Below are 57,671 nucleotides of genomic sequence, written 5' to 3' on the forward strand. Positions count from 1 at the left end.
TGCTTTTTCTGGACATGAAAATACCCCCATATAGGACTTTTATATTTCATTGTCCTATATGAGGGTAGCATATCAATTCCCCACGCATAGCCTTTTCGTTAATATCTTGTACCATTTGAACCTATTCCCTTCTGCATTCCATAAAAAGCTGAAAGGCACACTTGAATCCTTGCGTAAAACCAATTTCTTCTCCTATCTCAGCAATCGCAAACGCCAAATCAGCACCCTCACGTCCAGTTTTATCTTCAACCTGGATAAAAGCCTTGTTCTCTTCCAGAAGTTTTCTGACTTCTGACAGTAATTTTTCATCCTGCCAGCCGCTCCGTCCCAGTTCTTCCAGTTCCATGTCATACAATTTTCTTATCATACTGTCCATAATGTTCCGAACCTGCTCTGGTTCCATTTCTCCCTTCTATGAGCATATTACAATTTTTATATCTGTTGCAAATTTGAAGATATAAAAAAAGAGACCAGAATTCAAATTTCCAGTCTCTTCCATTTCTCTATAAGCAATAGAAAACTTCGTTAATACCATTTCTAACTATTAATCTTTAGTCCTTTAATCGTCCCAACAACATCTGATAATGTCTTTGTCCGATATGCCTTCCTGCACGCTGCAAACCACCAACACATTCTCTTACTTCATCAGACGTTAATTCATGTTCCTCATATGCTGCTATAAGAATCCCTATAGTTCCCATAATTCTAAGTCCCATCTGTGCTGATACATTTCTTCCTTTGGCTTCATCCATCAGCAGTAAATCCGCTTTTAATTCATCTGTCAGAACAATCGCTTCACTCTCTCCCTAGTCAAGACCAGTTGCTCTTTTCAATATGCTGACTGATTCAAGGTTATTGACAGGCTTTACTGCAATAAACTCCTTTTGCCTAATCAACTGAGCTTCCAGTTGAAAGCGCTCATCTACAGTCAATTCATTAAAGACTGCCTCCGGAATAAGAACTTCTCCGAACAGTTTTTCCAGCAAATCCAGCTGATTAATTTTTAGAAGCGATATAAGTGGTGTGGTATCTGACACAACGATCATACCGCAGTCTCCCTCTTTTTAAGTTCTCTGAAAGTATTCAGTTCAGCATCCAGATCATCCATAGTCATATCAAAATAGGAGTATCCCAGCTTATCATACAGATCTATCAGCTCCGATTTTCTGATACCCAGTATCTCTGCAGCCCGACCATGGGATATTGTCTGATTTAATATATAAGGATAGAGTAATAGTGCATTTCTGGTAAGCTCAGTTTCTGGTGTCATAGTTACCAGATATTTAGACATTCCTACCGGAACTTTAATAGTTACAGATTCTGTTGTTACCATAATATCACATCCCTTCTCTGTGCGTCATGTAATTATCCTTCAACAGTTTGCTCCTTTTTTATATTATAGCTAATATTCTCCTTTTCTACAACTGATACATTGAAAAATAAGTTTTTCCTCGCTCTCTTATTCCACTTTCATGTCCAAAATATGTCCAAGATGCCCTCCCCAAATATGAATCCCAGTAAACTTCGACGCCCGATTTTCCGCGTATTTACGCCATTTCGCGCCCTATCAAACCATGCCGTTTATAACCCCTTATTTAATTATTTATACTCCCCTCGAAACACCCGGTAGCTCCCCTACCGGGTGTTTCTCTTTGGATTTATACTCTCCCCGAAACATCCGGCAGCTCCCCTTTTCAAATCCCCTGTATCTCTACTTCTGCATTTTCTGTATCTGTATCCTGGGAAGAATGCTCCAGCCAGATCATATCCCCTTCTAAAAGATAAAATTTTCTCTCATTATCCTGTGCCAGCCCATACATCGCACTGTGTCCATTATGTTCTACACGAATATTCGCATACCCTTTTGTCACAGTGAAGATATAAGATCCTGCTTCCAGGTCTGTTCCCACCAGTAGTAGATCATCACCTGTCAAAGTAAGAACTGTATCCGCTTCCTCCCAGGAATCTTCTGTCAGGTTGTCATACGTTTCCTGATAAGCAGAGTCTGTCCTGTCCTTCAATTCTTCGATTACTGCTGGTACAACACTGATCAAAATAATCAATGCCATAAACCATATGACACTTCCTCTTCTCCGTTTCCTTTCCCTATTGACAGTTCTGGCGGCTGGCTGTGCATTTCCTCTCACAGTCTGATGCGCACCTTGACTTCTCCCTGCCGCCCTGGTGCCTGTCCCTGTGGCTGGCTTTGACCTTTTCTGTCCATCCTGCGGATACTCCTGTATCTTCTTATCACCCAAAGGACGTTCCTCATCCTCCATCATAATCCTGGCTCTCCAAGAGGCATGCTTATAATGATCTCTTCGATTCTCATTCAGGTGATATAAAATCTCATCATTTCGATATGGCATGCCGCAAAGCTTGCACCTTCCATTGACAATCGGACCGCCGCATACCTGACATTCTTTTCTCATTGTAAAACTCCTTCCTGCCATCCTCATACTACAGCCATATTACATCTATTTTTCCTTCTAATATTAATATATTATCTATTTTATATAATTCTTTCAAGGTGTAAATTGCCATTTACATATTTTCCTGTTATAATTATACTGTTCTTTGCACAGATATCTTTTTATGACTGTAAAGATGATTTTAAATATATAACAAGGAGGTTCCTATGGAACAACTGATCATTCCCATGGGGTATCATGCAGACCTGAATCTCCACGATACCCAGGTAGCAATTAAAACTGTCAAAGATTTTTTCCAGCAGACACTGGCACAGAAGCTGAACCTTCTCCGTGTATCAGCCCCTGTCTTTGTTGATCCTTCATCCGGCCTTAATGACAATCTGAATGGCGTAGAACGCCCTGTAAGCTTTGATATCAAAGGCCAGGAGCAACCAGCTGAGATCGTCCATTCCCTTGCCAAATGGAAAAGATATGCCCTCAAAAAATACGGCTTTTCCCATGGGGAAGGTCTGTACACTGATATGGTAGCCATCCGCAGGGATGAGGATCTGGATAATATTCATTCTGTCTATGTAGATCAGTGGGACTGGGAGAAGATCATTTCCAAAGAAGAGCGCAACATGGAGACCTTGATTTCCACGGTTCGTACTATCTACAGCGTTCTTCGGAAAACAGAGAAATATATGGCTGTACAATATGACTACATAGAAGAGATCCTGCCCCGGGAGATTGCTTTTGTTTCCACACAGGAGCTGGTAGATATGTATCCGGAGCTCACCCCAAAGGAAAGAGAATACAAGATCGTCAAAGAAAAAGGTGCTGTTTTCCTGATGCAGGTAGGAAAGACCCTTAGCAATGGAGAACGTCATGACGGCCGTGCCCCGGACTATGATGACTGGGAATTAAACGGCGATATCCTGGTATACTATCCTGTACTTGACATTGCCCTTGAGCTTTCTTCCATGGGTATCCGCGTGGATGAAGATACTCTGGATAAACAGCTGACAGAAGCAGGATGTGACGACCGGAGAGAGCTTCCCTTCCAGAAAGCGGTTCTGAATAAGGAGCTGCCTTATACCATCGGCGGTGGTATCGGACAGTCACGTATCTGTATGTTCTTCCTTCGCAAGGCACATATCGGGGAAGTCCATGTTTCTCTTTGGCCAGAGGAGATCCAGGAAAAAGCAGCACAGGGCGGCATACCGCTCTTATAAAAGAACAGGAACGAGGGATCCATTGTGAATATATTATTTTTTTTAACCCCCAAAAGCGAGGTAGCATATATTTTTGAAAATGAAACCCTGCGGCAGACTCTTGAAAAAATGGAACACAGAAAATTCTCCTGTATTCCCTTATTAAGTCCGGACGGCAAATACACCGGCACGATTTCAGAAGGAGATCTTCTCTGGGGCATGCAGCGTTTGGAGATCTCAGACCTGAAAGATGCAGAGAGTGTACCGATCATGGCCATTCCACGCCGTGCCAATTACAAGCCGGTACATATCAATTCTGATATGGAAGATCTGGTAGACCGTGCCATTAACCAGAATTATGTTCCGGTTGTAGATGATCAGGGCTTTTTTATCGGGATCATCACCCGTAAAGCCATCATTAAATATTGTTACTCTGAAATGCAAAAACGAGACTGTTGATCAGCCTCGTTTTTCTTTATACAAATTATGATTTCACAGATTGCTCCCTGCTTTGCGCTCCTGCAGTCCTTCCCAATATTCTTTTTTTCACAATACCTTGGAAAGGAATTCCTTAAGTCTTGGATTCTTGGGATTTTTAAAAAATTCTTCAGGGATATTTTCTTCCTGGATTTTCCCATCATCAATAAATACCACTCTTGTTGCCACTTCCCTTGCAAATCCCATCTCATGGGTGACAACTACCATAGTCATGCCACTTTCTGCCAGCTCTTTCATCAATTCCAGAACTTCTCCAACCATCTCCGGGTCAAGTGCTGACGTAGGCTCATCAAAAAGCATCACATCCGGATTCATTGCAAGGGAACGTGCAATGGCAATACGCTGCTTCTGTCCGCCGGAAAGCATGTCCGGATAAGCATTGGCCTTGTCTGGAAGACCAACCCTTGCCAGCAGGTCATCAGCCTTTTTAGAAGCCTCTTCCTTTGTCATCAGCTTTAATGCAACCGGAGCAAGCATGATGTTTTCCTTTACTGTTTTGTGAGGAAACAGATTGAACTGCTGGAACACCATCCCGATTTTCTGTCTGTGACGGTTAATATCTACCTTAGGATCTGTAATATCTGTACCTTCAAACAGGATTTTACCTCCGGTAGGCTCTTCCAGAAGATTCAGAGAACGGAGAAATGTAGATTTACCGGAACCGGAAGGCCCGATGATCGCTACTACCTCTCCCTGACAAATATCTGTGCTGATCCCATTCAGGACCACATTGGCACCAAAAGCTTTTTGAAGCTCCTGTACCTGGATCAGGACTTTTGATTTATCCACGCTCATTCGTACGCAGCCTCCTCTCCAGTTTATTCATAAAGTAAGTAAGAGTCATTACAAGTGCCAGATAAATGGCAGCTGCTGCAAACAGCGGCCAGGTAGGATCATAAGTACGGCTCTGGATCAGCATTGCGCCCTTTGTCAAATCCATCATACCGATGTAACCCACCACTGAAGTCTCCTTGATCAAAACGATAAATTCATTAACCAGTGCAGGCAGTATATTTTTAAAAGCCTGAGGGATGATGATCATGCGCATTGTCTGGGAGAAATTCAGTCCCAGGCTGCGTCCAGCCTCTGTCTGCCCCTGATCAATGGACATGATTCCTGAACGGACGATCTCTGCCACATAAGCGCCGGAATTAATACCAAAAGCAAGACCGCCCACAATGATCTTATTCACAGTTACTGAGCCAAAAATAACAAAGTTCATAATCAGCAGCTGGATCATGGTAGGCGTACCACGGATCACGGTAAGGTATACACGACAGATCCCATTCAAAAACCTGAATTTTCCATTCTTGTCATGTGCAGAACGGATGATTGCCACAATAAAGCCGATGATCACGCCAATGATCACTGCGAAAACTGTGATCTCCAGCGTTGTTTTTAATCCGTCCAGCAGCCACTGATATCTGTTTTCTTTAATAAAATTCAGATAAAATCCATGTTTAATATTTTCCCACATAATTCTTCCTGTTTTCCTTGAAAAGAGCTGTTGGCAATCCATATGTCAACAGCTCTGTAGTTTACGGTATAATTCTTATATTCTGTTACGTATTATTTATGCCTTTGGTGTCAAAACACCAAAATCCTATTACACATTATTTCTTTACAATGATTACCTGGCTTGCATTTGCATAGGTATCTGTAAAGTCAACATTCTCTTTACGATCATCAGTAACAGTCATGCCTGCTGCGCCGAAATCTGCTTTTCCGGAATTCACAGCTGCAAGAATGGAATCAAACTCCATGTCCTCGATCTGAAGCTCGTAGCCAAGCTTATCGCAGATTGCCTGTGCAATATCAGCATCAATACCAACGATGTCGTCGCCATCATGATACTCATACGGCTCAAACTCTGCATTGGTAGCCATTACAAGTGTGCCATTGGAACGATCCACATCCTCTGGGGACTCGTAAGGATGCTCACCGATCTCATCGCCAATGTAGTTCGCCATGATATCATCGATCACACCTTCATCTTTTAACTCTTTCAGGGCACCGTTCATCTTGTCCAGAAGGTCAGTATTTCCTTTCTTTACGCAGATCGCATACTCTTCTTCCACAAAAGGGTCGTCCAGGATCTTCAGATCATCATTGTTCTCAACAAACTTCTGTGCCGGCTGGGAATCAATGATCACGCAGTCAATCTGTCCTGCCTTTAATGCCTGAACAGCTTCACTTCCTTTGCTGTAACGCTCTACAGTAGAACCCTCACTCTCATATTCAGAAGCATCCAGATCTCCTGTTGTACCAAGCTGAACACCGATGGTAGCTCCCGGAAGATCATCCTTTGATTCTACAGCAGCAGATACGCTGGCTGCCATGGATACGGTCATTGCTGTACTCAGTGCCAGAGCAGCAAACTTTTTTGAATTTTTCATAACCTTTTCCTCCTCTTCAGGCATTGTATGCATAAAGCCTGTATATTCTTTCATTTTTATTTTATAATTCTACCATGAATTTCTTAAAATGCAAGAGTAGACTTGAATAAACATGCAGTTTTTTATAACAATTTTTATAGCAGTATTTCTTTTCGTTCACACTTTTATAACATTTTTCCTTTATTATGGATAGCATAACTTTCCAGACCAAATAACACCTATAAGGAGGCTTGATAATATGAAGTTTACAAAAATGCAGGGAATTGGCAATGATTATGTATATATTAATTGTTTTGAAGAAACGGTAAAGGATCCATCTGCAGTTGCCAGATTTGTCAGCGACCGACATTTCGGCATAGGTTCGGACGGTCTGATCCTGATCCGCCCATCCCAGGTGGCAGACTGTGAAATGGACATGTACAATCTGGACGGCTCACAAGGTGCTATGTGCGGCAACGGGATCCGTTGTGTTGCCAAATATGTATTCGATCATGGAATCGTAAATAAAACCAGCATCTCCATTGCTACGAAAAGCGGCATAAAATATGTGGATCTTACAGTCAAAGATGGCAAAGCCAGCCTGATCCGTGTCAATATGGGATCGCCCATCCTCCAGGCCACACAGATCCCTGTAGTTGCAGATACGGAGCAGGTGATCGATGCGCCTATCCAGGTAGATGGACAGGAATATCATTACACAGCTGTTTCCATGGGGAACCCTCATGCCATTGTATATGTAGAAGATACAGACAGCCTGGATCTTGCCAAGATCGGTCCATCCTTTGAAAACCATGTGAATTTCCCTGATCGGATAAACACAGAATTTGTACAGGTACTAGATAAGCATACTGTAAAGATGCGCGTATGGGAGCGGGGTTCCGGCGAGACACTGGCCTGTGGTACAGGCGCCTGTGCAGTAGCCGTTGCTTCCATCTTAAACGGCCACGTTTCACCAGATACCCCGGTCACTGTGAAGCTGCTTGGCGGCGATCTTCAGATCTTCTGGAACAGAAGCGAAAACCTGGTTTATATGACAGGTCCTGCAGTAACTGTTTTTGATGGCCAGATCGATCTTTCCTTCCTTGGAGAATAAAATACCCCGGGATCATTGATCCCAGGGTGGTACATTAATAAAGCATATGAACATTTTACAGAAAAGCCATAATCCGTTCCACAATAAAGACAGCCCCACAGGCGATCAGTGCAACGGTGAGAAGGCTTTTCTCTTTATATGCAGCAATCAGTGCTGCACCAAACCCTGCCACTGCTGAGATCCTGCTGGCAGTAGCAGACAGGATGGCCGGAAATGTCATTGCAGCCAGGCATGCGTAAGGCACGTAATAAAGAAATGATTTGATATATGGATTTACAATTTCTTTTTTTGCCAGTGTAATGGGCAGAACTCTGATCAGATAGGTCACACCTGCCATTACCAGAATATATATGTATACATTATGACTCATGTACTTCATCCTCCTTCACCGGACACAAATAAGCAGCTCCGCCTGCTGTCACTAACGTGGTGATGATGATCACAAAACCGGATGAAATTTTATTTAATCCTGGTACAACTGCAAATAATGTGCTGACTGCCATAGCAGCCACAACCACCAAAAGCACTGCCTTGTTCTTCTTTGCCGGCGGAATGATCACTGCCAAAAACATTCCATAGATAGCCACCCCAAGTGCGCTCATGATAAAATCCGGGAGCAGGCTTCCTGATATGGCTCCCAGAAGCGTTCCAAGAGTCCAGCCCGGAATTGCCATGCACATGGCACCATAATTATAAAAAGCACTCACCTTTCCCTCCTGGCTGGCACTTACACCAAAGATCTCGTCTGTAATGCCAAATGCCACCAGATATCTGTGTGCCCATGGCTCATCTCTTCGCATTTTCTGTGACAGAGAAAAGGACATAAGACAATATCGCAGATTGATCACCAGCTGAGTCAATGCCATTTCCCAGTATGATCCGCCTGCCACAATAATATCCAGGCCTGCAAACTGGCCTGCTGATGTAAGATTGGTCAAGGAAATCAGTACAGCCTGCCATATGCTAAGGCCGGAAGACACTGACATCATTCCAAATGTAAATGAAACTGCCAAATACCCAAGACCAATGGGTATTCCGTCTTTGATTCCTTTTTTGAAGCTTTCATTCTTCATCGGATTGTTCCCCCTGGTACCATATCATATCTTAGATACATAAGCCCGGTTAGGCAGATAATTTGGTCTGCCCTGACGTCCGCTTAAAGAATAAGGCATTGCAAAATATGTATCTACAGAGCTTGCCAGTGCCCAGTCCGGATCATACACCTTGCCATTCACCTCAGCCCATCCATGGCCTCCTGATGAAATAGCGTATACCTCTTTATATCCTACAGCACTTGCCATAAATGCAAAGGCAGCTCCATAAGAAAAGCAGTTGCCTTTTCCTCTAAAAAACATGTCTTCAGCAAAATCCATCTCCCAGCCATTTCTTGGAGAAAAGCCTCTCCAGCTGAAATATCCGAAATTCTTCTTTGCATATTCAAAACAGATCTTCAGCTTTTCTTTCTTTGGCATCAGCGGCTTTGTGATACGCTCCACTGTCTGATTGGCCGCAAGCAGGATACGAAGTCTTCTAAGGCTTGCACTGTCCTTTTTTGCTTTTCCTGTACGGTCGATGGTGATCCCGTTCACCTTTGCAGATTTAACCATACTCCCATTAGAACCTCTGGCAATGTTGAAGTAATAATAATCATTGCCGATCTTCTGCCAGCCTACGTGCTGTGCTCCTTTTTGGTCAAAATAAAAAGTTTTTTTACCGATCTTGGAAAGCCCGGTAAGCTTTTTACCCTTTTCGTTGTAATAATATATATTCTGGTTCTGCTTTTTCCACTGCTTTTTGTATCTGGCTGCAGCCTGGGTAGGTACTGCCAAAAGCATTACAGCCAGAAGCATTACAGCACATAATAAAAATCTTTTTCCTGTTTTCTGTTTCATTTCCCTCTCCTTATCATCCAAATATTCTTTTTTCTTTCAGGCCAGCTGCCTCCGACAGATATTTTACAACATCTGCTGCCACACATACAACATCTTCTTCATGCATAAATTGAGTTATTTCAGAATCAAACAGCATATTTGCCTGTGGATCAAACTCTTCATCCCCATCCCAAAACAGGACAGCTATATTAAGAAAAGGAAAAACAGGCAGCACATACCCTGCATCTCCCTGGGGAAGCCTGGTACCGCCCAGATCTTCACATGCCTTTTTCAGTTCTTCCACATGTCCTGAAAAAACAGTCTGAAGTGTCTGGATCACCGTCTCCCGATATGCCTTTTCAAAAGGATACACCCTCTTTACCTGCCTGAAAGGAACCAGTTTCCCTGAGGCACAGGGATTTTCCACAGCATAATAAAAAGTATTATAAATCACCATTTGGGTATTAAAACCAACCTCTCTGTCCGGTTCCTCCTTTCTTTGGATCTTTCCGGTTTTCCTGTCCACCCTGTATTTATGATTAAAATAGATAATATAAATATAATTGTCATCTGCGCAAAGCCTGAACTTATTTATTATTTTCTCCTGATCCATTTCCTTTAGAAACTTTTGTCTCCAGTTCTCTGTCACATCATCATAATTTGACATTTTCTTCCTCCCATTAGCTGATCTGCCAGCGAATATGGCTGCCATTTTCATCTTTTGTTACGATCAGCTGGTCTTCCATTTCCTGCTTCAGCTCTGTTACATGAGAAATAATCCCGATCAACCTGGAACCAGATGCCATATCCTTCAGCACACGCACTGCCTGATCTCTGGAATGTTCATCAAGGGAACCAAAGCCTTCATCAATAAACATCATATCCAGATCCACAGATGCAGAAGAAGCCTGGATCTGATCCGCCATTCCAAGGGCCAGGGACAAAGCTGCCATAAAGGATTCTCCTCCGGAAAGGGTACGCACTTCCCGTACCTTCCCGGTAACTGCAGAATACACCATCAGGTCCAGCCCTCTGTTTTTCCCCTCACCTGCACGTTCCAGTTCGCACAAACGCAGCTGAAACTGTCCGGCAGACATTTCTTCAAATCTTTGATTGGCTGCATACAGGATCTGCTGCAGATAATATCTTTGTACGTAGGTTTCAATATCCATTCTGGCTCCGGATACTTTCCCTGCCAGCATATTGTACAGCTCTTCCAGCCTTCTGTGCTCCTCCATGATCCTTGCCCGCTCCTCCATCTTTGGAGATAAGGCATCCAGGCAGTCCCTATCTGCCTTATGGATTTCTTTGATCCTGGTCAGATGATCCTGCAGCTCTTCCAGCTCCTCCAGGGTTGTTTTCACTTCCTCTGAAAGTCTTTCCATGTCTGGTCTTTCTCTGCCATTTATGAATTCCACAGCCTGTTTTTGCCTGTTGGCTGCATCCAGCTTTCTTTCCTTATAAGCCTCCACCTGGTTCTGGAATTGCTCCAGCTGCTGATTGTCGTACAAAAGCAGTTCTTTCATCTGCTGCAGGGTCAGACCTTTTTCCTGAAGCTTTTTCTCAAATATCTGTTTTCCCAAAGCAGTGTCTTTTTCCAAAACAGGCAGTTCTTCTTCACATTTCGTAAGAAGAGCCTCCATCTTTTCTACATTTGCTTTGATCTGATCCAGTTCTTCCCTTGTCTTTTTCCAGGTCTTCTCTGCATTTGTCTTTTTCTCTTTCATCTGAGCCAAAGCCTGTAATGCCTCTTCCTTTGAAGAATATCCTTTGCTTTGCTCCAGCTGCTGTAAGGCAGCCTGTTTTCCCGCAAGAAAATTACTGCATTTTGTTACCAGCAAAAGAGCATCTTCACTGATCTTCTGCAGCTCCTCTTTCTGTTTTTCCCCATCCTTCAGGCTCTTCTGTATTCCTGCCAGTTCCTTTTCGGCCTGCTCCAGACGGAAATTTTCTTTCTCCACATCTGCATTCCATCGGATGGAAAAATCCTTCAGATAATTCAGCAGTTCCTTCCATCCGCCAGGAACTGGTATATTCTCCTCTTGTCCAAACTCCGCCTGTTTCATCTGCTGCCAAAGCCTGTCCGCTTCCTTTTTGAAATATCCCTGTTTTTCTTCAAGCAGCTTCTTTCCTGTGCCGGCCTGTCCAGCCTTTTTCTCCTGATCCTCCTGTAAAACCGTAAGCTCCTCTCCCAGCTTCTGAAGCCCTTCTCTTGTGAGGGTCTGATGTTCCAGCGGGATCTGGCAGGGGGATGGATGCTCCAAAGATCCACACACAGGACAGGGCTGTCCCGGACGAAGCTGTTCTTTTGCAAGAAAGCCTGCCTGTGCATCTAAAAATGCAGTCCTTTTCACTGTGTACTCCTGGTTTTTCACATCATATAGATTCCGTGCTTTCTGATAATCCATCTGAGCTTTTTCTGCCTGCTTTTTCTGTTCCACAGTATCTTTGGCCAGCTGCCACAGCTGGGAGAGTTCCTTCTGGAACCGGAGCATATTCTCCTGTTTTGCCTGCCATAAGGCTCTTTGTCTGTCCGTAGCCGACAGTCTTTCTCCCTGCTCTTTCCATAAACCAAGTCTGGTCTCCAACTCTTTAAGACTGGTCTGGGCATTTTCAAGAGTCTGGCCTGCCAGTCTGGATTCCTGCTCTTTTTCTTTGATTTCCTTTTGAAGCGCAGCCATCTTCCTGAATATTTCCAGGGAAGCCTCCACCTGTTGGGAAACCTTTGCAAAAATCTCCTGTACTTCCTTTTGCTGCTCCCTTGCCTTCTCCTCGCTTCCGGCAGCCTGCTCACAGGCCTTTTTCATCTCAGGCAATTCTTCCTGATAATGTTTGATAAGGGTTCTTGTATTTTCTACCTGTTTCTTCTGATCTTCATACCTTTGGTATGTCCCATGCAGCTCCTGTGCATCCCTGATCTGCCGGATCTGTATCGTAAGAAGCTGCATCCGCTCCTGATCCTCTTCACACTCTGCCAGTACTCTCCTTGCCTCATCAAGCTGTACAAACTGGTGGCACAGGGAATCTGCCAGATTTAGCTCATCCCTTTTTTTCAGATAGATACGGTTCTTTTCTTCCACCTGCTTTTCCAGACTCTCTTTTTCTTTTCTCAGTCTGCTGCACAATCCTTCCAACTTTGCCAGCAGATTTTCCATGTCAACTACAGACAGCCGTTCAGACTCCAAGATCCGCTTCTTTAATAAACTGATCTCTTCTATATCCGGATCTGCTTCCGGAATCACCAGATGGGAAGTTTCGGTCTGGCAGACCGTACGGATCCGTCCGATCTCAGACAGTTTTTCCTTTTTTCTTTTTCCCAGTTCTTCCACAATATCCTGAAAGATCTGCGTATGAAACAGCTTCCGGAAAATCTCTTTTTTGGTATCAGACTTCGCCCGCAGAAGCTCCATAAACTCTCCCTGTGCGATCATTGCCACCTGCATAAACTGGCTTTTAGTCAGTCCCAGAATTTCTACCAGTCTGGCATTCGCTTCCTTCTGAGGATATTCCCGCCCGTCTGGCATAAATAAAGATACTTTTTCCTTTTCCTCAATCTGCCCCTGTCCTCTTTTATTGGGTCTGAAATGACGAGGATTACGACGCACCACATATATTTCTCTTTCTCCGCCGTATCTGGCAGAAAATTCAAATTCCACATAAGGCTCAACGGAAGGATCTGCATACTGGCTTTGCAATTCTGTGCCGTTTTTCTTATTTACACCGGAACTTGCTTCTCCATAAAGTGCAAAAACAATGGCATCAAAAATCGTGGTTTTCCCGGCACCTGTGTCGCCGGTGATCAGAAACAGATTCTGATCAGCCTTTGTAAAATCCAATATCGTCCTGTCCCTGTAAGAACCAAAGGCCTGCATGGTCAGTTTTATAGGCCGCATATCAGTGTGCCTCCTTTACGCAGTTGATCACATCTTTCAGAAGCTCTCTTTCCTGCTCATCCATGTCCTTCAGAAAAGAACAGCACAGTTCAAAAGGATCTTTCTGAATCTCTCCATTTACTTCTCTGCTGTAATCTGCTGTACGCAGATTCTCACGTCGTATCTCAAGAAGTCCGGGAAAAGCACAGCGAAGCCTGTCCTGCATATCCATAATATCCAGATCTGCCTTATCGTTAAGGATCACTGTTACATAATCCTCACAGCTTTGATTTACCACTTCTTCCAATGTTCCCCGTATCACCCGTATCTGATGCAAGGGCTCAAGCGGAAGCACGCTCACACATACATCTCCTTTTGCGCCCATTTCTACCTGCAGGATTCCTTTTCGCTGGCCTGCCTCGCTGACAGATGTTGGGAAAGGAGTCCCACAGTATCGTATCACCTCACTGCCCACCTTCATTGGCTTATGGATATGGCCAAGGGCTGCATAATCAAACGGCTCAAGCACACTGCTTTGGACTTCGTCAATATTACCCACTGTACGGATTTCCGAATCCATTCTCGGAATATCTTCTGCCCTGGTACCGGATGGCAGGTAAAACTGATGGCTGACGATCACGTTACGTTCTTCTTCCCTGATACTCTCCCTCTGGATCAACCTACGCACAGTCTCATCATAGGAAAGATTATTGCCATTTTCATCACTGCCGGTGATAGCCTTCACAGTGGATGGCTTTACAAAAGGAAGCAGGTAAAAATTCACTTTTCCCCAGGAATCATGAAGGCTTACTTTCTCTATATACTCCCCTTCTCTTTGCGGTGGCTGCCCGATCATGTACAGCTTCTGTCTTGCAAGTACAGACCGGAAGCAGTTCACTCTGGATGCACTGTCATGATTACCGCTGATCATCATAACTACAGTCTCCGGTGCTGCCTGTGCAAGCCCCTGGATAAAACGGTCAAACACTTCCACTGCCTCCGCAGATGGCACTGCCTTATCGTAGATATCCCCGGCGATCACAATCGCATCAGGTTTTTCCTTCTGTGCGTATTCTGCAATTTTCCCGAAAATATACTCCTGATCCTGACGCAGATCCCGATTCTGCAGCTTCAAACCTATATGCAGATCTGATAAATGAAAAAACTTCATACACCCTGCCTCTTTCTGCTTTATATGTGCTTTTTATGTATTTTTTATCATACCATAATCCGCACGCAAAAAAAAGACAGGGCAGGTACATCTTTTATGCACTCTGCCCTGCTTATTACTGTTCACTTTGTTCGCAGTAACCCTTTCTTCTTATTCACAGCACTTAATCTTCTTATAGCTATCATCATCTCATAGCTATCCTTGTTTCTTATTCACATGATCTTCTTATATCCACCCTTGTTTACACATTTCACCATCTGCTCCAGTTCCTCCATCTCCCAGCTGCAAGCCTGCCCAGGGTCTCCTTTGAACCACACGCAGGTTCCGCAGGAGGAGCTTAATGTCCTTGGCACCGGCATGATCCGGCTTTCAAATCCGGCCTCTTTACACTGCTTGTGGAATGCCATGGCTCCAAAATGGGAATAAAAAGTAGCTATATACGCTTCCTTCATTTTTTCAGTGTAAGGATATAATCCTCACCCTCTTCTTTGTAAGATACTTTATATCCCTGATGGGTTGCAAACCGTGTCACATTTTCCTTTGCCGTAGGATTATCCACCAGGATCTGGTACATGCTTTCTCCTGCTTCCAGTGCCTTTTTGGTCAGGATCACCGGTTCCGGGCAGGAAAGCCCTCTCGCATCAACAGTTCTCATTTCAGGCTGCTCCTTTCTTTCTTATGGAATTACAAGCTGCAATCACCAACAGTACTACAATTCCCACTAATACCGCTGCTTTGCCATTTGCTGTAGGGCCTTCTGCGGAAGATGCCAGGCCAAAATTATGTGCAATAGCAGCACCTGCTGCCAGCCCGATCACAGTAACTGCAGAATCTGTATTTCCTTCTCCTGCCAGTACCAGCTGACGCATAGGACACCCGCCAAGAAGGACACAGCCGAAACCTGCCAGTGCCATTCCCAATGCATTCCAAAGTCCGTCGGTATGTGCAATGGGCTGTCCTGCAAATCCAGGATTCCAGAATCCCAGGATTGCATTTCCAATAAATGCAGCTACAAGAATAGCCAGGAATCCACTAAGAAGCTTCCATTCTCCAAACAGCACTACATCACGGATACCGCCTACCATACAAAGTCTTGTTCTCTGTGCCAGTGCACCTACCACCAGTCCGGCCACAAGAGAGATCCCGATTGCAGCGTGCTTTGCCCCAGGGCCTCCATCCGTTTCTGTAAAATGGATAAATGCAGGTGCAGCTACCAGAAGTGCAAGGATCACCAGCTGCAGCACCGTAAAAATCGTTCCTTCTGTTTTTTGCATGGAATAAGAACGCTTCAGAGTATATCCTTTTTTCAGGAAAACAACACCTAGAAGGATTCCGCCTACAAATCCAAGGATTCCAAATAAAGCATTGAAATCTCCGCCTGCCAGACGCAGGATCATACGGAAAGGACATCCAAGAAACATCAGGCATCCGATCATAACAAACATAGCAATGACAAATCTTGTCACTGGTGCAGAGCCGCCTCTTGGCTTAAATTCCTTTGTAACCAAAGCCAGGATAAACGCCCCCAGTACAAGCCCTACGATCTCCGGACGTATGTACTGTACTGCTGCTGCTGAATGGAATCCCAGTGCTCCTGTGGTATCTCTGATAAAGCAGGCAATACAGAAGCCCATGTTTGCAGGATTACCAAAGAAAACCAGCCCTACAGCAATGGCTCCGATAATAAGTCCTGCCACAATGATCCGGATGGTTTCTTTTTTTGTGGTTGAATCATTCATACTACTCTTTCCTCCCTACCTGAATATACAGAAATTTTATCATTAAGCCTATTTTTATTCCAATTAATTATTAAAGTGTTTTTTGCCGATTTATAGATTTTATCAATATATTATGGTACACTGATTAGCAGGTAACTGTTACATCACTAAACAGTTATGTATCAACGCCATATCTGCTAAGTATGTTTCCTATGACCTGCTGAGTAGTTGGTAAAATTAACAGAAAGTCAGGTTTCTATCATGACAGACAGAATTTATTTCGATCAGGCAAGTACCTCTTTTCCCAAAGCCCCTGGAGTTGCCAAGGCAATGTATGCCTATCTTACTAGCCTGGGAACGAATGTGAACAGAGGCTGCTATGAAGATGCTTATGCAGCAGAAGAAACAGTTTTTAATACCAGAAAGCTTCTGGCACAGCTTTTTCACTTTCCACTGACAAAAAATGTGATCTTAACAGGCAATATCACCCAAAGCCTGAACATGCTTTTAAAGGGACTGCTGCGGCCAGGCGATCATGTACTTGTATCTTCCATGGAGCATAATGCAGTGATGCGTCCACTTGTCCAGCTTTCCAGAGATGGCATTTCCTTTGACCGGATCCCCTGCCGCAGGGATGGAACCATGATCCTTGAACAAGCAGAAGCTATGATCAGGCCTTCCACAAAAGCTATTATTACTTTACATGCTTCTAATGTATGTGGCACCCACATGCCTCTGGCAGAGCTTGGTGATATCTGCCACAGGCATCATCTATTCTTCCTGGCAGATACTGCCCAGACAGCAGGTATCTTTCCACTGGATATGGAGCAATTACACATAGACGGTCTTGCTTTTACAGGACATAAAGGTCTTCGCGGTCCACAAGGTACCGGTGGTTTTCTTATATCCGGACAGCTGGCAGATCAGATGGAGCCTTTAATTTCCGGAGGCACAGGCAGTGTTTCCCATACAGAAGAGGTTCCTTCTTTTCTGCCAGACCGGTTCGAGCCGGGAACTCCTAATCTTCCCGGTATTTTCGGCCTGCACGCAGCACTTAAGGAGCTGACCCCTCTATCCATGGAGCAGATCCGTACAAAGGAGCTTTCTCTTACCGGATATTTTCTTGAAAAGCTTATGGAACTGGATCCTTCTGAAAAGCATATCCGTATCATTGGAAGAAAGGATCTGTCCATGCGAAGTGCTGTGGTTTCCATCCAGACTTTGGATGAAGATATGGCTTCTGTAGCATGGCATCTTGATCATGACTATCATATCATGACAAGAGTGGGGCTTCACTGTGCACCAAACGCCCACAAAACACTGGACACATACCCGGCCGGCACCATCCGCTTTTCCTTTGGTCCCCAAAACACAAATAATGAAATCGACTTCTGCATAAGGGCGCTGAAAGAGATCCTGGATCTTTAAGGCTTCCCGGAAAGGACACCTATGGAATTCAAACAACTGGAAGCCTTTGTGGCAGTAGTGGAATATAATAGCTTCTCGGAGGCTGCCAAACATCTTTATCTTACCCAGCCAACCATTAGTTCTCACATCCGTTCCCTGGAACAGGAGCTGAACTCCAAGCTGATCCTTCGGACTACCAAAAAGCTTACGGTTACAGCACGGGGGCAGCAGCTTTATGACTGTGCGGTAAATATACTGAATATGCGCAACACTTTGGTGGATGAATTTACTGGCAATGATAAAAAGATCATAGACCTTGGTGTTTCCACTATCCCCTCCTCCTACCTTCTGCCGGAACTTCTGGGTGCTTTCAGCAGCCAGTCCCCTAACGTCTACTTTCATGCCTGTCAATCCCACAGCCAAGGAGTAATCCTGCGGGTATTGGATGGCAGTATAGACCTGGGCCTTGTAGGCAGTAAAAGTGAGGACAAGGATTGTCAGTTTATTCCTTTTTGTTATGACAAACTGGTACTGGCCACCCCTGTAACCCCCTATTTTCTTAAAATGCAGGAACAGGGTGCACAGCTTGCCGATTTTCTGGACCAGCCCTTTATCATGCGGGAAAAAGGTTCCGGAACAAAAAAAGAGCTGGACCGTTACCTGGAGAGCCAGGGAATCAGCCAGTCTTCTCTGAATATTGTGGCACGGATGAATGATCTGGAAGCTGTGCGAAGATCCATTGTGCAGGGCATCGGGATTTCTGTTCTTTCCTACCGCTCTGCCAGGGATCTGGCAGATTCCAAACAGCTGCTGCTTTTTCCTTTGGATAAAGTATCATCTGTGCGTACCTTTTATATTGTATATAATAAAAACCGGATACTGAAAAGCCATGTAAAGCAGTTTATCCACTTTACAGAGGGCTTCTACCAGAATCCGGAAACACCTTAAAAATCAATAAATGCATTTGGGCTGGTAACTGGGAAGATACTGAGCCGTTGCATATTTTTTATAATACAGATTCGATCAATGTCCTGGTGTAATCCGTTTTAGGATGATCGATCACCTGCTCTGTTGTCCCATATTCCACCATCTTTCCGCCGTTCAGGACCATAACATGATCGCAAAATGCCTGCACCAGTGCAAGATCATGGCTGATAAAAAGAACTGTCAGGTTCTCATTGTGTTTTAGTTCTATCAGCAGTTCCACTATCTGCTTCTGCACAGTCACATCCAATGCACTGGTAGCTTCATCGCAAATCAGGATGGATGGCTTTACAGCCAGTGCTCTGGCAATGGCTGCCCTCTGGCACTGACCGCCACTGACCTGATGGGGATATCGCTGTGCAAATTCCTTATCAAGCCCGCATTTTTCCAAAAGCAGCTCCACTCTCTCATTTGTTTCTCTGCGATTCATCCCCATATTACGCAGGCTTTCTCCAATCCCGTCTCCTAAGGTATGTCTTGGGTCAAAGGATTCTGCAGGATTTTGAAATACCATCTGAATGTCCTGATATATGCTACGCAATGCCTTTCCTTTAGCCTTTGTAATTTCCTGATCACCTAAAAATATCTGTCCCCGGGACACATTCTCCAAATGGGTGATCATTTTTGCAATGGTGCTTTTTCCTGAGCCTGATTCCCCAACAATTCCCAGACATTCTCCTTGTTTCAGATTGAAACTCACATCATCCACTGCAGTGAATCGCTTATTGCCAGATATGAAGCTTTTACTTATATGTTCAGCCTTTAAAACAGTTTCTGCCATTTCACTCTGCCTCCGGAATCTTTCTGTGGTTCAAATGAAGCACAGAGCCCATAAGTTCCCTGGTGTAGCTATCCTTAGAATGCTCAAGGACCTTTTTTGTTTCTCCATAATCTCTGACCTGTCCATCTTTCAGCACCAGCACCTTATCTGCCATTTTTCTTACTACGCCTATGTTATGTGTAACTATAATCATAGATGTATGGTACTCCTTGCGCAGCAACAGCAATTCTTCAACAACCTGCTTTTGAACTGTCACATCAAGTGCACTGGTAGGCTCATCCGCAAGGAGCACCTTTGGCTGCATGATCATAGCGATACAGATTCCAACACGCTGGTTCATTCCACCAGACAGCTGGAATGGATAGCTTTCCAGCACACGTTCACTATCATGCAAGCCGATTTTTTTCATAATCTCCTTGGCTCGGCATCGAATCTCTTTTTTGCTGACTTTCTCATGTTCTGTCACTGCTTCATACACCTGTGCTCCAACCTTGCGCACAGGACATAATGCAGATTTGCAGTCCTGAAATACCATACCGATTTCTTTTCCCCGATATCTACACAGCTGTTTTTCATTCATTTCAGCAAGATTGTGATCCTTATACCAGATATTTCCTTTTGTTACTATTCCTTCCTGTCCCAAAAGTCCTGTAATTGCCTTTATGATCGTACTTTTACCACTTCCTGATTCTCCAACAATCCCAAGAATCTCTCCTGGTTTCAGGTCAAAGCTGATATCCTGTATCACTTCTTCACCTTCATATGAAACTGTTACATGTTCTATACGAAGCAATGAATCCATTCAAATTCCCTCTTAGCACTTAATTAATATCCAGATCCGCAGTAATCTCATAATAATCACATGGATGAGCTTCCAGTCCTGTCACATTGGATTTTGTTACGATCCCCATATTCAAATGTGATACAAAGAAAAATGCGTCATCATCCAGGATCTGCTGCTGCAGCTTCACTGCCAGTTCACCTCTTTTTTCTTTGTCAAAGGTCTGGTGCAGCTGATCTGTCAGCTTTGTTACCTCTTCGTTCTGATAATTTCCATAATTTTTAGCACCTGTTACTGTACTGGTAAAGAAATATTCCGGATCACCGGTAGGCGCCGTGGTGGTAGAGCTTACATATACATCGAAATCGCCGTTTTCTGCATAAGTTCTGTGGTCCGACGTATTATTCACCTGCAGGTCAATGCCGATTTCTTTTAAGGTAGCCTGTGCATACTCTGCTAACTTTGGCTGTTCCAGACGAGTAGGATAAGTAAGCCAGTTGATGGTCAGCTTCTGTCCATCTTTATCTGCATATCCATCACCATCCGTATCCTTCCAGCCAGATTCCTCCAACAGCTTTTTGGCTTCCTCCGGATCATAGGACACTGTATTCACTGCATCATTTCCATAGGAAAAGCTGCTTGGAAATGCTCCTTTTGCCGGAATCCCCCGGCCTTGCATAATGACTGAGCAGAAACCTTCTTTGTCAATTCCCATTTCAACTGCCTTACGGATATTCTGGTCCTGCATCAGCTCTGAATCCATATTAAACTGACCAAAGAAGCATCTGCTGGTGGCACTGGAATGAATGGTATAATCCGGATTCTGATCAAATAAAACATAATTATCATACTGAAGACCATAGGTTCCCTGGACATCTCCTGTCTGTAATGCAGCTGTCAGGGCACTTCCATCAGCAAAAGATTTCACCGTGATTTTGTCAACTTTTACATCACCGCCCCAGTAGTCTTCATTCTTAGTCAGATCGATCTGAGTTGGTGTTACATTCGTAGCAATGTAAGGACCTGTTCCTGCTACATTTGCAGATCCTCCTTCTCCCTGAATACCATATTCCATATCAATAATGGCACCATATGGATCACCAAGATAATTGATGATTGCAGGACAAGGCTCCGTTGTATAAATCGTCAAAATCTGTCCATCAGCTTCTATATGATCAATTTTAAGATCATATGGTGCACGGTCGTGAACACTGATCAGATCTTCCAGACACTCCTTTACTGCCTGGGCATCCATAGCCCTACCGCTGGAAAACTTCACTCCGTCACGAAGAGTTATTTTTACAGTTAAATCATCTACAAATTCATAGTCTGTAGCCAGCCATGGCTCAACCTCCATGTTGTCATTGTACTTAAAAAGTGTTTCACCCACACCATAACGGATGGCACTCCAGCCAGAATAATTATCATGAGGATTCAAGCCTGCATCTCCCATTTCTTCACTGTAACCGGTGGTGCCATACACAAAGCTTTTTTCTCCCTCTGCATACACACTGGAGGCTGTGACAGCAATAAGCATTGCTCCCGTCAAAACTGCTCCCAATATTTTTTTCTTCACCCTTTTATTATCCTTTCTTTTTATTTCTTTGTTTTGGATCCATATAATCTCTTAATGTATCTCCCAGAAGGTTAAAAATCATTACTGTAATAAAAATTGCCAGTCCGGGAGCCAGCACCATCCATGGTGAGATCTGCAACATACTTCTGCCGTCATTGATCATACTTCCCCATTCTGCCATTGGAGGCTGCACCCCCAGTCCAAGAAAAGACAATCCGGCAAGCTCCATCATCATTGTTCCAATATCCAGAACAGAGGTGATCAGAATGGAGCCAAATATATTAGGAAGTATATGTTTGAATATGATCTTGCAGGTGCCACTTCCAGATAGTCTTACAGCCATTAAATAGGGCATATCCTTTTGAGTCAGTGTAAGTCCTCTTGCAAGTCTGGCATATTTTGGCCATCCGATCACTGCCAAAGCGATCACAGCATTCTGAATTCCACCTCCCAGCACCCCTGCAACAGCAAGGGCAAAAACAAGGCTTGGAAATGCAAGAAACAGATCCGAAATGCGCATCAGAATAGTATCCGCAAGTCCTCCGATCCATCCACAGATCATGCCGATCACAGTTCCTGCCACCGTAACAATACACACAAGCAAAAGTGTTGCATAAATACTGGTAGTGCTTCCTACAAGCACTCTTGAAAACATATCCCTTCCATAGCAATCGGTTCCCATAATATTGGCCAGGCTGGGCGGCTTCTGTGCCTGTAGAAGATCCTGTGCATATGGATCATATGGACAAATATGCTTTGCAAATGCTGCCACTAATAGCAACAGCAAGGTAAGAAAAATAAAGAAATATAGCTTTCCTTTAATATGATTCTTCTTCCCTTTCTTTGCAGGGAGTATAACACCTTTTTCCGTCTGTTTCATGTTCTGTCACCTCCCAGCCGCACCCGGGGATCCAGATAATGATATAAAATATCTGTGATCAAATTGACCACCACATATATGATTGCCATCCATGCCACATAGGCCTGAATAATGGGATAATCTCGCATTGTAATAGCATCTACTGCCATCTTCCCTACCCCATCCCACATAAAAATAGTCTCCACAATCGTGGTTCCGCCTAACAGGCTTCCTATTGACAATGCCAACAGCGTGATGATCGTAATCATAGAGGATTTCATAACATTTTTCCAGATAATAACACTTCCTCTTACGCCCCGTGCCCTGGCTCCTGTCACATAATCTTTGTTCAGTTCTTCCAGAACCGTTGTACGCACCTGTCTTGTATATTTGGATGCCATGGAAATCGCAAGCGTCAGTGTTGGCAAAACCAGGCTCAAAGCCATATTATCCGTTGTAATGACAGGCAGCCAGCCAAGCTTAATAGAAAACAAATACATCAACACCAGTGCCGCAAAGAAATTAGGCATAGAATTTCCAATAAAACTGAAGAAACGGATCAAATAATCAACCCATCGGTTATGTCTTACTGCAGAATAGATCCCCAGTGGAATCGCAATCAGCATTGTAAGAACTACTGAGGATACGGTAAGCACAATGGTTGACGGAAGCTTTTCGATAAACGTATCATATACGTCTCTTTTGGATACATAGCTTTTTCCCATATCTCCTGTAATCATTCCGCAAAACCATTTTCCGTATTGGACAAGAAAGGGCTGATCCAGTCCATATTCTTTTCTGGTGGCATCAATCACTTCCTGTGAAACCGCTGATCCTGCATTTTCATACATATATGTAACTGCATCTCCACCTGCCAAACGCATCATCGCAAAGGATAAAAAGGTAATCCCTATAAGAATCGGGATTAGTTGAAGCAGTCTTTTTAAAATATATTTTGTCATGGATGCTCCTTTATTTTTGAATAGATCATTCAGATAATCGACTGGTAAGAAAATCCAGAAATTCCTGTATGCATTCTTCTGGCTCCTCGTCTTTATGGATCACATACCCAAAACATACTCTGCTTTTTCCCGGTTCCAGTGGTATTCCCCACATGGTTCCGGTTTTATTTTCAGAAAGATAACTTCCGCTTATATTGGAAACATTACTGTTCTTCAGCATCTTTTCCATAATATAATCGCTGTTGGTTAAAACAGAAATATCCATATTCTTCCACTTAAAACGGCTGTCTTCAACTGCTCCTATATCAAAAAATTCATCCTGATAATTTTGTATGAACCGCATCTTTTCCAAATCATCCGATAAGATCCTGTCTCTCTTTAAACGATAAAAATCTGTATTTTGCCCTGGATACAAAATGGTATCTGTTTCCTGCATTATGACAAACTCCATTTTATTTTTACCCAGTTCATGCAAAAAACTCCCCATTTGATGATTTAATATATAAACAAATCCTATATCATCCACATAATCCCTGACACGTTCCATAACGTCTCTTACTCCTGCTGCAGTAATCTGGAAATGGTATCCCCGTTCACTGGTTTTATTATAAAAATCAACGAACTGATTTGCGAACCAGGAACTGGGATTCATGGAGATTCTGATCCATTTTGTCATCCCATGGGAAACCATATTCTCCAGGGCTTCCATTTCATTTGTGATTTTACAGGCATATTGATATACCTTTTTCCCTACTGGTGTTAATCGAATACCTCTGGGTATCCGTTCAAACAGCTGGATTCCAAGGGCATCCTCCAGGCCCTTGATCACCTTACTTACGCTTGGCTGTGTGGAGTACAAAATTTTGGCTGCATCACTAAACGACCCCGTCTGGGCACATATTTTAAAATATTGTAACTGCTTTAAATCCATAAATTTCTCCATATATTTTGTGAGAACAGGATTGGATGTCTTTCTTCCTTATCCCTGCTGGTTACTTTTCGGTCCACAATAAAAACATTGGTGTAGGATTATAAAATTCATCCTTTTCACAATAAATCCTGCTGCTGATGCCCAAATCCACGTAGATTCTTTTTACACCTAATGTTTCCAGTGTTTGCAGATCCCAAGCTGGTCGGCTGCATGAACTGATGGGAAGCTGATGCTTAATCTCATCACATTCCCGCATCATATCACTTCCCAGCATATTGTGTGCATGCATCTTAGGAAGTAAAGAAGTATCTGTACTGTCTTCCAGTCCGTAATTTGCATCAAAATTTAACATAATACCGCCATTTTTCAAAACCCGCATCCACTCTCCATATGCTTTTGACGCATTAGGAAGCGTCCAGGTCAGATTTCTTGAAATCACCATGTCAAAGCAGTTATCCTCAAAGTTCAGTGTCTCTGCATCCATTACCTGGAACGTACAACTCACTCCTTCTTCTTTTGCAAGGCTTCTGGCACCTTCGATCATGTTTGGAGTCAAGTCAATACCAGTTACTCTATGTCCTTCCTTTGCAAGAAGTACAGAAAAAAATCCTGCTCCACAACCTACATCCAGAATTTTCAATTTTCTGCCCTTTTCCTGCATGCATTTATGGATTTCGTTCATCCATCTTGATGCAAGGGGACTGTGAAGTTCATCTCTGCGCTGCTTCAGAAAGCTGTCACTGCGTTTTGTCCAGTAATTGGTGATTCTTTCCTTCCTGTCATCATCTTCGTAACTAATCTGCCCATAAGTGATCATGGGGCCATCCTGCAGCACCTGCAGGGAACGTGTCTGATACAGGATCACTCCATCACTATAGGCCACACAGCATTCCAGTTCTTTCCCTTCATAATCCCGCACATATCCAAGTACATCTCCGGATTCAAACAGGTCTCCTGCCTTTTTCTCAGGATACCATAAACCATTGTATGAAGCATCCTGATACTGAACATTTTTCACTTCCAAAGGATAATACTTGCGATAACTTTTATGACCATCATAAATTCCAAGGTACCGCAAAATGGTACGTACATCCCGCTTCATGGAACGCACCTCTTCTGCATCCCAGCATCCCATTCCCCCTCTTTCCAGAAGCACACTTGGAATCCCCTGGGAGGCAGCGTAATTGTAAGCGCCACCGGAAACTACATCTGACTGTACCATGTAAGGCACATCCACCTGCTGAGCCATATGTCTGGAAATTTCCACAGTTCTTGCATCTGCACGTCCTGCATAATATACATAAGAAGCCAGTTCCTCATAATCGTCTCCACTATGCAGATCAATATAGTAATCTGCCTTTTCCAGCAGTTCCTTAACCACTGCAAAAGCCAGCCTCTCCAGTTTTTTTCCTTCTCTTTTTCCAGGAAAAAGGCGGTTCAGATTTCCACTCTCTGCCATATCTGCACTGCCTTTTCTGGCCTCAAAAGCCTCTCGGCAAACCACTTTTACAAGGATCACTGTACCGGACATTTTCTCTGCATTCAGATCCTCTGCCAGTTCTACAGCAGACTGGATTCCCACATATTCTCCTGGATGGATCCCAGCTGTGATCAATACAGTCTTTCCCGGATTTTTCCCACGGATCACCGTTATCGGCAGAGAAAATTCTCCATTGCCAAGGGTTAAAAAGCCATGTGCCCGATGCCCTGGCTGCACTGTCAGATCACCTAATGTATAACCTTCCCATAGTTCTTGTTTTACAGCCTGTATCATGAACATAGGCGTTGATCCATAATTCAGTTTTTCTTCTGTACTCCACACCCTGTTCCATACATTGGTGTCAACTGTAACAGAAGCATGAAGCTCTGTCAGCACCTTTTCATCCCATGACGGACGCTGCTTCCCGGACAATGGAACCTGTCTGGCAATCTCTTCCATGCGATCAATATCTGTACAGAGATAATGGTCATCCAGGTTTTCCTTTTCTACATTTTCCCTGTCCTTATCATAAGCCAGCCGTTTCTCCTCATCATACAGATATCCGTACCAATTGGCGTCAAAATTCAAAAGCTGTCCACCGGGACGAAGCACACGGATCCACTCCCGATAAGCCTTTACCGGATCCGGCAGATTCCAGGTCAGATTCCTGGTGATCACCACATCAAAAGTATTATCCTGAAAGTCCAGATCTTGGGCATCCATCCGATAAAATGACACATGATCCTTCTTATTTCCAAGATACTTTTCCACATTCTCTTTAGCCTTTTCCAACATTCCTTCTGTGTAATCCACAGCATCCACATAATAACCTTCGCCTGCCAGGATCACAGGAAAAAAACCTGGGCCTGTGCCAATATCCAGGATCCGCAGGCTTTCCCTGGCTTTCTGTGGAAATTTATTTTTCAGAAGCATAAGCCAGGCTTCTTTTTGTGTGCCAAGAAGCTCTTTTTCATTTACCTCTGAATATCCTTCTGTCCGTGTATTCCAGTAATCCTTAATTTCTTTCATCAGTTCTGTCAACTGTATTTCCTCCGCAAGTCTCTTCCAACTGTTTCTTCTATCAATTTTTAATTTCTTATTTCAATCTTTTCCACAAAATCTGTTAAAATGTTAGCAAAGTGGTGTGGATTCTGCAAGCCCCCTGGGGGGATAAATTATTGCTCCACTGACCCATAAAAACAATTTGCTGAACTTCACGAAGTATGGTATACTGAATAAAATATGCAACAAGTGCAGTTCCAACTGTCTGCATCAGAAAATACCCCATCTTCACGATTCCTTAACATTCGCTGTACCAGGGGTATCAAAGCTATATAAGATTGAGGTGAAACATTATGAAATCCAATGAATCTGCAGAGAATTATCTGGAAACCATACTGATTCTCAGTAAGAAAAAACCTGTTGTGCGTTCTGTAGACATCGCAGAAGAACTGGGCTTTAAGAAGTCCAGCGTCAGCGTTGCCATGAAGAACCTCCGTGAGAAGAATCACATTACGGTGACTCCGGAAGGGTATATCTACCTTACTCCATCCGGTCAACAGATTGCTGATATGATTTATGAGCGTCATCAGTTTCTTTCTGCATGGCTGATCAGCCTTGGAGTAGATCCTGATACAGCTACTTCAGACGCATGCCGGATCGAGCATGTGATCAGTCAGGAAAGTTTTGAAGCGATCAAGAAGCATCTTGCTCCGGAAATGCAATAATTTTCTCAAACAAAAGGGTGCCCATTGCCTGTGGTTATACAGGATGGACACCCTATTTTTATTCTGTTATTCCTGATCTGCTTTTTTCTCGTAGAAAACAGCAGAAAACGGTGATAATTTTAATGCATTTTCCCCTGCTGGGAGAATCTTGTCTTTCTTAGTATATTTCCTGTTGCCGCCATAAACTTCCATATCACTTGCCATCAGAAGATCATATTCCTCTTCAAGCCGGATCTGATATTCCTGGGTCTGATCAGAGAAATTAAACAATGCCAGGATTGTTTCTTCTTCGCTTCTGCGCTCAAAAACATATACGCATTTCTCTTCCTGATGACAGTCGATCCATTGGAACCCTTTATTTTCAAAGTCATGCCTGTACAGTGCCGGATGTTCCAAATAGCAATGATTCAATTCCTTCATAAATCTGTGGAACTTCTCATGGATAGGAAAGTCCAATAGCATCCAGTCCAGATCTCCTACCTCGCTCCATTCTTTTAGCTGAGCTAGTTCATTTCCCATAAAATTCAATTTCAGACCGGGATGTGCATACATATACATATAAAAGGCTCTTGCCTGTGGGAATTTCCCGTCATATCCTCCATTCATCTTCTGTGCGATGGTTGCTTTCCCATGGACCACTTCATCATGAGACAGCGGAAGAAGATACTTTTCATTATAGAAATACATCATGGAAAATGTCAGCTTATGATACTGCTCCTTACGCTGCTCCGGAGAAGACTGAAAATAAGAAAGTGTATCATTCATCCATCCCAGATCCCATTTGTAATCAAAGCCAAGTCCGCCTTCAGAAACAGCCTTCGTTACTCCTTGGTAAGGTGTGGAATCCTCTGCAAACAGCATAACATCCGGTAACCGTTCCTTCAGTCCCTGATTCATGGTCTTCAAAAACTTCAGAGCTGATAAATTCTCCCCGCGATTACTATCTCCCTGCCAGTAGATCAGATTGCCAACAGCATCCATACGCAGTCCGTCAAAATGAAATTCCTGCAGCCAATAAAGAGCACAGGACTGTAAAAAGCTGCAAACCTCTCCTCTGGAATGCATAAAATTACAGCTTCCCCATTCATTGCGTCCCACTGCAATATTAGGATATTCATATAAAGCAGTTCCATCATAATTAGCCAGTGCATAATCATTAACAGCAAAATGAACCGGCACAAAATCCAGGATCACACCGATCTCATTTTTGTGACACTGGTCAATAAAATACTTCAGATCTTCCGGCTTTCCGTAACGTGAAGTAGGACTGAAATACCCGGTTCCCTGATATCCCCAGGATTCATCACAGGGGTATTCACAAAGAGGCATTACCTCTATATAATTATATCCGTTTTTCTTCAGATAAGGAATAATAAGACCTGCCATCTCCCGATAGGTGTACCATCTTTCACCAGAGCCTTCTTCCGGGCATTTCCAGGACCCAAAATGCATTTCATAAATATTGACTGGTTTATTCTTTCTATCCTTGCCGTTTTTCTGCCACTCTTTATCATGAAATCTGTAGTCTTTTGATGTCCAGGTAACAGAAGCTGTTCCTGGGCGTAATTCAGAATAAAATGCATAAGGATCTGCGTGATCTATAAAAGAACCATCATTTTTGTAAATCCGGTATTTGTACATCTGCCCTGATGTCACTCCCGGAATATCGCATTCCCAGAAATTGCCATCATAAATACGGTTCATAGGTGTTTCTGTCCATCCATTAAACTCACCAATAACACTTACACGATTAGCAGCTGGGGCAAATGTACGGAAAGTGACGCCCTTTTCCCACACATGTGCTCCAAGAAATTCATATGCCTGAAATTCTTTCCCGATATAAAAATTATAAAAATCCATATATTCCTCCATTAAAACCGACACCAGTTGTTTTTTTTCGATTTTAGTGTATAATAAAAATGATTTTTTATCCACCAACAATCCGAAAGAAATGTAGGTTATCCAACCAATTTGAAAAATCGTCGGGAGGCTGCTTTATGGATATACGTATTGAAAAAACAAAGCAAAGCATTATCAATGCTTTTATTGAAATCCGGTCACGCAAGGAAGTAGAACGGATCACAGTGAAAGAATTATGTGAAAAAGCCCGGATCAATAAATCCACTTTTTACGCCCATTATAAGGATATCTATGATCTTTCTGATCAACTGGAAACAGAACTGGTGGATTCGATTATGGAGAATTTCAACCATCCTGAAAATCTGCTCCAAAATCCTGCTGATTTTACAAAAGAAATCTTTATGGGATATATGGCTAAAGATACCCTGATCCGTACCCTTTTTTCCGGAAGCCGCAGCAAGTTCCTTGTTCAGAAAATGGAATCTGCCCTGAAAGCCCTTGTTTTCTCTGTCTATCCTGATTATCGCAAGGATCCCCAGCTGAACATTATGTTGTCCTACCTTCTTTATGGGAGTTATTACGCTTTTTATGAAAACCGCAAGTACGGAGACGCCTCTGTGATCAATTCTATTTCCCAGTTCACTGCCAGGCTTTTACCTGCATTTACATAAATAAAGTAAAAAGAACGGAGCTGCCTATTCCCAGACAGTCCCGTTCTTTTCTAATTGCAGACACTTTCCTGCATCACAGATTATTCGTGCTCCTTCAGATACTGTGCACGGCCTTCTTCATAAAGGTTATTGCCTTCGCTGTCAATAATAACTACCAGCGGCATATCCTCTACGTAAAGCTTTCTGAGAGCCTCTGCGCCCAGATCCTCATACGCGATCAGTTCTGCCTTCTTGATACATCTGGCAAGAAGTGCACCTGCACCGCCGATGGCTCCAAAATAAACACCGGAGTATTTCTTCATTGCATCCACAACCTCCGGAAGACGGGCACCTTTTCCGATCATTCCTCTTGCTCCAACAGACATCATAGTGGGTGCATAAGCATCCATACGTCCGCTGGTAGTAGGGCCTGCAGAGCCGATCACTTTTCCTGGTTTTGCAGGAGTAGGTCCCACATAATAAATGGTGGCATCCGTCGGATCAAAGGGAAGCTTTTCTCCCTTTGCCAGTGCTTCGCACATTCTTTTGTGTCCTGCATCCCTGGATGTATAAATGGTTCCTGTAAGCAGTACCTGATCTCCGGCATGAAGTGTTTTGGCCAGTTCCTCAGTAAGAGGCAGTGTAATATGTCTTCTCTCCATTTAGATCACCTCCGTTTTATGACGGGTCACATGGCAGTTGATATTTACTGCACACGGCATTCCGGCAATATGAGTTGGCATTGTCTCAATGTTCAGACCGATCGCTGTGGTTTTTCCACCAAAGCCCTGTGGTCCGATTCCCAGTTTATTCACCTTTTCCAGCATTTCTTTTTCAAGATCAGCATAGAATGGATCCGGGTTTTCAGTATCGATAGGGCGCATCAGTGCTTTTTTTGCAAGAAGAGCACATTTATCAAAGGTACCTCCGATACCTACACCAACCACCATTGGCGGACATGGGTTAGGACCTGCAGTTTCAACTGCTTCCAGGATGAAATCCTTGATTCCCTGAAGTCCGGCTGAAGGCTTGAACATACGGATCATGCTCATGTTCTCACTTCCAAAGCCTTTCGGGCCTACCGTGATCTTAATGTTTTCACCAGGTACGATCTCTGTGTAAAGCATAGCCGGTGTATTGTCTCCTGTGTTTCCTCTGCGGACAGGATCCTTTACAACAGATTTTCTCAGATATCCATTGGTATAGCCTCTGCGCACACCTTCATCTACTGCCTCACGAAGATCTCCGCCTGTGATATGTACATCCTGACCTATTTCCAGGAACACACATGCCATTCCTGTATCCTGGCAGATCGGCACACATTCACTGTCAGCAATCTCATAGTTCTGGATGATATCATCCAAAACACCTTTTGCAATCTCTCCGTCTTCACATGCACGGCAATTTTTGATGGCACACTTTACATCTTCCGGAAGATGCTCATTTGCCTGTATGCAAAGTTTTTCCACTACGTCTGTGATCTGGCTTGCTAAAATCTCACGCATACTACTCACTCTCCTGATTTTTATTTATCGTAACTGTTCAGTACTCACCAAAGATACTGCCTGCTGAATAGTTACTATTTATCAAAACTGTCAACAGTTCCTTCATGTCTTGCATACTTTGGAAGAAGCAGCGGAGAAACGTCCTCAGAATGAAGTCCTGCTTTTTCCAGTTCCTGGGCATAAGCCTGCACATGATCAAGATTCATCTTTCCAAGAGTGATCTCTTTTACCCTTGCAGCTGCAGCCTTTCCTGCGTCACGACCAAATACGATCACATCCAGAAGAGAATTGCCCATCAGACGGTTACGTCCGTGGATTCCTCCAACTGCCTCTCCTGCAACAAGCAGGTTTGGGATCACCTTTGTAAATCCGTCTCCGCCGATCTCCAGACCGCCGTTCTGATAATGAAGAGTAGGATATACAAGGATCGGAAGCTTTCTCATATCAATTCCGTAGTTCATGTACATACGAAGCATTGCAGGGATTCTCTTTTCAATGGTACCTGCACCGCTCATTTCCTCGATCATCGGAGTATCCAGCCATACACCGGTTCCGATTGGGGTTTTTACTCCCTTTCCTCTTTCTGTACACTCACGGATAATGGATGCAGCAGCTACGTCACGGGTTTCCAGCGGATGCATAAATGCTTCACCGTCTGCGTTTACAAGCATAGCACCAATAGAACGTACCTTCTCAGTAACAAGTGCACCAAAGATCTGTGACGGATAAGCAACACCTGTAGGATGATACTGAATGGTATCCTGATACAAAAGCGGTGCTCCGGCACGGTATCCAAGTACAAGTCCGTCAGCAGTTGCTCCATAATGGTTGGATGTTGGGAAGCCCTGATAATGCATACGTCCTGCACCACCTGTAGCAATGATCACAGTCTTTGCACGGGCTACCATATAATCTCCTGTCTCCATATTCAGAAGAACTGCACCAGCAACCTGTCCCTTGTCATCTTTGATCAGCTCTACAGCTGAAGTAAATTCCACAACCGGGATCTGACGGTTGATTACTTCATCGCGAAGGGTACGCATGATCTCTGCTCCTGAATAATCCTTGCATGCATGCATTCTCTTTCTGGATGTTCCGCCACCGTGAGTGGTTACCATATTTCCTTCCGCATCTTTATCGAACATAACACCAAGATCATTCAGCCACTGAATGGCATCCGGTGCTTCCATAACTAGTTTTTTCAGAAGTTCTGGTCTTGCAGCAAAATGTCCTCCGCCGAAAGCATCCAGATAATGCTGTACCGGTGAATCATTTGCTTTGTCAGCTGCCTGGATACCGCCCTCTGCCATCATAGTATTTGCATCACCGATACGCAGCTTTGTAACGATCATAACCTTTGCTCCGGCTTCATGAGCTTCAATTGCTGCAGAAGATCCTGCACCGCCGCCGCCGATCACAAGCACATCTACGTCATAATCTACTTTATCAAGATCTACTTTATCTGTCAGCAGACGACTGTTGGAATGGAGAAGATGTGTCAGCTCTTTTGGCGCTTTCTGGCCTTTATTCGGTCCGATCTTAATCTCAGCAAACGCCTCTTCCCTGTAATCCGGATGAAAAGCCTTCAAAAGAGTGTCCTTCTCTTCAGCTGTCATTCTTCTAGGTTCCATGCCAATTCGTGAAGGTCTTGTTGCCTCCACTTTTTTCACGGATTCCATCATTTCTGGTGTAAACATGGCTCTTCCTCCTTATTTCTCAATCTCTCTGTGGTTGTAAAGTTCTTCCATTTCAGTAATAGGCTTCTGCATGATCTGTTCGATCAGTTCATCATATGCCCCTTCATGGATCTCTTCTACACGTTTCGCCAGATGCTCGCTCTTTGGTGCAATATATTTTCCGGTAAGACGTCTTGCCAGAAGACCAACCATTGGATGAGAAATCTCTGCAGGGCAACGCACAGTACAGCAGCCGCATGCGATACAGTCAAAGGACTCTTCTGCACATTTTTCAAATTCTCCACGCTGTGCATAAGCGATATACTGCATAACATTCAGGTTCTGTGTGCAGGCTTTTGTGCAGGCATTACATCCGATACAGCTGTAGATTTCCGGATAAAGTTCCATCATAATACGCTGTTCCGGACGGATCTCATCCATCTCATAGGTTCTCTTGTCTGTTGGGAAGAATGGAATGCTTGCCACATACATGCCTTCCTGTACCTGTGTCTGACAGGCCAGGCAGGTCTTCAGTTCATTTTTGCCTTTGATCCTGTACATGGTTGCACAGGCGCCGCAGAAGCCATGACGGCAACCGCAGCCTCTTTTTAAGGTATAACCTGCATATTCCATAGCTGTCATAATCGTAAGATCAGCAGGTACTGTGTATTTTTTTCCAAAGAAATATACATTTACCATATTTTCCATGTTGTTTGATCCTTTCTTATAGTAGGTAATCGCAGTGCTAGCACGATTCGCAGCTTTTCACTGCTTTTTTCCATTCGCAGTGCTAAGCTCGATTACGCTTTGCTTCTTTAGTACTCATCAGGTAACTGATCGATCTCATCCAGTCGGAACACCGGTCCGTCCTTGCACACATATTTGGAACCAATATTGCAGCGTCCGCACTTACCGATTCCACATTTCATACGAAGCTCCAGTGTGGTATAAACCTGTGATCTTGAAAAGCCCAGTTCTTCCAATCCCTGAAGAACAAACTTAATCATGATCGGCGGTCCGCACACCAATGCAACTTTATTTGTATCAAATCCGATTTCTTTCAGATAGCTAGGAACAAAGCCTACATGTCCGTCCCAGCCCTCCTGCTCACGGTCAATGGTAAGATATACATTTACATCTTTTGCTTTCATCCATACATTCTGGATCTCTTTCAGCTTAACCAGGTCATCTGCGGATCGGGAACCGTACAGAATATCCACAGTTCCATAATCCTCACGATTGTCCAGCACATAATTGATCACAGAACGAAGAGGCGCCAGACCAATACCTCCGGCGATAAACAGAAGATTCTTTCCTTTCAGCTTATCCTCTACCGGGAAATGATTTCCATAAGGCCCACGCACTGTGATCTCATCTCCAACCTGCAGGCTGTGCAGATAAGATGTCAGTTCTCCGCATCTTTTAATACTGAATTCCTGATATTCTTTATTGGTAGGGGAAGATGTGATGGAAAACATTCCTTCGCTGACTCCAGGTGCACAAAGCATTGCACACTGTCCGGGCATATGTTCAAAAAGCTTTCCTCCATCCGGTGCATTCACACAAAAGGTTTTCACATCCGGAGTTTCCTCGTTAATACTGGTGATAACTCCTACCTTTGGGATCAGAGTATCCAGTTTGTAGTTTTTATGGCAGGTACATTCACTCATGCTTTTTCTCCTCCCTGCTTTTCAAAGGCTTTGATCACCTTTACAATATTTAATGCTTCCGGACATTTCTCCACACAACGTCCGCATCCTACACAGGAATACATGCCATCGTTGTTTGCCGGGAAATAAACCAGCTTATGCATAAATCTCTGGCGGAATCTCTGCAGCTGTGTTGTACGGTTATTACCACCTGCCATCAGCGTAAAATCAGAATACATGCAGGAATCCCAGCAGCGATAACGCTTTACGCCATGGCCTGTATCATAGTCTTTAATGTCATAGCACTGGCAGGTAGGACATACAAAGGTGCAGGTACCACATGCCAGACATGGTTTATACAGTTCATTCCATACAGGAGAGTTGAATTTTTCTTCTGTAGCATTTCCATCCCACCCCTCCAGGGAAAGGTGTGTATAGGGAAGTTTTTCAATAATGGTACGGATTGCTTCTTTTTCCTTAGAAACTGCCTCCTCATCTGCTGCATCAGCATCCTGAAGAAGCTCCTTCACGCTTTCTGTAAGAGCATTTCCTTTTTCTGTAACAGCTTTCCAGAAAAGTTCTTCACCAATCATCCAGACAGCTACATCTGCCACCGGATCTGCTGCATCTGTACCGAAAACCTTGCAGAAACAGGACTCTTCCGGCTCATGGCAGGCCATGGCAACAATAGTCCCATGCTCACGCCTTGCTGCATAAAAAGTGTCTACCGGATCAGACAGAAATACTTTATCCAGAACCTCCACACCTTTTACATCACAGGCTTTCATTCCAAATACTACAAACGGATGCTCTCTTAATGCTTCCGGCTCTACAGACAGCTTCTTGCCATCACGTACACATGTATATAAAGTTTCGCTTTGTGGGAAAAAAGCATCTTTTCCTGATTTTACAGTTTTCAGGGTTGTAAGATCCACATCTGCATCTTCAGTCCACAGTGCAAAATTTGTTTGCTCTGCTTTTTTTACAGGAAGGATCAGATCCTGTTTTTCAGAAATCATCTGGAATAATGCCTTCAGATTTTCTTTTTTTATCTTATACATACATTATCCCCTTTCTGCCACAATGCCAGGCTCCACATCCTCAAATGTAAAGCTGGTAAGCGGACCTTTTGATTCAGCATCTGCACCTGCCTGATATTCTCCATAGAACTGATCGATGTCTTTGATGAATTTACGGTTGAAAAGATGAAGAGGAATTCCCTGTGGGCAGACACGGCTGCACTCTCCACAGTCTGTGCATCTTCCTGCTACATGGAATGCACGGATGATGTGGAACATCTTTTCTTCAAAATCATCCACATTTGCTTTCTGGGCACTGTCAAATTTGGTACTGTCAAATACGCATCTGCGGCAGCTGCATGCAGGACAAGCATTGCGGCAGGCATTGCAGCGGATACATTTGCTCAGTTCTTTCTGGAAGAATTCAAATCTTTCCTTTGGAGACATTGCTTCGATCCGTTCCACTTCTGCAAAGCGGTCAGCATCTTTTGTATCCTTGGACTCACCGATGATCTCATCATAGATCATATGCTCTTTGCCCTTACATACATGGCATCTTTCCAGCATTGCATCTTTATAGGAAACAGTTTTGCTGCCATAAATTGTTTCAATTTCAAGGTTCTCGCAATCATCAGTAAGCTTTGCTCCGGTGATTTTCTGGATTCCCTTGATTCCCATTTTGCGAAGCTTTTCCACATCCAGCTTACCTTTACAGCCTACACCGATAATATAGGCTTTTTCACGGTCTACCCTGTGCTCTTTAATCAGCTGGTTAAAGCTGTATGTGTCACACGGCTTCAGACAGACAAGGGTTTTTCCTTCCAGCTTGGAAGCTTCGATCATCATCTTGCTTAAATTTGCTCCGCAAAAGCCATCGTAAACGAATTCATCCAGGCTTTCCGGTGTTTCAAAATATGCTGCTTCAGGATTGTAAGGCAGGTCTCCGGCTCTCCAGCCAAGAACACGGGCTACCGTATTATCTGCCAGCAGCTCTTTTGCACGGCTAATCAGTTCCTGCATCTTATATCCTCCAATCTTACATTCTTGCCAAGAGAATGGATCTTCTCCACAAACTCATTCATGGTCTGGGAGAACTTAACACCTTCTGCTGCAGATACCCATTCCACACGGGTACGTCCATTTTCCACACCAATAAAATCAAGCATGGAGAACAAAAGTGTCATTCTTCTTCTTGCATAATAGTTTCCGGTTGTATAATGGCAGTCTCCCGGATGACATCCACAAAGGATCACTCCGTCTGCCCCTTTTTCAAAAGCGCGGAGGATAAACATAGGATTCACACGGCAGGAACATGGAACACGGATGATCTTTACATCTGCCGGATAAACCAGACGGCTGCTTCCTGCCAGGTCTGCACCTGCATAACTGCACCAATTGCAGCAGAACGCTACGATTTTAGGCCTGAATTCTTCTTTTGCTTCTATCGACATATTGCATCTACCTCCGCTATGATCTGTCTGTTGGAGAATCCCTGAAGATCCATCGCTCCGGATGGACAGGTAACTGTACATGCACCACAGCCCTGACAAAGTGCATTGTTCACAACTGCCACACGCCTCGTCTCACGTACTCCATGGTCATTCACCTGTACATCCTCATAGGAAATCGCTCCATATGGGCATACATTCATACACTGGGAACATCCGTTACATGCAAGAGGATCTGCCTTTGCTGTACATGGGTTTGTAGTCAGCTTGTCTTTTGCCAGCAATCCGATTGCTTTTACTGCTGCTGCTCCAGCCTGTGCAACGGTTTCCGGAATATCCTTTGGTCCCTGGCACACTCCGGACAGGAAGATACCTGCGGTTGGTGATTCTACAGGACGAAGCTTTGCATGGGCTTCAGTAAGGAAATTGTTGGTATCAATACTTGCAGTAAGCATGGTTGCGATTTTACGTACATCTTTATTTGGCTCAATGGCAGCTGCAAGCACAACCATATCTGCCTCCATCAGGATCTGTTTGTTATCCAGAAGGTCTGATGCCTGTACCATTAAAGTTCCGTCCGGCTGAGGAATGACCTTTCCAACCTGGCCTTTAATATAATTTACTCCATACTCTTCTACAGCTCTTCTGTAGAACTCATCAAAGTTCTTTCCAGGAGTACGTACATCAATATAAAATACGGTCACATTCGTATCCGGGTATTTATCTCTGATCAGCATTGCATGCTTTGCTGTATACATACAGCAGATCTTGGAGCAGTAGCTTTTTCCTCTGTTATCAGAGCAGCGGCTTCCCACACACTGTACAAACACAATATTCTTCGGTGCTTTTCCATCGGAAAGGCGCTCCAGATGACCCTTTGTAGGTCCTGCTGCATTCATCAGACGCTCCAGCTCCAGGGAAGTGATCACATCCTTGCTCTGGCTGTAAGCATATTCATCATATTGATCAAGCTTAATCACATCAAAGCCGGTTGCCACAACAATGGCTCCGTATTTCTTTGTTACGATCTCGTCCTGCTGTTCATAATCAATGGCTCCTGCTGCACAGTTCTTGGCGCAGGCACCGCATTTGCCGGTTTTGAACTTAATACAGTTCTCACGATCGATCACAGGTACATTTGGAATGGCCTGTGCAAAAGGAATATAAATGGCACTACGGTTGTTCAGTCCACGGTTAAATTCGTTAGGAATCTTCTTGGATGGACATTTCTGGGAACATACACCACAGCCTGTACATTTGCTCATGTCTACGCTTCTGGCTTTTTTACGGATATCTACTGTAAAATCTCCTACAAAGCCGCTTACCTTCTCAACTTCGCTGTATGTATAGATATTGATCTTCTCATGAGCTGCAGCTTCTACCATCTTAGGGGTAAGGATACATGCGGAGCAGTCCAGGGTTGGGAATGTTTTGTCCAGCTGGGACATTCTTCCACCAATGCTTGGAAGCTTTTCCACAATATCCACTTCATATCCTGCATCTGCAATATCAAGTGCAGACTGGATACCGGCAATACCACCGCCGATCACCAGGGCTCTTTTTGTAACCTGACTCTCTCCTGGCTGAAGAGGCGCATCCAGATTTACCTTTGCAATGGCTGCTCTTGCAAGAATCACAGCTTTCTTGGTTGCTTCCTCCATATCTTTGTGGATCCAGGAGCAGTGCTCACGGATATTTGCGATCTCTACCATGTATGGATTCAGACCTGCCTTTTCCGCTGCTTTGCGGAAAGTAGCCTCATGCATACGTGGGGAACAGGAACATACTACAACTCCTGTCAGATGTTTCTCTTTAATTGCATTAATGATCTTGGACTGTCCTGCTTCAGAGCACATATACTGATAATCCTCTGCATGGACTACTCCTGGCTCCATTTTTGCCATTTCAACTACTTTTTTTACATCTACTGTGGCTGCGATATTGGTACCACAGTGACATACAAATACACCTATTCTCTGCACCAGTCTCTCACCTCCTGTATCTTCTGAATGCACTGACTAACAGCTGCTGAGGCGTTTCATCATCAAGAAGCTCCGGGATCTCATCTGCTTTCAGATAATTCTGTCCCTTCTCCCTGATCACGATCTGTCTTGCAGCATCGATCAGTTTTCCTGGTTTTACATCTCTTGGGCAACGCTCCACACATGCAAAACAGGAAAGACATTTCCACAGGGATTTTGACTGGGCAAGTGCCTCGATATCCCCATTCTGTACATAAGATACAAACTGATGTGGTTTGATATCCATCTCATTAAATGCCGGACAGGTTGCAGAGCATTTACCGCATTTCATACATTTCAGAGGATTTACTCCTGAGATCTCTTTGATCCGTTCTGCAGCATTTGCAGTATTTCCATATGTATAAGCACTCATTACTCTGCCACCTCCTCTTTCACGCCCAGTGCTTCAGCAAGAAGCTCTGTGAAATAGTATACAGGAAGTTTTCCGTTTCCGTTCTTTTTCAGGTTATACATGCAAAGCGGACAGGCTGTGATCAGCATCTCTGCCCCAAAACCTTCTGCACTGTCCATGATCTTTTTGCACATATTCTGTGCCATGTCCTTTTCTTTCAGGGAAATATATCCACCGCAGCATTCATTACGGAAAGGATAGATCACCGGCTCACCACCGATAGCACGGATAAAATCTTCTATAATGGAAGGATTTTCCGGATTATCAAATCCCAGTATTTTCCCGGGTCTTAACAAAAGGCACCCATAATAAGCACCTATTTTTCTGCCCTTTAACGGATTTACAACCTTTTCTTTGATCTTATCAAAGCCTACCCTGTCTCTTAATACTTCCAGGTAATGGAGAACGGTTGTTTCTCCTGCATAGGGTGTTTCAAATTTCAGGTAATTGTTGGCTCTGGTGCGGATATCCTCCACATTTTGCATGTCGTCATTGACTCTTTTGATCACATGATGACAGGCGGAACAGACTGTTACCAGATCCTGGCCTTTTTCCCTGGCCTGCTCCAATGCACGGACAGAAGAAAGCTTTGTGGCAATTTCATCGCTTCCCAGCGGATAAACACCGCCGCAGCACTGCCAGTCTTCGATTTCTTCCAGTTCAAATCCAAGCGCCTTGGCAGAAGCCCTGGCATAGGTATCCAGGTCTTTTGCTTTGTTTTTCAGGGTACATCCCGGATAATAACTGTACTTCATAATCCTGCTATCCTTTCTTTGTTTCTTAGCATTTTCTATCGTTTTTTCAGCAAATCTATTTATATATACAGCAACCTTTTTATCTTGTTTTCCGGCTGCTGGTATATTCAGAAATTAATAGGAATCAACACGTTATTTTGTATTTTAAAATCAAATCAAGACTATTTGGGACATAATAGGGGAGCCGCAAGCGGCTCCCAATATATACGTAATTTTACAGATTGATCTGTGCAATAACTTTTTTCAGGGCGTCAGCACTCTTTCTCAACTGTTCAATTTCATTCTTATTCATACGCATTGGTACTTTTCCCTGGATACCATTAGGTCCTACCAAGGTAAGTGTGCTTAAGCATACGTCTTCAATACCATACTCTCCATGCATCATGGAAGAAACAGTGGTAATTGTATCAGATGCTGCAAGTACCAGATTGACCAGCTTGCATACAGTTACAGATACAGCATAGAAAGTAGCCCCTTTCTTTGCAATGATCTGGCCGCCGGACTTCTGGACATAATTCAGCATTGCCTCTTTATCAATTGGCTGGATCTCTTTTCCAAGTGCTTTCATATTCTCATAATATTCATCCACACTTACACCTGAGATATAAGCACCTGTCCACGGAATAAAGGAAGTATCCCCATGCTCACCGAATACATACGCATGGATATTTGCCTGTGCTACCTTGAAATGCTCAGAAATACCGCAGCGAAGACGTGCTGTATCCAGCAGTGTACCGGAACCGATTACCTGTTTCTCCGGAATACCGGAGATCTTGGTAAATACATAAGTCATAATATCTACCGGATTGCTTACGATAATGTAAATAGCATTTGGAGCTTCCTTTGCGATCTTTGGAGCAATGTCTTTCATAATATTTACATTCGTCTGTGTAAGCTCGATCCTGGTCTGTCCCGGCTTTCTGGCAATCCCGGATGTAATAATTACAATGTCAGAGTCCCTAGCATCTTCATATTCTCCTGCGATCATGGAAATCGGACTTCTAAAACAGGTACCCTGAAGGATATCCATCACTTCACCTTCTACCTTTTCCTTGTTAATATCAATCATAACGATTTCAGACGCAATCGCCTCACTTGCCAAAGTATAAGCGATGGTAGAACCTACGCTACCTGCACCAATAATAGTAATTTTGCTACTCATAACCTGTTCCTTCCTTCTTCCTCTCGTCTTTTTTTTAACAATTATCTGAATAAAAAAACAGAACCACAACTTTCATCTTCTGCTCTACCAATATTTTCATTCAAATACAGGCATATTCCCTCTTCTCCGCATAAATAGAATTTAGTTCAGTTCCGCATTACTAAGATACCATAATGATAATATTTTAACAAGTTTTTTTTTTGTATTTCAAGAATATCGGCATGTTGCACATTTTTTATCGTTAATTTTTAAGCATATTGTATTAAATTAAGAAATTAAAAATTCAAGATCATTTTTTCCAACATGTGTCCATTTCTATATATTTTTAAACAGGTAGGGTGCTTTTACGCTTTAAATTTTTACAAAAAAAGAACCATTGTGATAAAAAATTATCACACAGTTACCCAACACATTCTCTGTTACATGCTGCTGAACAACTGCCAGATCACAATGGTTCTTATCCTATTATTTCACAGGCTCTGCATACCGCTTCACGATCCCTTTCAGGATCTCCACCACCAGATCCATGCCCTCTACCGTAATATGCTCACAGGGACCATGAGCTGCATAGCCGCCGGTGCCAAGATTGGGGCAGGGAAGACCCATGTAAGACAGCCTTGCCCCGTCTGTGCCGCCACGGATGGGTACTGTTACAGGTGACAGACCTGCTTCCTGGGCTGCCAGCTTTGCATTCTCGATCAGATGCATACATGGCTCAATTTTTTCTTTCATGTTCCGGTACTGCTCCTTAATGGTCAATGTGACTGTACCGGCACCGTATTTTTCATTAAGAAGCTTTGCAATATGCTTCATGGTAGAAATCCTTGCTTCAAACAGATGGCTGTCATGGTCACGAATAATGTAAACCATACTTGCCTGTGCAATATCCCCGTTCAGGTCGCAAAGATGGTAAAAGCCTTCATACTCTTCTGTATACCTTGGTGTCTCCCCTGAAGGAAGCATATTATGAAATTCTACCGCTACCTGCACTGCATTCACCAGGGTATTTTTGCTGCTTCCAGGATGCACTGGAAAGCCCTCGATCTGTACATCTGCACCTGCAGCATTGAAGTTCTCGTATTCCAGTTCGTTTTCCACACCGCCATCTACGGTATAGGCAAAATCAGCGCCGAAATTCTCTATATCAAAACAATCTGCACCTCTGCCGATCTCTTCATCCGGAGTAAAACCAATGCAGATCTTTCCATGGGGGATATCCTCTTTCAGAAGGATCTCTGCCAGAGTCATGATCTCTGCGATCCCTGCCTTGTCATCTCCGCCAAGGAGAGTGGTACCATCTGTGGTGATCAGTGTTCTGCCTTTCAGTGAGGAAAGGTGCGGAAAATCAGCCGGATCCAGGAAAAGTCCGCTATTTCCCAGTGCTACCCTGCTGCCATCATAATTTTCGATGATCTGAGGATTCACACCTTCTCCGGAAAAATCCGGTGCTGTATCCATATGGGCAATAAACCCGATCCCTGGTGCATCCTCATAACCCTTTGTAGCAGGGATTTCACCATACACATAGCATTTGTCATCTATACGCACATTGCTGATCCCAAGCGCTTTCATTTCTTGTGCCAGCTCATTTCCCAGATCAAACTGTCTCTGAGTGGAAGGTATTGTCTCACTGTTATCATCACTTGTGGTATACACCCTGATATACTTCAAAAAACGCTCATACGCTCTCATAATTTCTCTTCTCCCTGTTTTGTTTTATTAGCCTCTGCAGCATCATGCACTTCCTGTTTTGCTTCGCTGTCTGACTGTATCCCTTCTGATGTCTGCACAGCATCTGCCTGAGGCTCCTTTTCGCCTTCCGGCTGGATCTCTTCTGATGTATCCTGTGTGTAATCTGCCTGCATCATAGCACGTTCACGCAGGCTTTTCTTTGGTGCTGCCGGCTGGGCTGCTGCCTGTCTTCTGGCCTGCTGTCTTTTCTTCATATCCACTGCGTAGACACGCTTAGGATCTTCCTTAGAAAGCTTCCGAAAGCCCCATGCTCCCCATAAAATAAACAGTGGGATCCCAATTGCTGTAAAAAGCATTCCCAGACTCATCAGCTTGGAGAAACAAAGAAAGACTTCCATCAAGGCCTCCACAACCAAAAGCACAAGAGCAATCCGGAGCATCGTAGTCGCCTTGTCTACCCGGTTACTGTACCGTACACTGCTGATCCCGGCAAAAACCTCCACAACTGCCATGATCACAAACAATATACCAACCAGCCTGAGAAACGGAACCTGCATGTTTGTCTTTGCAAGAAGCTCCACATATTCCTTGGTTCCTGCGGCTGCCTTAGAGGCGATCACCAGAAAATTGATCCCGTACAGCAAAGTCGATGTAATGGCTGTAAACAAGAGGAATCCACCGCCGAATAACAGGCACATCCTGCCGGTTGCAGCTTTTCGCACAGCCTTCTGCTGATCTAATACGTCCATATTCATTACCATCCTTTCTAGAGTTAAAGAAAGTATACCATGCCTCTTAATCCGGGTCAATGCGAAGCAAAAAAACAGGGACAGCCCTGCCACATTTCTGTGATAGAACTGCCCCTGTCAAAGGCTTACAAAGCAGATTTCCTACAAGAAAATTTACTCTGCTGTTTTTGATGTATAACCGAAGAAGAAGTATCCAAGTGGTGTGTAGTACATACCCTGAATGTTCTCTTTCAGCATGTATGGCTGTGTATAGAAATAAATCGGAGCAAGTACGCTGTCCTGACCGATCAGGATATCCTCAGCCTCATGGAATGCTTTCATACGATCTTCCTGTACGGAAGTAGCTTTTGCTTCATCAATCTTTGCATCGTAATCCGGGTTGGAGTACTGAGCATCGTTGTTTCCGCCGTCAGTGTACCACATATCCAGGAAGGAGCAAGGATCATTGTAGTCTGCAATCCAGCCGTTACGAGCGATCTGGAAGTTACCCTGTTTTCTGTTCTCCAGGAATACGTTCCAGTCCTGATTGTTCAGTTTAACAGTAACGCCCAGCTGCTCCTGCCACATGTTCTGAAGAGCCTCACCAATCTTCTTGTGGTTGTCAGATGTGTTGTACAGATACTCAACAGTGGGGAAGCCTTCGCCGTTCGGATAACCAGCGTCTGCAAGAAGCTGACGAGCCTCTTCACAGTTCTTCTCGTAATCCTCATCAGAAATGCTGTAGTAAGAACCACCTACAGTACGGAAATCATCATTTCCAGGGCCAGCTGCATCATTTACACCGGATGGAACATATCCGTCAGCCGGAACCTCACCAGCCTGTGAAACATTCTCTACGATATAGTTACGGTCGATTACAAGAGAGAAAGCCTTACGGATGTTAGGATCTGAGAATGTCTCGTCCTCTGTGTTGAAGCATACATAATATGTTCCAAGATAGTCAGCGATATTAAGCTGTCCATCAGCAAGGTATGTTGGGATCTCATCTACCGGCAGATTCTCGATGAAATCAAGCTCACCATTGTTGTAGCCTTTCAGCATAGCATTGTTGTCATCAAGAAGTGCAAATTTGATGGTATCCGGTCCAAGCTTTTCATAATCATAGTAGTTCTCGTTTTTCTCCATCAGGATGTAAGCATTGTGTGACCACTCTTTCATCTTGTATGGTCCATTGCTGATATAAGAATCTACATCATATGTCCAGTCATCATTTCCCTCAACTTTATCCTGGCGAACAGGGAATGTTGCCGGGAATGCCATGATCTCCTCGAAATACGGGCAGTCATAGGTAAGATCGATCTGAAGTGTTTTGTCATCAATTGCTTTGATACCAAGTGTGTCAGGCTCTGCACTGCCATCAGCAACTGTATCATAGCCCTGTACCATATCGATCATGTAGCAGTAATCTGCTGCTGTCTCAGGATTTGCAAGACGCTGCCAGGAATATACAAAGTCACCTGCTGTTACGTCCTGTCCGTCTGACCATTTAATACCGTCACGAAGTGTCAGTGTATAAGTTACTGCACCATCATCGTTTGCTGTCTTCTCCCAGGATTCTGCCTGTCCAGGTGCAGTTACTGCATTTCCGTCGCCGTCATCCACCCATTTGACCAGACCTTCAAACATGTGATTACACATGATCGCACCATCTACTGCACTGTTTAATGCAGGGTCGATGGACATAGGCTCAGAAGCGATGCAAAGAGACAGATTATATCCGTCCTCAGATGCAGCAGCATCCTCAGCCATTACCGGTGTGGTAGCGGCCATGCCTACAACCATAGCTGCTGACAGGGCCAGAGACATAAATTTTCTTGCCTTTCTCATTACTTTTCCTCCTTTTTTCTTTTTTGTGCTGCATGAGAAACAACACATTTATTAAAGAGGGATCTCTCCCTACAATAACCTATTTGCAGGATTGCAAGAGCACAGCAACATAGCAATCCATGGTATTCATCCCCTATACCTTATTTGTCCAGCATATGGCATGCAGCCCAGTGCCCCGGCTCATGCTCCCGAAATACAGGGGCTTCCACCTTACACTTTTCCGTAGCATATGGACATCTGGTATGGAAACGGCATCCGCTTGGTGGATTCATTGGACTTGGCACGTCTCCCTCAAGAATGATCCTTTTCTTGGTACGGCTAAGCTTTGGATCCGGCACCGGCACTGCTGATAACAATGTCTGTGTGTATGGATGGATGGGATGACGGTTCAGTTCATAGCTTTCACCCAGCTCTACCAGAGAGCCCAGGTACATAACACCGATCCTGTTGGAAATATGACGTACAACAGAAAGGTCATGGGCAATGAACAGATAAGTAAGTCCCATCTGCTGCTGCATGTCCTCCAGCATATTTACGATCTGAGACTGAATAGAAACATCCAGTGCGGAGATCGGCTCATCACATACGATAAACTCCGGCTTAACGGCCAGTGCACGGGCAATTCCCACACGCTGCTGCTGTCCGCCTGAAAACTCATGAGGATAACGGTTTGCATGCTCTGTATTTAATCCAACCTGTGCAAGCAGTTCCTTGATCATGTCTGCACGGTCTTTCTTATTTGCTGCAAGCTTATGGATATCGATTGCTTCCCCGATGATCTCTCCTACTGTCATACGGGGATCAAGAGATGCGGATGGATCCTGAAAAATGATCTGCATCTTTCTGCGGTAAGGCAGCATATTCACAGATTTGGCTTTGCCAAGAGGCTGTCCGTCCGGCCCAAGAGGATTATCATAAATCGCCTGTCCGTCATAAATGATCTTTCCGCCTGTAGGCTCATACAGTCTGAGAATGGTTCTTCCAAGAGTAGTTTTCCCACATCCGGACTCTCCTACCAGACCCAGTGTTTCTCCTTTTTTGATGAAAAGGGAAACGTCCTGTACAGCCTGCACCCCAGGACCTTTCACTCCCTTGATAGGAAAATATTTACGTAAATTTTGTATTTCAAGGAGTTTCTTATCTTCTGCCATTTTAATTCTCCTCCTTGTTCATCAGATCTTCTACACACAGCCAGCATGCAGAACGGTGTTTGTCGCTGATTTCCACGTAAGGAGGCATTTTCTTCAGACAGATTTTCATACATTTCTCACAACGTGGTGCAAAAGGACATCCTTCCGGAGGATTCAGCATATCCACCGGTGTTCCCTCGATGGGGATCAGTCTCTCATAGCTCTGGGCATCCACACGTGGCATGGAACGGAGAAGTCCTTTGGTATATGGATGGGCAGGCTCATAGAAAATATCATCTACAGGCCCCTGCTCAACAATCTTTCCTGCATACATAACAGATACCTTATCACAGATATCTGCAACAACTCCCAGGTTATGGGTGATAAAAATAATACCCATGCCCGTCTTCTTCTGAAGGGATTTCATCAGATCCAGGATCTGCGCCTGAATGGTCACATCCAGGGCTGTGGTAGGTTCATCTGCGATCAGAAGCTGTGGATGACAGATCAGGCCCATGGCGATCATAACCCTCTGGCGCATACCTCCTGAAAACTCATGAGGATATTGATTCATACGCTTCTGTACATTGTTGATACCAACCATTTCCATCATTTCCATAGCTCTTTGTTCAGCTTCTTTCCTGCTGATCTTGCTGTCATGAGCACGCAGGGCCTCCACAAGCTGATTTCCTACTGTATAAACAGGATTCAGGCTTGTCATAGGGTTCTGGAAGATCATGGCGATTTTATTCCCACGATATTCCTGCATTTCTTTCTTTGTAAGGGCAAGCATGTCCTTTCCTTCAAAAGTAATGCTTCCGCCAACAACCTTACCTGGTGACTGAAGAAGACCAATAATGGAATAAGCCTCCTGGCTTTTTCCGGATCCGGACTCTCCAACCACTCCCATGACCTCACCATAATCCAGGTCATAGGAAATGCCTCCTACTGCCTTAACCTCACCGGCTGGTGTAAAGAAGGAGACTTTCAGGTCTTTTACTTCCAATAATTTTTCTTTCTTTTCAGACATTGTTCTCCTCCTTTCTTATTTCTTCAGCTTAGGATCCAAAGCATCACGCAGGCCGTCACCAAACAGGTTGAAAGCAAGGATCATCACACTAAGGATCACAGAAGGCACGATCAGACGATAGGTATATGTATACATGCCGCCAAGGGCATCTGTTGCCATGGAACCAAGGCTTGGAAGCGGTGCGGATACACCTACTCCAAGGTAGGACAAAAAGGATTCCAGGAAAATAGCAGATGGAATCTGCAGACAGGTGGTAACAACGATCTGCCCGATACAGTTGGGAAGAAGATGACGACGGATAATACGGCCGCCGGATGCTCCCAGTGCCCTTGCTGCTGTTACGTATTCCTGCTGCTTCAGCTGCAGTACCTGGCCACGGATAATACGGCTCATTGTTACCCAGTACAGCATACCGAAAGCGATAAACATGGAAATCAGGTTTGGTCCCAATACAGACACAAAAGACTTCATAGGACTGTTGCCTGCTGAATTTACATATTCTGTAAGGATTGGTTTCATAGCTGTAGCGATCAGAAGTACCACCAGCATTTCAGGCACTGCATAGATCAGTTCTACAATACGCTGCATCACCGCATCTACCTTGCCGCCGCAGTATCCGGAAATTGCGCCATAAACTGCACCGATCACCAGCACAAGAAGTGCTGCAAACACACCTACGGACATGGATACTCTGGCTCCGTACATAACACGCACCAGAATGTCACGGCCATACATGTCAGTTCCAAATACATGTGGAAAAACTTTTTCTCCGGAAGCCTTACGTTCCAGTTCTTTTTGGGAATAACCAAACAAATGCTTTTTTATACCAAGCTCCTTACGGAGTGCGTCCTGATCCACCTCTTCCGCACTGTCACTGCTTGCGGAGCTGCCTTTTTTAGCAGCAACCTTTGCCTGGGCACGGATCACAGCTTCGTCCTTTTTGGTGAATTCCTCTCCTTTGGCTTCAGCCTCTTCCTTAGCCTTGGCGATCATCTCATCTACATCAACCACATCTGTCTTTGTTCTTGAGGCGATCTCTGCATCCAGCTTCTGCTGGTCTTCCAAGGTATAGTGATAAGGATACAGGTTCTCTGCACCTTTGTTAAATTCGTCATAGCCATATGGAACCAGAACCGGCCCCAAAAAAGCAAATAAAAACAGCAAAACGATCACACCAAGGGCTACCATGGCTACCACATTCTTTTTCAGTCTGCGCCATGCATCCTTCCAGTAGGATACACTTTTACGATCCTGAATAAAGTCATCCTTTTCTTCTTTTGATGCCTTTGAGAAATCCTCTGGGGAAAGATCGTTTAACAAATTCTCAATATCCGGCTGCATACTGACAGGACAGCGCTTCATTTTCTTCTTTTGTTCTGCCACGATCATTCTCCTCCTTTCGTAAGGCTGATCCTTGGGTCAGCTACTTTATAAAGAAGGTCTACCACAAGGTTCATCAAAATAATAAATGCTGCAAGGAAAATCGTAGTACCCATGATCACCGGATAATCACGGTTCTGGATGGACTGTACAAAGTAACGTCCAAGTCCCGGAATGGAGAAAACGCTTTCCACTACAAAGCCGCCGCACAGGGTAAATGCTACCTGCGGCCCCAGATATGTAATAACCGGAATCAGGGCATTTCTAAGGGCATGTTTGAAAATGATCTTATTATTCTTAAGGCCCTTTGCCCTTGCAGTCTTGATATATTCCTGGCTGAATGAATCCAGCATGGCTGATCTGGTCTGTCTTGCAGTATAGCACATAGGGTAAAATCCAAGTGCAAAGCAGGGAAGTACATATGCCCTCCATCCCTGGGAAGCATCAAAGATCGAAGGGAACAAGCTTAAAGCGTTTGTTCCTGTAAGTGTAACCAGAAGTACAGATGCCACAACAAAGCTGGGCATAGAGATGCCGAGAGTACATATAATACGCAGCACACTATCTGTAAATTTGCCTCGTTTAAAAGCAGCAAGACAGCCAATGGGTATACCTACCAGCACTGCCCAGCACAAAGCAATGGCTCCAACCTTTGCTGATACCGGGAACATCTCTGTGATAATACTAAGAACCGCACGGTTCTTCTGCATTTTCAGAGATACACCAAAATCACCATGAAGAATATTCTTAAGATACATATAAAGCTGAACGTAAACCGGTTTATCAAGACCGTATTTTGCATTCAGTGCCGCAAGAGTTGTTTCCGACGGCGTTTTCTCACTGAGCCAGGGACTTCCTGGCACAGCATTCATTAAAAGGAAGGTAAGACATGCCACCAGAAAGATGGTCAGTATTGCCATTCCAAGCCTTTTTACAAAATATTTGCCCATTTTTCCTCCTTGTTTTCTTTTCCCCTGACACACCATTCTTGCAAATAAAACAAAAAAAGTCTCCGAAAACTTCTTTTTTCAAAGACCAAATCAATTCCGTTCTACTTCATAAGCTCTCTACTATGTCTGTTAGGAAAGTATTGCTCTTTACTACGGATAGAACATCCATCCATAAAATATGCAGAAATTATAGCACCCTTTTTTGCTTTAATCAAGTAACTTTTCTCATTTCTACACTTTAGCACAAGAAAAGACAAGTGAAAGAACGCTGCAGTTATGGTATTTTCCTTGACATCCCGGTCAAAAACCTGCAAAATGATGATAAAAAGAATGGCTGCCACAAACATGTGCAGCCAGAAGGAGTCGTGAGTCTTGGTCAACTTTGATTATTACCGCATTTTCTATTTTGTCTGCCAGTACAAAAGCTTTACCAAAGCAGCAGAAATCCTGAATAATAATCAGCCCAACATTACCCGCTGCATGAATATCCTGGAGCGCGAACTGAACTGTAAGCTGTTCGTCCGTACTCACCGTGGAGTTTCCCTTACCCCTGAGGGCAAACGTCTGTATGAACATATTTCCGTAGCTTATGAGCAGATTTCCCTTGGCGAAAAGGAACTGGAAAAGGATCGTGGTCTGGAAAGCGGCCTGATTTCCATTGGTGCCAGTGAGACAGCCCTGCGTCTTCTGCTTTTAGATAAGCTGGAATCCTTTCACAAAAAATATCCACATGTACGTCTACGGATTGCCAGTCACTCTACCCCGGAAGCTCTTACTGCCCTGGAAAACGGACTTGTGGATTTTGCAGTGGTTTCCAGCCCTGCCCACACAAAAAAACCTCTCCAGAAAACCCTCCTTGTATCTTTTAAGGAGATTCTTCTGGGAGGTCCTAAATTCGCCCAGGCAGCCAATACACCCCTGCACCTGCAGGATCTTCGGGATTATCCCTTTATTTCTCTTGGGGGACGGACTTCCACCAGGGAAACCTATATGGAGCTTTTTCTCCAGCGGGGACTGCCTTTCCAGCCGGATATGGAAGCATCTGCCACTGACCAGATCCTGCCTATGATCATGCATAATCTTGGCATTGGTTTTTTCCCGGAAATACTTGCCCAGGATGCCCTGCGCCGTGGCCAGGTGATCCAGATCCCCCTGGCAGAAGAGATCCCAGCCAGGGATGTTTATCTGGTACGGGACAGCACGCGGCCCCAAAGTATTGCTGTACGCAAAATGATCGCCGCATTAAAAGAATGATCCTACATGAAACAGATGTCCGCACAATCATCACTGCAAAAAATGATCCTGCAAAATGCAGGATCATCCTCCGATCTGGCAGTCCAGGCCACATACTGCATGGACTGCCTTTTTTAATGTTTCCATATGTTCTGCTGATGGGGGCAGAACCCCGTCCAGCAAATATTCACGACCAAGACCAGTGTATTTATCCTGTCCCAGCCTATGGTAAGGCAGCAAATGAATCTTATCCACCCCTGGAAGAGTTGCTGCAAATCTGGCAATCCCCTGGATCTCTTCCACAGTATCATTAAACCCTGGGATCACAGGCACCCTTATCACCAGGCGGGTCATCCCGGAAAGCGCTGTTTTTCTTGCATTTTCCAGCATTCGTTCATTAGATCTTCCGGTAAAAGCCTTATGTTTTTCAGGATTGGTATGCTTGATATCCATCAGGTACAGATCCAGATAGGGCAACACCATCTGGATATTCTCCCAGGGCATGCCTGCCATACTTTCTATAGCCGTATGGATTCCTCTTTCCTTTGCACCGCGAAGCAGATCCCTGGCAAACTCAGGCTGGCACAGGCATTCCCCTCCGGAAAGAGTCATCCCACCGCCTGAACGGTAATAGTATGCCCGATCCTTTTCCACTACCTGAAGCATTTCTTCCACTGTCACATCCCTGCCGATGATCTTCTCTTCCCCCTGTACGATCATCTTCTGAATGGCAAACTCCTGGGATTCCGGATTACAGCACCACCTGCACCGCAGGATGCACCCTTTCAGAAAAAGGATGGTACGGATCCCTGGTCCGTCATGAATGGAATATCTTTGTACATCAAAAATCCTGCCTGTTGTTTTCAAGTAATCCATTATGTTCTCCTGTTTCTCAGAATCCCTGCTCTGTCCTTCGTATAATATCATCCTGCAAGGATCTGGACAATGTGGTAAACAAAGCGCTGTATCCTGCCACACGCACCACCAGATGCTTATAATTCTCCGGGTGCGCCTGTGCGTCCAGAAGAGTCTCCCTGCTTACTACATTAAACTGCATATGCATGCCCTTCTGGTCAAAGAAGGTACGGATCAATGCCACAAATTTCTCCAATCCCTCTCTTCCTGACAAGGCAGAGGGATGGAATTTCTGATTAAATAATGTACCATTGGATACAATGAAATGATCAAGTCTGGATACAGAAGTAGCTGCTGCTGTAGGACCGTTCACATCTTTGCCTGCAGATGGTGAAACTCCGTCAGCAACCGGTGTATGGGCATATCTGCCGTCCGGGGTAGCTCCTGTCTGTCCTCCCAGCGGAACATTGGCAGATACAGGATAAAGACCTGCATGGAATCTGCCTCCTCTTGGGTTGCTATACTGCTGGATAGGCCTTGTATATGTATAAGCAACATCTCTTGCAAAATAATCCACTTCCGGAATATCATTTCCAAACTTAGGTACTTCCAGGATCTTGTTCCGGATCTCTTCGTACCGGCTGATCTTCTCCTTTGAAAGCTTCATGGAAAGCACAGACTGAACCACTGCTTCTGTCATCTTTTCATCAACCTGCCTGCCTGCATTTTCAGCTTCTTTCAGTATCCCCTGGGCAAGATCCTGCACAGACTGCTGATCCAGGCCTTTTCCGTAATTCCAGATCAGTGCTTCCTTTAATTCCCCAAGGGTAAACTGCTTCTCTTCAAATACCAGCTTCCTGATGGCATAAAGAGAATCAGCCATATTGGCGATCCCAAATCCCTGAGGACCGGTAAAGTTGTAGACAGCTCCACCTTCCTGGGTGGATTTGCCCTTTTTGATACAGTCATCGATCATACTGGATAAAAATGGCAGCGGGCATCTCTCCCCATGAGCCACATCAATTGCATTATCTGCATTCACCATCAAGGAAATACAGTAATCCATCTGTTGCTTATATGCATCATAAAAGTCTTCAAAGCTGTGCATCTCACTGATGTCCTTGGTAGGAACTCCCACCATCTCTCCCTTGTCCATACCCTGGGAGAAAACAAGCTCCAGCGGGCGGCACATATTAAAGAATGCAGCATCATGCCATCCTTCTGTCTTCCCCGCCTTCTGTGGCTCCACACATCCGATGATGTTATATTCCCTGGCATCTTCCAAAGTTAATCCCCGGTTCATCAGTGCCGGGATGATCACCTCATCATTATAATATGCAGGCAGACCGATCCCTGTCCTGGTAAGCTCTGCTGCCTTGATCAGAAGATCATGGGGCGAACCGTTCCATACCCGGATAGACAATGAGGGCTGAGGCAGGTTTACATGCATGGAGGCCTGAATACACATAAAAGACAGATCATTGGTCACATCCTCCCCATCTTTATTCTGACCTCCTACGATCAGATTCTGGAACAAACTGTATCCTGCAAATCCTTCCGCAGATACAGCATCTCTGCATTTATTCAGGTCATTCAGCTTCACCCAGATACAATCCATCAGCTCCTGGGCAGCTTCCCTGGTAATCTTTCCTGCTTCTACGTCCTTCTTATAATATGGATACATATACTGGTCAAATCTTCCAGGTGAAATAGAATGTCCGCTGGATTCGATCTGGATCAGAAGCTGTACAAACCAGAAAGACTGACAGGCCTGATAAAAGCTTTCTGCGCCTTTGGCAGGCACCCTGCTGCAGTTGTCAGCAATAGCCAGAAGCTCTTGCTTCCTGTCCGGATCCGTGCACTTTTCAGCCATCTGCTGTGCCAGTTCGGCATACCTGGCAGCATAATCCATAGCAGCCTGACAGCTTATGATCACAGCCTCCAGGAAACGGGACTTTCTTGCATAGTCACCATCTCCAACATTACACTGAGCCAACTCTGCTTTTGCCTTTGCCATGATCCCCTCAAAGCCAATATTCAGAACTTCCCAGTACTTAACAGTTACGTGCCCCACACCATTATAAAAATAGTTCCCTGGTGTAAAAATATTGTGTTCAATCCCCCGGATGGCTTCCGGTGCCATATAGGAAGTGGCAAGCTCACTGGTGGTCCTGCCCTTCCAATATTGATGGATCTGACGCAGTTCTTCCTTAGTCTCTTCTTTTATGAAAAATGGGTCTGCACTTCTGCCTGCAACCGTATCCAGTTCATCCTCCAGCCATTGATAAGAAAACTCCGGGAATGTCTGGCAGCTTCTGGGTGCAAGGGTGCTGCTTCCTACGATCAGTTCTTCCTCACGGATCACGATGGGAAGGTGATGCAGGATATGTGCAAATGCCTTTGCTCTTCTTTGAATGATCGGTTCTCCCTCAGTCTGCTGATAGGATTCTGTCAGAAGTCTGGCTCTTGCTGATTCGATCTTTGGCATCTCTGCATACAGATGCTCCACCAGTCTTGGAATCCTTGATGATTTTGGAATATCGCTTGTATTATATTTCTCCATGTTACTCCTCTCCCAAAGGGCAGCGCCTATGCTCCGCAATCACAGATGCTTTCCAAAGTCTTTTCGCTGTGGCAGGGTACTCCCTCCCCACCTTATTTTCCTCTATTATATCGAATCATTCCGCAAATGTCAACAGAATCAACACATCATATCCGTTGTATTTTGTGGATTTGTGTTGTTTTTAGTGTTTTTTTCATGTGAATTACATAAAAAAACTGTAACACAGGAAAATCCTATGCTACAGTTCTCATATTATAACCATTGTTATATTTGGATCCTAATCATTAGAAGCCTTAAACCGCTCAATAAACATCAGGAAAAAGCTTATCAGCAGAAGGCCGCTGCACACCCAGATCATTTTATATCCATAGGCAATACTCAGATTACCGCCTACTCCGGCGCCAAGGGCAAACAGGAAAATAATTCCAAAATAATAACCTGCCTGTTCCAGCTTCTTAGGATCTTTGCGCCGCCAGTAAGCTGAAAGGGCAGCTGTTCCACTTCGCAGATTACCGATACACATGGTACTTGCATAGGAATATCCGTGGATCTTCCGGAATGTTTGTACCTGCATGGCACAGGCAAAGGATACCAGTATGGTAGCCAGCATATTCATCGTAGATGGAACGAAGCCAACCAAAAACAGGATCACAATCTCTGCTGCCAGAATCCCTTGTCTCCAGTGAAGACGTCTGGCATTTTTAAATTTGCCCTGAATCTTCTCAGCAAAGAAAACTCCTAATGCAAAGGACAGTACCGGAAGCAGATACCGAAGGGCAATCCCCCAGTCACCGGCAAGCAGATGCTGACTAAGCAGCACCACATTTCCTGTCTGCGCATTTGAAAAGACTTCGTCTCTCACATTGTAGGTGTACGCATCCTGGAATCCTCCTGAAAGAGCCAGGAATGCACTGTTTACAAAAGCTTCGGACATCTGTACATCCGAAGCATCAGAAAACAGGTGATGATGTTCGTGGTGTTTTGTTTCCATGAAAAATATATCTCCATCCTCTTTTGTTTTACACAGCCTGTCCAATTCAAGTCGAGCAAAGGCTGTTTAGCTATTAGTTCATATAATACCTGCCTTCTGTCAAAATGTAAAATGTATCGTTCATATTATTGTCATATAAAAAATATATAGTTACTGATCACACCATTCACAGTAACTATATATCTCACATTTTACACTATGAAGTTAATTCAGAACACCTTAATGGCAGCCACTGCAATGCCCACAGTCACCGCCGCATCCTTTACCATTCTTTTTATCCTTGATCATACTGCGAACGATCAGGCCTACAATCACAACCAATACAGCGCCTACGATCACTGTTCCCATGGAAATTCCTCCTTTTCCTGAACAGACACTTAAAAGTCTGACTTATGTTTCTTTTGTTAGTATATACTAACAAAAGTAATATGTCAATATCTGTCCTATCCGAATTTCTTACAGTTAAATCTGAAATTCTTCCAAAGAGGAAAGCTTATCACCAAACTCTGTATCGCTGCATTCCTGGAAAACAGCCTCCTTTTGCATTTTCTGGAGGGCAGAGGCAGAGGTTTTCAAAGGCTGGATCGTTCCAGCTCCTGCAATACATCCTCCCGGACAAGCCATACCTTCTAGCATATATCCATCATATTTGCCCATTTTGGCCAGCTGCATCATTTTTTTGCAATTTGCAAGACCGTCTGCACTGGCAGTCTTTACGGTTCGCTCCGGATCCAAACGGTGAATGGCATTCACAACTGCTGCTGCCACACCGCCGCTGGCAGCAAAGCCTCTTCCATCTGCACTGGCACGTACCAAAGGCTCTCCGTCAGGCAGAGAATCAAAGTCTACGCCCTTTGCCTCAAACATACCAGCCACCTCTTCAAAGGTAAGTACAAAGTCCACATAGCTTCGAATGGATTTTCTGCTTGCTTCCAATTTCTTGGCAGCACATGGTCCCACAAAAACTATCTTGCATTCCGGTTCTTCCTGCTTGATCAGCCTTGCTGTCAGTACCATCGGTGTCAATGCCATGGAAATACAGTCAGCCTGCTTTGGGAACATTTTCTTTGCCATCACAGACCAGGCCGGACAACAGGAGGTTCCCATAAACGGAATCTTTGCCGGAACTTCTTCTATGAAATCCTTGGCTTCTTCAATGGCACACAGATCTGCACCAACGGCTACTTCCCGCACATTCTTAAACCCAAGTGCTTTAAAGGCTTCCCGGATCTTTGTATCCTTAAGCCCTTCAAACTGGCCTGCAACTGCCGGTGCAACAATGGCATATACCGGATTACCACTTTTGATCGCCATAATGGTCTGGTATATCTGACCCTTATCAACAATGGCACTAAATGGACAGCTTACCAGACACATTCCGC

The 57,671-nt window shown here is 44.2% G+C and carries 57 protein-coding genes (1 of these 57 running past the window's edge); 8 read left to right on the forward strand and 49 right to left on the reverse strand.

The annotated features are described in order from the left end of the window. Positions 1-121: 121 nt before the first annotated feature. The 5 genes from AB5916_RS10065 to AB5916_RS10085 all read right to left on the reverse strand — a co-directional run bounded on the left by AB5916_RS10065 (position 122) and on the right by AB5916_RS10085 (position 2,432). On the reverse strand, positions 122-367 hold the full coding sequence (locus AB5916_RS10065) for a hypothetical protein (protein ID WP_368190633.1): 246 nt from the start codon (positions 365-367) through the stop codon (positions 122-124). Between the two features lie 184 nt (positions 368-551). Beyond that, positions 552-752, reverse strand: coding sequence for a DUF3368 domain-containing protein (locus AB5916_RS10070; protein ID WP_368190634.1), 201 nt, complete (start codon positions 750-752; stop codon positions 552-554). A 54-nt stretch (positions 753-806) separates the two neighbouring features. Next, positions 807-1,046 carry a DNA-binding protein gene (locus tag AB5916_RS10075; protein WP_368190635.1) on the reverse strand — a complete coding sequence of 80 codons (240 nt, stop codon included), beginning with the start codon at positions 1,044-1,046 and terminating at the stop codon, positions 807-809. Continuing rightward, a complete protein-coding gene (locus AB5916_RS10080) occupies positions 1,043-1,333 on the reverse strand; it encodes a hypothetical protein (protein ID WP_158422377.1) in 291 nt (96 codons plus the stop codon). Before AB5916_RS10080 ends, AB5916_RS10075 begins: the two co-directional genes overlap by 4 nt. Positions 1,334-1,694: 361 nt before the next feature. After that, positions 1,695-2,432: a hypothetical protein gene (locus AB5916_RS10085; RefSeq protein WP_368190637.1), complete on the reverse strand. Its 738-nt coding sequence runs from the start codon at positions 2,430-2,432 to the stop codon at positions 1,695-1,697. Between the two features lie 206 nt (positions 2,433-2,638). On the opposite strand from AB5916_RS10085, the gene asnA reads away from it, so the two are divergent. Next, positions 2,639-3,646, forward strand: a complete 1,008-nt coding sequence (gene asnA / locus AB5916_RS10090) for an aspartate--ammonia ligase (RefSeq protein WP_368190638.1) — start codon at positions 2,639-2,641, stop codon at positions 3,644-3,646. A gap of 24 nt (positions 3,647-3,670) precedes the next feature. Next, positions 3,671-4,084 (forward strand): CBS domain-containing protein, encoded by a 414-nt coding sequence (locus tag AB5916_RS10095; RefSeq protein WP_173729133.1) that lies wholly within the window; start codon positions 3,671-3,673, stop codon positions 4,082-4,084. Positions 4,085-4,171: 87 nt separating this feature from the next. Here AB5916_RS10095 and AB5916_RS10100 read toward each other — a convergent pair whose 3' ends face one another. The 3 genes from AB5916_RS10100 to AB5916_RS10110 all read right to left on the reverse strand — a co-directional run bounded on the left by AB5916_RS10100 (position 4,172) and on the right by AB5916_RS10110 (position 6,519). After that, positions 4,172-4,918 (reverse strand): amino acid ABC transporter ATP-binding protein, encoded by a 747-nt coding sequence (locus tag AB5916_RS10100; RefSeq protein WP_158421758.1) that lies wholly within the window; start codon positions 4,916-4,918, stop codon positions 4,172-4,174. Beyond that, positions 4,905-5,600: an amino acid ABC transporter permease gene (locus AB5916_RS10105; protein ID WP_173729132.1), complete on the reverse strand. Its 696-nt coding sequence runs from the start codon at positions 5,598-5,600 to the stop codon at positions 4,905-4,907. The genes AB5916_RS10100 and AB5916_RS10105 overlap by 14 nt, the downstream gene beginning before the upstream one ends. A 136-nt stretch (positions 5,601-5,736) precedes the next feature. Then, entirely contained in the window at positions 5,737-6,519 is a 783-nt protein-coding gene (locus AB5916_RS10110; protein ID WP_158421760.1) for a transporter substrate-binding domain-containing protein, read from the reverse strand. A 238-nt stretch (positions 6,520-6,757) separates the two neighbouring features. Here AB5916_RS10110 and dapF point away from each other — a divergent pair, with 238 nt between their 5' ends. Beyond that, entirely contained in the window at positions 6,758-7,612 is an 855-nt protein-coding gene (dapF, locus tag AB5916_RS10115; RefSeq protein ID WP_158421761.1) for a diaminopimelate epimerase, read from the forward strand. 55 nt (positions 7,613-7,667) lie between these two features. Here the strand turns inward: dapF and AB5916_RS10120 are convergent, their stop codons facing one another. The 9 genes from AB5916_RS10120 to yedE form a co-directional block, all read right to left on the reverse strand. After that, entirely contained in the window at positions 7,668-7,982 is a 315-nt protein-coding gene (locus AB5916_RS10120) for an AzlD domain-containing protein (protein WP_173729130.1), read from the reverse strand. Beyond that, positions 7,972-8,685 carry an AzlC family ABC transporter permease gene (locus AB5916_RS10125; RefSeq protein WP_368190642.1) on the reverse strand — a complete coding sequence of 238 codons (714 nt, stop codon included), beginning with the start codon at positions 8,683-8,685 and terminating at the stop codon, positions 7,972-7,974. The genes AB5916_RS10120 and AB5916_RS10125 overlap by 11 nt, the downstream gene beginning before the upstream one ends. A 24-nt stretch (positions 8,686-8,709) precedes the next feature. Further along, complete coding sequence (locus AB5916_RS10130; protein WP_368190644.1) at positions 8,710-9,504, reverse strand: transglutaminase domain-containing protein; 795 nt, start codon at positions 9,502-9,504, stop codon at positions 8,710-8,712. 13 nt (positions 9,505-9,517) lie between these two features. Then, on the reverse strand, positions 9,518-10,150 hold the full coding sequence (locus AB5916_RS10135) for a DUF3786 domain-containing protein (RefSeq protein WP_368190646.1): 633 nt from the start codon (positions 10,148-10,150) through the stop codon (positions 9,518-9,520). Between the two features lie 13 nt (positions 10,151-10,163). After that, positions 10,164-13,376: an AAA family ATPase gene (locus AB5916_RS10140; protein WP_368190648.1), complete on the reverse strand. Its 3,213-nt coding sequence runs from the start codon at positions 13,374-13,376 to the stop codon at positions 10,164-10,166. A gap of 1 nt (position 13,377) precedes the next feature. Further along, positions 13,378-14,526, reverse strand: a complete 1,149-nt coding sequence (locus tag AB5916_RS10145; RefSeq protein ID WP_158421767.1) for an exonuclease SbcCD subunit D — start codon at positions 14,524-14,526, stop codon at positions 13,378-13,380. Between the two features lie 212 nt (positions 14,527-14,738). Beyond that, entirely contained in the window at positions 14,739-14,978 is a 240-nt protein-coding gene (locus AB5916_RS10150) for a DUF3343 domain-containing protein (protein ID WP_173729124.1), read from the reverse strand. Beyond that, entirely contained in the window at positions 14,975-15,181 is a 207-nt protein-coding gene (locus tag AB5916_RS10155; RefSeq protein ID WP_173729123.1) for a sulfurtransferase TusA family protein, read from the reverse strand. Before AB5916_RS10155 ends, AB5916_RS10150 begins: the two co-directional genes overlap by 4 nt. Position 15,182: 1 nt before the next feature. Next, positions 15,183-16,265, reverse strand: coding sequence for a YedE family putative selenium transporter (gene yedE, locus AB5916_RS10160; protein WP_368190650.1), 1,083 nt, complete (start codon positions 16,263-16,265; stop codon positions 15,183-15,185). Between the two features lie 240 nt (positions 16,266-16,505). Here yedE and AB5916_RS10165 point away from each other — a divergent pair, with 240 nt between their 5' ends. Together AB5916_RS10165 and AB5916_RS10170 are read left to right on the forward strand one after the other, a co-directional pair. Then, positions 16,506-17,672, forward strand: a complete 1,167-nt coding sequence (locus AB5916_RS10165) for an aminotransferase class V-fold PLP-dependent enzyme (RefSeq protein ID WP_368190651.1) — start codon at positions 16,506-16,508, stop codon at positions 17,670-17,672. Positions 17,673-17,693: 21 nt separating this feature from the next. Beyond that, positions 17,694-18,599 (forward strand): selenium metabolism-associated LysR family transcriptional regulator, encoded by a 906-nt coding sequence (locus tag AB5916_RS10170; protein WP_368190653.1) that lies wholly within the window; start codon positions 17,694-17,696, stop codon positions 18,597-18,599. 58 nt (positions 18,600-18,657) lie between these two features. Here AB5916_RS10170 and AB5916_RS10175 read toward each other — a convergent pair whose 3' ends face one another. The 7 genes from AB5916_RS10175 to AB5916_RS10205 are packed head-to-tail and all read right to left on the reverse strand — an operon-like array spanning position 18,658 to position 27,034. Continuing rightward, positions 18,658-19,416, reverse strand: a complete 759-nt coding sequence (locus tag AB5916_RS10175) for an ABC transporter ATP-binding protein (protein ID WP_368190655.1) — start codon at positions 19,414-19,416, stop codon at positions 18,658-18,660. Position 19,417: 1 nt separating this feature from the next. After that, on the reverse strand, positions 19,418-20,218 hold the full coding sequence (locus tag AB5916_RS10180; RefSeq protein ID WP_368190657.1) for an ABC transporter ATP-binding protein: 801 nt from the start codon (positions 20,216-20,218) through the stop codon (positions 19,418-19,420). Positions 20,219-20,237: 19 nt separating this feature from the next. After that, complete coding sequence (locus AB5916_RS10185) at positions 20,238-21,773, reverse strand: ABC transporter substrate-binding protein (protein ID WP_368190659.1); 1,536 nt, start codon at positions 21,771-21,773, stop codon at positions 20,238-20,240. 7 nt (positions 21,774-21,780) lie between these two features. After that, positions 21,781-22,653 carry a nickel transporter permease gene (gene nikC / locus AB5916_RS10190; RefSeq protein WP_368190661.1) on the reverse strand — a complete coding sequence of 291 codons (873 nt, stop codon included), beginning with the start codon at positions 22,651-22,653 and terminating at the stop codon, positions 21,781-21,783. Continuing rightward, positions 22,650-23,594 carry a nickel ABC transporter permease gene (nikB, locus tag AB5916_RS10195; protein ID WP_368190662.1) on the reverse strand — a complete coding sequence of 315 codons (945 nt, stop codon included), beginning with the start codon at positions 23,592-23,594 and terminating at the stop codon, positions 22,650-22,652. Before nikB ends, nikC begins: the two co-directional genes overlap by 4 nt. A gap of 25 nt (positions 23,595-23,619) precedes the next feature. Then, positions 23,620-24,537, reverse strand: coding sequence for a LysR family transcriptional regulator (locus AB5916_RS10200; RefSeq protein ID WP_368190664.1), 918 nt, complete (start codon positions 24,535-24,537; stop codon positions 23,620-23,622). Between the two features lie 49 nt (positions 24,538-24,586). Beyond that, positions 24,587-27,034 (reverse strand): methyltransferase domain-containing protein, encoded by a 2,448-nt coding sequence (locus AB5916_RS10205; RefSeq protein WP_368190666.1) that lies wholly within the window; start codon positions 27,032-27,034, stop codon positions 24,587-24,589. A gap of 326 nt (positions 27,035-27,360) precedes the next feature. On the opposite strand from AB5916_RS10205, the gene AB5916_RS10210 reads away from it, so the two are divergent. After that, positions 27,361-27,732, forward strand: a complete 372-nt coding sequence (locus AB5916_RS10210; protein WP_368190668.1) for a metal-dependent transcriptional regulator — start codon at positions 27,361-27,363, stop codon at positions 27,730-27,732. 66 nt (positions 27,733-27,798) lie between these two features. On the opposite strand, the gene glgB is transcribed toward AB5916_RS10210, so the two are convergent. After that, on the reverse strand, positions 27,799-29,592 hold the full coding sequence (gene glgB, locus AB5916_RS10215) for a 1,4-alpha-glucan branching protein GlgB (RefSeq protein ID WP_368190669.1): 1,794 nt from the start codon (positions 29,590-29,592) through the stop codon (positions 27,799-27,801). 137 nt (positions 29,593-29,729) lie between these two features. Between glgB and AB5916_RS10220 the strand changes: the two genes are divergently transcribed. After that, positions 29,730-30,263 carry a TetR/AcrR family transcriptional regulator gene (locus AB5916_RS10220; protein ID WP_158421781.1) on the forward strand — a complete coding sequence of 178 codons (534 nt, stop codon included), beginning with the start codon at positions 29,730-29,732 and terminating at the stop codon, positions 30,261-30,263. Positions 30,264-30,343: 80 nt separating this feature from the next. Here AB5916_RS10220 and AB5916_RS10225 read toward each other — a convergent pair whose 3' ends face one another. From AB5916_RS10225 to AB5916_RS10315, 19 genes are all read right to left on the reverse strand, one after another. Beyond that, positions 30,344-30,904, reverse strand: a complete 561-nt coding sequence (locus AB5916_RS10225; protein WP_173728261.1) for a Fe-S-containing hydro-lyase — start codon at positions 30,902-30,904, stop codon at positions 30,344-30,346. After that, positions 30,905-31,747: a fumarate hydratase gene (locus tag AB5916_RS10230; RefSeq protein WP_158421783.1), complete on the reverse strand. Its 843-nt coding sequence runs from the start codon at positions 31,745-31,747 to the stop codon at positions 30,905-30,907. 74 nt (positions 31,748-31,821) lie between these two features. Next, complete coding sequence (locus tag AB5916_RS10235; protein WP_368190672.1) at positions 31,822-33,444, reverse strand: FAD-dependent oxidoreductase; 1,623 nt, start codon at positions 33,442-33,444, stop codon at positions 31,822-31,824. 12 nt (positions 33,445-33,456) lie between these two features. Beyond that, a complete protein-coding gene (locus AB5916_RS10240; RefSeq protein WP_368190674.1) occupies positions 33,457-34,131 on the reverse strand; it encodes a 2Fe-2S iron-sulfur cluster-binding protein in 675 nt (224 codons plus the stop codon). Positions 34,132-34,238: 107 nt separating this feature from the next. After that, positions 34,239-35,093: an FAD/NAD(P)-binding protein gene (locus AB5916_RS10245; RefSeq protein WP_158421786.1), complete on the reverse strand. Its 855-nt coding sequence runs from the start codon at positions 35,091-35,093 to the stop codon at positions 34,239-34,241. Then, entirely contained in the window at positions 35,090-36,133 is a 1,044-nt protein-coding gene (locus tag AB5916_RS10250; protein WP_158421787.1) for a 4Fe-4S dicluster domain-containing protein, read from the reverse strand. Before AB5916_RS10250 ends, AB5916_RS10245 begins: the two co-directional genes overlap by 4 nt. Positions 36,134-36,136: 3 nt before the next feature. Continuing rightward, complete coding sequence (locus AB5916_RS10255; RefSeq protein WP_158421788.1) at positions 36,137-37,111, reverse strand: 4Fe-4S dicluster domain-containing protein; 975 nt, start codon at positions 37,109-37,111, stop codon at positions 36,137-36,139. Further along, complete coding sequence (locus AB5916_RS10260) at positions 37,099-37,542, reverse strand: hydrogenase iron-sulfur subunit (RefSeq protein WP_158421789.1); 444 nt, start codon at positions 37,540-37,542, stop codon at positions 37,099-37,101. Before AB5916_RS10260 ends, AB5916_RS10255 begins: the two co-directional genes overlap by 13 nt. Continuing rightward, on the reverse strand, positions 37,533-39,521 hold the full coding sequence (locus AB5916_RS10265; protein WP_158421790.1) for a CoB--CoM heterodisulfide reductase iron-sulfur subunit A family protein: 1,989 nt from the start codon (positions 39,519-39,521) through the stop codon (positions 37,533-37,535). The genes AB5916_RS10260 and AB5916_RS10265 overlap by 10 nt, the downstream gene beginning before the upstream one ends. 7 nt (positions 39,522-39,528) lie before the next feature. Then, positions 39,529-39,933: a 4Fe-4S dicluster domain-containing protein gene (locus AB5916_RS10270; protein ID WP_158421791.1), complete on the reverse strand. Its 405-nt coding sequence runs from the start codon at positions 39,931-39,933 to the stop codon at positions 39,529-39,531. After that, positions 39,933-40,727: a CoB--CoM heterodisulfide reductase iron-sulfur subunit B family protein gene (locus tag AB5916_RS10275; protein ID WP_158421792.1), complete on the reverse strand. Its 795-nt coding sequence runs from the start codon at positions 40,725-40,727 to the stop codon at positions 39,933-39,935. The genes AB5916_RS10270 and AB5916_RS10275 overlap by 1 nt, the downstream gene beginning before the upstream one ends. 214 nt (positions 40,728-40,941) lie before the next feature. Continuing rightward, positions 40,942-41,889, reverse strand: a complete 948-nt coding sequence (locus AB5916_RS10280; RefSeq protein ID WP_368190676.1) for an L-lactate dehydrogenase — start codon at positions 41,887-41,889, stop codon at positions 40,942-40,944. A gap of 465 nt (positions 41,890-42,354) precedes the next feature. Beyond that, positions 42,355-43,581, reverse strand: a complete 1,227-nt coding sequence (pepT, locus tag AB5916_RS10285; RefSeq protein ID WP_368190678.1) for a peptidase T — start codon at positions 43,579-43,581, stop codon at positions 42,355-42,357. Further along, positions 43,578-44,330 carry a hypothetical protein gene (locus AB5916_RS10290; protein WP_368190679.1) on the reverse strand — a complete coding sequence of 251 codons (753 nt, stop codon included), beginning with the start codon at positions 44,328-44,330 and terminating at the stop codon, positions 43,578-43,580. The genes pepT and AB5916_RS10290 overlap by 4 nt, the downstream gene beginning before the upstream one ends. A gap of 153 nt (positions 44,331-44,483) precedes the next feature. Further along, entirely contained in the window at positions 44,484-46,157 is a 1,674-nt protein-coding gene (locus AB5916_RS10295) for a peptide ABC transporter substrate-binding protein (protein WP_368190680.1), read from the reverse strand. Positions 46,158-46,297: 140 nt separating this feature from the next. Further along, entirely contained in the window at positions 46,298-47,308 is a 1,011-nt protein-coding gene (locus tag AB5916_RS10300) for an ABC transporter ATP-binding protein (RefSeq protein ID WP_173728267.1), read from the reverse strand. A gap of 1 nt (position 47,309) precedes the next feature. Next, positions 47,310-48,317: an ABC transporter ATP-binding protein gene (locus tag AB5916_RS10305; protein ID WP_173728269.1), complete on the reverse strand. Its 1,008-nt coding sequence runs from the start codon at positions 48,315-48,317 to the stop codon at positions 47,310-47,312. 15 nt (positions 48,318-48,332) lie between these two features. Then, on the reverse strand, positions 48,333-49,700 hold the full coding sequence (locus tag AB5916_RS10310; RefSeq protein ID WP_368190681.1) for an ABC transporter permease: 1,368 nt from the start codon (positions 49,698-49,700) through the stop codon (positions 48,333-48,335). A 2-nt stretch (positions 49,701-49,702) separates the two neighbouring features. Next, entirely contained in the window at positions 49,703-50,647 is a 945-nt protein-coding gene (locus AB5916_RS10315; protein ID WP_173728272.1) for an ABC transporter permease, read from the reverse strand. A 372-nt stretch (positions 50,648-51,019) separates the two neighbouring features. Between AB5916_RS10315 and AB5916_RS10320 the strand changes: the two genes are divergently transcribed. Next, positions 51,020-51,901 (forward strand): LysR family transcriptional regulator, encoded by an 882-nt coding sequence (locus AB5916_RS10320; RefSeq protein ID WP_173728274.1) that lies wholly within the window; start codon positions 51,020-51,022, stop codon positions 51,899-51,901. Positions 51,902-51,964: 63 nt separating this feature from the next. Here the strand turns inward: AB5916_RS10320 and AB5916_RS10325 are convergent, their stop codons facing one another. From AB5916_RS10325 to AB5916_RS10345, 5 genes are all read right to left on the reverse strand, one after another. Beyond that, positions 51,965-52,756, reverse strand: coding sequence for a glycyl-radical enzyme activating protein (locus AB5916_RS10325; protein WP_262582797.1), 792 nt, complete (start codon positions 52,754-52,756; stop codon positions 51,965-51,967). A gap of 16 nt (positions 52,757-52,772) precedes the next feature. Further along, positions 52,773-55,298 (reverse strand): glycyl radical protein, encoded by a 2,526-nt coding sequence (locus tag AB5916_RS10330; protein ID WP_368190683.1) that lies wholly within the window; start codon positions 55,296-55,298, stop codon positions 52,773-52,775. A gap of 277 nt (positions 55,299-55,575) precedes the next feature. Then, positions 55,576-56,289 carry a YoaK family protein gene (locus AB5916_RS10335; protein ID WP_262582798.1) on the reverse strand — a complete coding sequence of 238 codons (714 nt, stop codon included), beginning with the start codon at positions 56,287-56,289 and terminating at the stop codon, positions 55,576-55,578. 219 nt (positions 56,290-56,508) lie between these two features. Then, positions 56,509-56,637: a FeoB-associated Cys-rich membrane protein gene (locus tag AB5916_RS10340; protein WP_158421804.1), complete on the reverse strand. Its 129-nt coding sequence runs from the start codon at positions 56,635-56,637 to the stop codon at positions 56,509-56,511. Positions 56,638-56,751: 114 nt separating this feature from the next. Further along, positions 56,752-57,671: the 3' portion of a 4Fe-4S dicluster domain-containing protein gene (locus tag AB5916_RS10345; RefSeq protein WP_368190685.1), read on the reverse strand. 595 nt of this gene lie beyond the right edge of the window; 920 of the gene's 1,515 nt are visible here — the last part of the coding sequence; its start codon lies beyond the right edge, outside the window — the gene reads right to left on this strand; it ends in the stop codon at positions 56,752-56,754.

The sequence above is a fragment of the Blautia sp. 1033sp1_1033st1_G9_1033SCRN_220408 genome (assembly GCF_040929965.1).
Lineage (GTDB): Bacteria > Bacillota > Clostridia > Lachnospirales > Lachnospiraceae > Blautia_A > Blautia_A ammoniilytica.

Bases quoted from the DNA above. Each gene is read 5' to 3' on its own strand.
- AB5916_RS10065 (WP_368190633.1), bottom strand. From the start codon at position 367: ATGATAAGAAAATTGTATGACATGGAACTGGAAGAACTGGGACGGAGC.
- AB5916_RS10070 (WP_368190634.1), bottom strand. From the start codon at position 752: ATGGATGAAGCCAAAGGAAGAAATGTATCAGCACAGATGGGACTTAGA.
- AB5916_RS10075 (WP_368190635.1), bottom strand. From the start codon at position 1,046: ATGATCGTTGTGTCAGATACCACACCACTTATATCGCTTCTAAAAATT.
- AB5916_RS10080 (WP_158422377.1), bottom strand. From the start codon at position 1,333: ATGGTAACAACAGAATCTGTAACTATTAAAGTTCCGGTAGGAATGTCT.
- AB5916_RS10085 (WP_368190637.1), bottom strand. From the start codon at position 2,432: ATGAGAAAAGAATGTCAGGTATGCGGCGGTCCGATTGTCAATGGAAGG.
- asnA (WP_368190638.1), top strand. From the start codon at position 2,639: ATGGAACAACTGATCATTCCCATGGGGTATCATGCAGACCTGAATCTC.
- AB5916_RS10100 (WP_158421758.1), bottom strand. From the start codon at position 4,918: ATGAGCGTGGATAAATCAAAAGTCCTGATCCAGGTACAGGAGCTTCAA.
- AB5916_RS10105 (WP_173729132.1), bottom strand. From the start codon at position 5,600: ATGTGGGAAAATATTAAACATGGATTTTATCTGAATTTTATTAAAGAA.
- AB5916_RS10110 (WP_158421760.1), bottom strand. From the start codon at position 6,519: ATGAAAAATTCAAAAAAGTTTGCTGCTCTGGCACTGAGTACAGCAATG.
- dapF (WP_158421761.1), top strand. From the start codon at position 6,758: ATGAAGTTTACAAAAATGCAGGGAATTGGCAATGATTATGTATATATT.
- AB5916_RS10120 (WP_173729130.1), bottom strand. From the start codon at position 7,982: ATGAGTCATAATGTATACATATATATTCTGGTAATGGCAGGTGTGACC.
- AB5916_RS10125 (WP_368190642.1), bottom strand. From the start codon at position 8,685: ATGAAGAATGAAAGCTTCAAAAAAGGAATCAAAGACGGAATACCCATT.
- AB5916_RS10130 (WP_368190644.1), bottom strand. From the start codon at position 9,504: ATGAAACAGAAAACAGGAAAAAGATTTTTATTATGTGCTGTAATGCTT.
- AB5916_RS10135 (WP_368190646.1), bottom strand. From the start codon at position 10,150: ATGTCAAATTATGATGATGTGACAGAGAACTGGAGACAAAAGTTTCTA.
- AB5916_RS10140 (WP_368190648.1), bottom strand. From the start codon at position 13,376: ATGCGGCCTATAAAACTGACCATGCAGGCCTTTGGTTCTTACAGGGAC.
- AB5916_RS10145 (WP_158421767.1), bottom strand. From the start codon at position 14,526: ATGAAGTTTTTTCATTTATCAGATCTGCATATAGGTTTGAAGCTGCAG.
- AB5916_RS10150 (WP_173729124.1), bottom strand. From the start codon at position 14,978: ATGAAGGAAGCGTATATAGCTACTTTTTATTCCCATTTTGGAGCCATG.
- AB5916_RS10155 (WP_173729123.1), bottom strand. From the start codon at position 15,181: ATGAGAACTGTTGATGCGAGAGGGCTTTCCTGCCCGGAACCGGTGATC.
- yedE (WP_368190650.1), bottom strand. From the start codon at position 16,265: ATGAATGATTCAACCACAAAAAAAGAAACCATCCGGATCATTGTGGCA.
- AB5916_RS10165 (WP_368190651.1), top strand. From the start codon at position 16,506: ATGACAGACAGAATTTATTTCGATCAGGCAAGTACCTCTTTTCCCAAA.
- AB5916_RS10170 (WP_368190653.1), top strand. From the start codon at position 17,694: ATGGAATTCAAACAACTGGAAGCCTTTGTGGCAGTAGTGGAATATAAT.
- AB5916_RS10175 (WP_368190655.1), bottom strand. From the start codon at position 19,416: ATGGCAGAAACTGTTTTAAAGGCTGAACATATAAGTAAAAGCTTCATA.
- AB5916_RS10180 (WP_368190657.1), bottom strand. From the start codon at position 20,218: ATGGATTCATTGCTTCGTATAGAACATGTAACAGTTTCATATGAAGGT.
- nikC (WP_368190661.1), bottom strand. From the start codon at position 22,653: ATGAAACAGACGGAAAAAGGTGTTATACTCCCTGCAAAGAAAGGGAAG.
- nikB (WP_368190662.1), bottom strand. From the start codon at position 23,594: ATGACAAAATATATTTTAAAAAGACTGCTTCAACTAATCCCGATTCTT.
- AB5916_RS10200 (WP_368190664.1), bottom strand. From the start codon at position 24,537: ATGGAGAAATTTATGGATTTAAAGCAGTTACAATATTTTAAAATATGT.
- AB5916_RS10205 (WP_368190666.1), bottom strand. From the start codon at position 27,034: ATGAAAGAAATTAAGGATTACTGGAATACACGGACAGAAGGATATTCA.
- AB5916_RS10210 (WP_368190668.1), top strand. From the start codon at position 27,361: ATGAAATCCAATGAATCTGCAGAGAATTATCTGGAAACCATACTGATT.
- glgB (WP_368190669.1), bottom strand. From the start codon at position 29,592: ATGGATTTTTATAATTTTTATATCGGGAAAGAATTTCAGGCATATGAA.
- AB5916_RS10220 (WP_158421781.1), top strand. From the start codon at position 29,730: ATGGATATACGTATTGAAAAAACAAAGCAAAGCATTATCAATGCTTTT.
- AB5916_RS10225 (WP_173728261.1), bottom strand. From the start codon at position 30,904: ATGGAGAGAAGACATATTACACTGCCTCTTACTGAGGAACTGGCCAAA.
- AB5916_RS10230 (WP_158421783.1), bottom strand. From the start codon at position 31,747: ATGCGTGAGATTTTAGCAAGCCAGATCACAGACGTAGTGGAAAAACTT.
- AB5916_RS10235 (WP_368190672.1), bottom strand. From the start codon at position 33,444: ATGTTTACACCAGAAATGATGGAATCCGTGAAAAAAGTGGAGGCAACA.
- AB5916_RS10240 (WP_368190674.1), bottom strand. From the start codon at position 34,131: ATGGAAAATATGGTAAATGTATATTTCTTTGGAAAAAAATACACAGTA.
- AB5916_RS10245 (WP_158421786.1), bottom strand. From the start codon at position 35,093: ATGAGTGAATGTACCTGCCATAAAAACTACAAACTGGATACTCTGATC.
- AB5916_RS10250 (WP_158421787.1), bottom strand. From the start codon at position 36,133: ATGTATAAGATAAAAAAAGAAAATCTGAAGGCATTATTCCAGATGATT.
- AB5916_RS10255 (WP_158421788.1), bottom strand. From the start codon at position 37,111: ATGCAGGAACTGATTAGCCGTGCAAAAGAGCTGCTGGCAGATAATACG.
- AB5916_RS10260 (WP_158421789.1), bottom strand. From the start codon at position 37,542: ATGTCGATAGAAGCAAAAGAAGAATTCAGGCCTAAAATCGTAGCGTTC.
- AB5916_RS10270 (WP_158421791.1), bottom strand. From the start codon at position 39,933: ATGAGTGCTTATACATATGGAAATACTGCAAATGCTGCAGAACGGATC.
- AB5916_RS10275 (WP_158421792.1), bottom strand. From the start codon at position 40,727: ATGAAGTACAGTTATTATCCGGGATGTACCCTGAAAAACAAAGCAAAA.
- AB5916_RS10280 (WP_368190676.1), bottom strand. From the start codon at position 41,889: ATGAGTAGCAAAATTACTATTATTGGTGCAGGTAGCGTAGGTTCTACC.
- pepT (WP_368190678.1), bottom strand. From the start codon at position 43,581: ATGAGAGCGTATGAGCGTTTTTTGAAGTATATCAGGGTGTATACCACA.
- AB5916_RS10290 (WP_368190679.1), bottom strand. From the start codon at position 44,330: ATGGACGTATTAGATCAGCAGAAGGCTGTGCGAAAAGCTGCAACCGGC.
- AB5916_RS10295 (WP_368190680.1), bottom strand. From the start codon at position 46,157: ATGAGAAAGGCAAGAAAATTTATGTCTCTGGCCCTGTCAGCAGCTATG.
- AB5916_RS10300 (WP_173728267.1), bottom strand. From the start codon at position 47,308: ATGGCAGAAGATAAGAAACTCCTTGAAATACAAAATTTACGTAAATAT.
- AB5916_RS10305 (WP_173728269.1), bottom strand. From the start codon at position 48,317: ATGTCTGAAAAGAAAGAAAAATTATTGGAAGTAAAAGACCTGAAAGTC.
- AB5916_RS10315 (WP_173728272.1), bottom strand. From the start codon at position 50,647: ATGGGCAAATATTTTGTAAAAAGGCTTGGAATGGCAATACTGACCATC.
- AB5916_RS10325 (WP_262582797.1), bottom strand. From the start codon at position 52,756: ATGGATTACTTGAAAACAACAGGCAGGATTTTTGATGTACAAAGATAT.
- AB5916_RS10330 (WP_368190683.1), bottom strand. From the start codon at position 55,298: ATGGAGAAATATAATACAAGCGATATTCCAAAATCATCAAGGATTCCA.
- AB5916_RS10335 (WP_262582798.1), bottom strand. From the start codon at position 56,289: ATGGAAACAAAACACCACGAACATCATCACCTGTTTTCTGATGCTTCG.
- AB5916_RS10340 (WP_158421804.1), bottom strand. From the start codon at position 56,637: ATGGGAACAGTGATCGTAGGCGCTGTATTGGTTGTGATTGTAGGCCTG.